This is a genomic window from Mycolicibacterium austroafricanum (genome assembly GCF_902705885.1).
GTDB classification, from domain to species: domain Bacteria; phylum Actinomycetota; class Actinomycetes; order Mycobacteriales; family Mycobacteriaceae; genus Mycobacterium; species Mycobacterium vanbaalenii_A.
The window spans coordinates 1-55,133 of record NZ_CACSIP010000017.1 but is presented as its reverse complement, the minus strand read 5'-3'; the positions used below and the strand labels follow the sequence as shown (position 1 = coordinate 55,133).

Annotated in this window: 56 protein-coding genes and 1 pseudogene; 33 read left to right on the top strand and 24 right to left on the bottom strand. The window is 66.5% G+C overall.

Annotated elements, in window-relative coordinates; genetic code table 11:
- The first annotated feature begins 36 nt into the window (after positions 1–36).
- Together BEMPMBAN_RS13075 and BEMPMBAN_RS13070 are read left to right on the top strand one after the other, a co-directional pair.
- Positions 37–852, top strand: a complete 816-nt coding sequence (locus BEMPMBAN_RS13075; RefSeq protein WP_159230808.1) for an LLM class F420-dependent oxidoreductase — start codon at positions 37–39, stop codon at positions 850–852.
- 69 nt (positions 853–921) lie between these two features.
- Positions 922–2,739 carry a serine/threonine-protein kinase gene (locus tag BEMPMBAN_RS13070; protein ID WP_159230807.1) on the top strand — a complete coding sequence of 606 codons (1,818 nt, stop codon included), beginning with the start codon at positions 922–924 and terminating at the stop codon, positions 2,737–2,739.
- 23 nt (positions 2,740–2,762) lie between these two features.
- Here BEMPMBAN_RS13070 and BEMPMBAN_RS13065 read toward each other — a convergent pair whose 3' ends face one another.
- The gene (locus BEMPMBAN_RS13065; protein ID WP_159230806.1) at positions 2,763–3,605 is read right to left on the bottom strand and encodes an alpha/beta fold hydrolase; all 843 of its coding nucleotides are present in this window, start codon (positions 3,603–3,605) and stop codon (positions 2,763–2,765) included.
- A 115-nt stretch (positions 3,606–3,720) separates the two neighbouring features.
- Here BEMPMBAN_RS13065 and BEMPMBAN_RS33150 point away from each other — a divergent pair.
- From BEMPMBAN_RS33150 to BEMPMBAN_RS13050, 4 genes and pseudogenes are all read left to right on the top strand, one after another.
- Positions 3,721–4,068: pseudogene (locus tag BEMPMBAN_RS33150) on the top strand (mycothiol transferase); the annotation flags it as partial.
- 64 nt (positions 4,069–4,132) lie between these two features.
- Positions 4,133–4,210 (top strand): mycothiol transferase, encoded by a 78-nt coding sequence (locus BEMPMBAN_RS33145; RefSeq protein ID WP_425294973.1) that lies wholly within the window; start codon positions 4,133–4,135, stop codon positions 4,208–4,210.
- Between the two features lie 147 nt (positions 4,211–4,357).
- Complete coding sequence (locus tag BEMPMBAN_RS13055; protein WP_234897438.1) at positions 4,358–5,347, top strand: helix-turn-helix transcriptional regulator; 990 nt, start codon at positions 4,358–4,360, stop codon at positions 5,345–5,347.
- A 60-nt stretch (positions 5,348–5,407) separates the two neighbouring features.
- On the top strand, positions 5,408–6,034 hold the full coding sequence (locus tag BEMPMBAN_RS13050) for an FKBP-type peptidyl-prolyl cis-trans isomerase (protein WP_159230864.1): 627 nt from the start codon (positions 5,408–5,410) through the stop codon (positions 6,032–6,034).
- Between the two features lie 38 nt (positions 6,035–6,072).
- Here BEMPMBAN_RS13050 and BEMPMBAN_RS13045 read toward each other — a convergent pair whose 3' ends face one another.
- From BEMPMBAN_RS13045 to BEMPMBAN_RS13035, 3 genes are read right to left on the bottom strand one after another with little or no spacing between them, the layout of a single operon-like run.
- A complete protein-coding gene (locus tag BEMPMBAN_RS13045; protein WP_159230804.1) occupies positions 6,073–6,570 on the bottom strand; it encodes an SRPBCC family protein in 498 nt (165 codons plus the stop codon).
- A 14-nt stretch (positions 6,571–6,584) separates the two neighbouring features.
- Positions 6,585–6,956 carry a DUF1801 domain-containing protein gene (locus BEMPMBAN_RS13040; RefSeq protein WP_234897437.1) on the bottom strand — a complete coding sequence of 124 codons (372 nt, stop codon included), beginning with the start codon at positions 6,954–6,956 and terminating at the stop codon, positions 6,585–6,587.
- Positions 6,934–7,278, bottom strand: a complete 345-nt coding sequence (locus BEMPMBAN_RS13035; protein ID WP_159230803.1) for an ArsR/SmtB family transcription factor — start codon at positions 7,276–7,278, stop codon at positions 6,934–6,936. The genes BEMPMBAN_RS13040 and BEMPMBAN_RS13035 overlap by 23 nt, the downstream gene beginning before the upstream one ends.
- 129 nt (positions 7,279–7,407) lie before the next feature.
- Between BEMPMBAN_RS13035 and BEMPMBAN_RS13030 the strand changes: the two genes are divergently transcribed.
- The 4 genes from BEMPMBAN_RS13030 to BEMPMBAN_RS13015 all read left to right on the top strand — a co-directional run bounded on the left by BEMPMBAN_RS13030 (position 7,408) and on the right by BEMPMBAN_RS13015 (position 11,925).
- A complete protein-coding gene (locus tag BEMPMBAN_RS13030; RefSeq protein WP_159230802.1) occupies positions 7,408–8,229 on the top strand; it encodes a formate/nitrite transporter family protein in 822 nt (273 codons plus the stop codon).
- An 89-nt stretch (positions 8,230–8,318) separates the two neighbouring features.
- Positions 8,319–9,467: an AI-2E family transporter gene (locus tag BEMPMBAN_RS13025; protein ID WP_159230801.1), complete on the top strand. Its 1,149-nt coding sequence runs from the start codon at positions 8,319–8,321 to the stop codon at positions 9,465–9,467.
- Positions 9,468–9,580: 113 nt separating this feature from the next.
- A complete protein-coding gene (gene gntH / locus BEMPMBAN_RS13020) occupies positions 9,581–10,912 on the top strand; it encodes a guanitoxin biosynthesis MBL fold metallo-hydrolase GntH (RefSeq protein ID WP_200845964.1) in 1,332 nt (443 codons plus the stop codon).
- Positions 10,913–10,983: 71 nt separating this feature from the next.
- The gene (locus BEMPMBAN_RS13015) at positions 10,984–11,925 is read left to right on the top strand and encodes a CobW family GTP-binding protein (RefSeq protein WP_159230800.1); all 942 of its coding nucleotides are present in this window, start codon (positions 10,984–10,986) and stop codon (positions 11,923–11,925) included.
- 52 nt (positions 11,926–11,977) lie between these two features.
- On the opposite strand, the gene BEMPMBAN_RS13010 is transcribed toward BEMPMBAN_RS13015, so the two are convergent.
- From BEMPMBAN_RS13010 to BEMPMBAN_RS12995, 4 genes are all read right to left on the bottom strand, one after another.
- A complete protein-coding gene (locus BEMPMBAN_RS13010) occupies positions 11,978–13,417 on the bottom strand; it encodes a GntP family permease (protein ID WP_159230799.1) in 1,440 nt (479 codons plus the stop codon).
- 84 nt (positions 13,418–13,501) lie between these two features.
- A complete protein-coding gene (locus tag BEMPMBAN_RS13005) occupies positions 13,502–14,002 on the bottom strand; it encodes a gluconokinase (RefSeq protein ID WP_159230798.1) in 501 nt (166 codons plus the stop codon).
- 206 nt (positions 14,003–14,208) lie between these two features.
- A complete protein-coding gene (locus BEMPMBAN_RS13000; protein ID WP_159230797.1) occupies positions 14,209–14,598 on the bottom strand; it encodes a VOC family protein in 390 nt (129 codons plus the stop codon).
- Positions 14,595–14,882, bottom strand: coding sequence for an ArsR/SmtB family transcription factor (locus tag BEMPMBAN_RS12995; RefSeq protein ID WP_159230796.1), 288 nt, complete (start codon positions 14,880–14,882; stop codon positions 14,595–14,597). Before BEMPMBAN_RS12995 ends, BEMPMBAN_RS13000 begins: the two co-directional genes overlap by 4 nt.
- Positions 14,883–14,958: 76 nt before the next feature.
- Here BEMPMBAN_RS12995 and BEMPMBAN_RS12990 point away from each other — a divergent pair, with 76 nt between their 5' ends.
- Positions 14,959–15,324 carry an Hsp15 family ribosome-associated heat shock protein gene (locus BEMPMBAN_RS12990; protein WP_159230795.1) on the top strand — a complete coding sequence of 122 codons (366 nt, stop codon included), beginning with the start codon at positions 14,959–14,961 and terminating at the stop codon, positions 15,322–15,324.
- A gap of 248 nt (positions 15,325–15,572) precedes the next feature.
- The gene (locus BEMPMBAN_RS12985; protein ID WP_425294972.1) at positions 15,573–16,523 is read left to right on the top strand and encodes an esterase family protein; all 951 of its coding nucleotides are present in this window, start codon (positions 15,573–15,575) and stop codon (positions 16,521–16,523) included.
- Between the two features lie 179 nt (positions 16,524–16,702).
- Here BEMPMBAN_RS12985 and BEMPMBAN_RS33040 read toward each other — a convergent pair whose 3' ends face one another.
- The 4 genes from BEMPMBAN_RS33040 to BEMPMBAN_RS12965 are packed head-to-tail and all read right to left on the bottom strand — an operon-like array spanning position 16,703 to position 20,574.
- Positions 16,703–16,888: a hypothetical protein gene (locus tag BEMPMBAN_RS33040; protein ID WP_425294971.1), complete on the bottom strand. Its 186-nt coding sequence runs from the start codon at positions 16,886–16,888 to the stop codon at positions 16,703–16,705.
- 22 nt (positions 16,889–16,910) lie between these two features.
- Positions 16,911–17,222, bottom strand: coding sequence for a DUF732 domain-containing protein (locus tag BEMPMBAN_RS12975; RefSeq protein ID WP_159230862.1), 312 nt, complete (start codon positions 17,220–17,222; stop codon positions 16,911–16,913).
- Between the two features lie 17 nt (positions 17,223–17,239).
- Positions 17,240–20,149: an MMPL/RND family transporter gene (locus tag BEMPMBAN_RS12970; RefSeq protein ID WP_425294970.1), complete on the bottom strand. Its 2,910-nt coding sequence runs from the start codon at positions 20,147–20,149 to the stop codon at positions 17,240–17,242.
- Positions 20,146–20,574: an MmpS family transport accessory protein gene (locus tag BEMPMBAN_RS12965; protein WP_159230793.1), complete on the bottom strand. Its 429-nt coding sequence runs from the start codon at positions 20,572–20,574 to the stop codon at positions 20,146–20,148. Before BEMPMBAN_RS12965 ends, BEMPMBAN_RS12970 begins: the two co-directional genes overlap by 4 nt.
- Before the next feature lie 185 nt (positions 20,575–20,759).
- Here BEMPMBAN_RS12965 and BEMPMBAN_RS12960 point away from each other — a divergent pair, with 185 nt between their 5' ends.
- The gene (locus BEMPMBAN_RS12960) at positions 20,760–21,320 is read left to right on the top strand and encodes a TetR/AcrR family transcriptional regulator (protein ID WP_159230792.1); all 561 of its coding nucleotides are present in this window, start codon (positions 20,760–20,762) and stop codon (positions 21,318–21,320) included.
- A 311-nt stretch (positions 21,321–21,631) separates the two neighbouring features.
- On the opposite strand, the gene BEMPMBAN_RS12955 is transcribed toward BEMPMBAN_RS12960, so the two are convergent.
- Positions 21,632–22,999 carry an NAD(P)/FAD-dependent oxidoreductase gene (locus tag BEMPMBAN_RS12955; protein WP_159230791.1) on the bottom strand — a complete coding sequence of 456 codons (1,368 nt, stop codon included), beginning with the start codon at positions 22,997–22,999 and terminating at the stop codon, positions 21,632–21,634.
- A 68-nt stretch (positions 23,000–23,067) separates the two neighbouring features.
- Here BEMPMBAN_RS12955 and BEMPMBAN_RS12950 point away from each other — a divergent pair, with 68 nt between their 5' ends.
- Positions 23,068–24,015, top strand: a complete 948-nt coding sequence (locus BEMPMBAN_RS12950) for a phosphotransferase (protein ID WP_159230790.1) — start codon at positions 23,068–23,070, stop codon at positions 24,013–24,015.
- A 2-nt stretch (positions 24,016–24,017) separates the two neighbouring features.
- Positions 24,018–24,677 carry a class I SAM-dependent methyltransferase gene (locus tag BEMPMBAN_RS12945; RefSeq protein ID WP_234897443.1) on the top strand — a complete coding sequence of 220 codons (660 nt, stop codon included), beginning with the start codon at positions 24,018–24,020 and terminating at the stop codon, positions 24,675–24,677.
- A gap of 2 nt (positions 24,678–24,679) precedes the next feature.
- Here the strand turns inward: BEMPMBAN_RS12945 and BEMPMBAN_RS12940 are convergent, their stop codons facing one another.
- Positions 24,680–25,321, bottom strand: coding sequence for a maleylpyruvate isomerase family mycothiol-dependent enzyme (locus BEMPMBAN_RS12940; RefSeq protein ID WP_159230789.1), 642 nt, complete (start codon positions 25,319–25,321; stop codon positions 24,680–24,682).
- Positions 25,322–25,438: 117 nt separating this feature from the next.
- On the opposite strand from BEMPMBAN_RS12940, the gene BEMPMBAN_RS12935 reads away from it, so the two are divergent.
- From BEMPMBAN_RS12935 to BEMPMBAN_RS12925, 3 genes are all read left to right on the top strand, one after another.
- Positions 25,439–26,011 carry a class I SAM-dependent methyltransferase gene (locus tag BEMPMBAN_RS12935; RefSeq protein WP_159230788.1) on the top strand — a complete coding sequence of 191 codons (573 nt, stop codon included), beginning with the start codon at positions 25,439–25,441 and terminating at the stop codon, positions 26,009–26,011.
- 33 nt (positions 26,012–26,044) lie between these two features.
- Entirely contained in the window at positions 26,045–27,586 is a 1,542-nt protein-coding gene (locus tag BEMPMBAN_RS12930; RefSeq protein ID WP_159230787.1) for a class I adenylate-forming enzyme family protein, read from the top strand.
- Positions 27,587–27,851: 265 nt separating this feature from the next.
- Positions 27,852–28,604, top strand: coding sequence for an alpha/beta hydrolase family protein (locus tag BEMPMBAN_RS12925; RefSeq protein ID WP_159230786.1), 753 nt, complete (start codon positions 27,852–27,854; stop codon positions 28,602–28,604).
- 9 nt (positions 28,605–28,613) lie between these two features.
- Here BEMPMBAN_RS12925 and BEMPMBAN_RS12920 read toward each other — a convergent pair whose 3' ends face one another.
- Complete coding sequence (locus BEMPMBAN_RS12920; RefSeq protein ID WP_159230785.1) at positions 28,614–30,074, bottom strand: hypothetical protein; 1,461 nt, start codon at positions 30,072–30,074, stop codon at positions 28,614–28,616.
- 245 nt (positions 30,075–30,319) lie between these two features.
- Positions 30,320–30,826: a hypothetical protein gene (locus tag BEMPMBAN_RS12915; RefSeq protein ID WP_159230784.1), complete on the bottom strand. Its 507-nt coding sequence runs from the start codon at positions 30,824–30,826 to the stop codon at positions 30,320–30,322.
- A 122-nt stretch (positions 30,827–30,948) separates the two neighbouring features.
- On the opposite strand from BEMPMBAN_RS12915, the gene BEMPMBAN_RS12910 reads away from it, so the two are divergent.
- Both BEMPMBAN_RS12910 and BEMPMBAN_RS12905 read left to right on the top strand, forming a co-directional pair.
- Complete coding sequence (locus BEMPMBAN_RS12910) at positions 30,949–31,554, top strand: YdcF family protein (protein ID WP_159230859.1); 606 nt, start codon at positions 30,949–30,951, stop codon at positions 31,552–31,554.
- Positions 31,555–31,636: 82 nt separating this feature from the next.
- On the top strand, positions 31,637–32,281 hold the full coding sequence (locus tag BEMPMBAN_RS12905) for a CPBP family intramembrane glutamic endopeptidase (protein WP_159230858.1): 645 nt from the start codon (positions 31,637–31,639) through the stop codon (positions 32,279–32,281).
- 6 nt (positions 32,282–32,287) lie between these two features.
- Here BEMPMBAN_RS12905 and BEMPMBAN_RS12900 read toward each other — a convergent pair whose 3' ends face one another.
- The 4 genes from BEMPMBAN_RS12900 to BEMPMBAN_RS12885 form a co-directional block, all read right to left on the bottom strand.
- The gene (locus BEMPMBAN_RS12900) at positions 32,288–34,108 is read right to left on the bottom strand and encodes a fatty acyl-AMP ligase (protein ID WP_159230783.1); all 1,821 of its coding nucleotides are present in this window, start codon (positions 34,106–34,108) and stop codon (positions 32,288–32,290) included.
- A 136-nt stretch (positions 34,109–34,244) separates the two neighbouring features.
- On the bottom strand, positions 34,245–34,874 hold the full coding sequence (gene ripD, locus BEMPMBAN_RS12895; protein WP_159230782.1) for an NlpC/P60 family peptidoglycan-binding protein RipD: 630 nt from the start codon (positions 34,872–34,874) through the stop codon (positions 34,245–34,247).
- Between the two features lie 195 nt (positions 34,875–35,069).
- Positions 35,070–35,567, bottom strand: a complete 498-nt coding sequence (gene tpx, locus BEMPMBAN_RS12890; RefSeq protein WP_159230781.1) for a thiol peroxidase — start codon at positions 35,565–35,567, stop codon at positions 35,070–35,072.
- 51 nt (positions 35,568–35,618) lie between these two features.
- A complete protein-coding gene (locus BEMPMBAN_RS12885) occupies positions 35,619–36,320 on the bottom strand; it encodes a DUF899 domain-containing protein (protein WP_159230780.1) in 702 nt (233 codons plus the stop codon).
- An 88-nt stretch (positions 36,321–36,408) separates the two neighbouring features.
- On the opposite strand from BEMPMBAN_RS12885, the gene tenA reads away from it, so the two are divergent.
- The 5 genes from tenA (at position 36,409) to aceA (ending at position 42,772) form a co-directional block, all read left to right on the top strand.
- Positions 36,409–37,116 (top strand): thiaminase II, encoded by a 708-nt coding sequence (tenA, locus tag BEMPMBAN_RS12880; RefSeq protein ID WP_200845963.1) that lies wholly within the window; start codon positions 36,409–36,411, stop codon positions 37,114–37,116.
- A gap of 78 nt (positions 37,117–37,194) precedes the next feature.
- Positions 37,195–38,469: a GTP cyclohydrolase II gene (locus BEMPMBAN_RS12875; RefSeq protein ID WP_159230778.1), complete on the top strand. Its 1,275-nt coding sequence runs from the start codon at positions 37,195–37,197 to the stop codon at positions 38,467–38,469.
- The gene (locus tag BEMPMBAN_RS12870; protein WP_159230777.1) at positions 38,466–39,722 is read left to right on the top strand and encodes a URC4/urg3 family protein; all 1,257 of its coding nucleotides are present in this window, start codon (positions 38,466–38,468) and stop codon (positions 39,720–39,722) included. Before BEMPMBAN_RS12875 ends, BEMPMBAN_RS12870 begins: the two co-directional genes overlap by 4 nt.
- A 17-nt stretch (positions 39,723–39,739) precedes the next feature.
- Positions 39,740–40,381 (top strand): uracil phosphoribosyltransferase, encoded by a 642-nt coding sequence (upp, locus tag BEMPMBAN_RS12865; RefSeq protein ID WP_159230776.1) that lies wholly within the window; start codon positions 39,740–39,742, stop codon positions 40,379–40,381.
- A gap of 81 nt (positions 40,382–40,462) precedes the next feature.
- Entirely contained in the window at positions 40,463–42,772 is a 2,310-nt protein-coding gene (gene aceA / locus BEMPMBAN_RS12860; protein WP_159230775.1) for an isocitrate lyase ICL2, read from the top strand.
- Between the two features lie 75 nt (positions 42,773–42,847).
- Here the strand turns inward: aceA and BEMPMBAN_RS12855 are convergent, their stop codons facing one another.
- A complete protein-coding gene (locus BEMPMBAN_RS12855) occupies positions 42,848–43,792 on the bottom strand; it encodes an enolase C-terminal domain-like protein (RefSeq protein ID WP_159230774.1) in 945 nt (314 codons plus the stop codon).
- 99 nt (positions 43,793–43,891) lie between these two features.
- Here BEMPMBAN_RS12855 and BEMPMBAN_RS12850 point away from each other — a divergent pair, with 99 nt between their 5' ends.
- A complete protein-coding gene (locus tag BEMPMBAN_RS12850; RefSeq protein ID WP_159230773.1) occupies positions 43,892–44,635 on the top strand; it encodes a glutamine amidotransferase in 744 nt (247 codons plus the stop codon).
- Between the two features lie 41 nt (positions 44,636–44,676).
- Here the strand turns inward: BEMPMBAN_RS12850 and BEMPMBAN_RS12845 are convergent, their stop codons facing one another.
- Positions 44,677–44,970 carry a Dabb family protein gene (locus BEMPMBAN_RS12845; protein ID WP_159230772.1) on the bottom strand — a complete coding sequence of 98 codons (294 nt, stop codon included), beginning with the start codon at positions 44,968–44,970 and terminating at the stop codon, positions 44,677–44,679.
- 83 nt (positions 44,971–45,053) lie between these two features.
- Here BEMPMBAN_RS12845 and BEMPMBAN_RS12840 point away from each other — a divergent pair, with 83 nt between their 5' ends.
- A complete protein-coding gene (locus tag BEMPMBAN_RS12840) occupies positions 45,054–45,503 on the top strand; it encodes a Fur family transcriptional regulator (RefSeq protein ID WP_159230771.1) in 450 nt (149 codons plus the stop codon).
- 36 nt (positions 45,504–45,539) lie between these two features.
- Complete coding sequence (gene katG / locus BEMPMBAN_RS12835; RefSeq protein WP_159230770.1) at positions 45,540–47,780, top strand: catalase/peroxidase HPI; 2,241 nt, start codon at positions 45,540–45,542, stop codon at positions 47,778–47,780.
- Positions 47,781–47,882: 102 nt separating this feature from the next.
- Here katG and BEMPMBAN_RS12830 read toward each other — a convergent pair whose 3' ends face one another.
- A complete protein-coding gene (locus BEMPMBAN_RS12830; protein WP_159230769.1) occupies positions 47,883–48,587 on the bottom strand; it encodes an Rv0518 family GDSL lipase in 705 nt (234 codons plus the stop codon).
- 63 nt (positions 48,588–48,650) lie between these two features.
- Complete coding sequence (locus BEMPMBAN_RS12825) at positions 48,651–49,856, bottom strand: acyltransferase family protein (protein ID WP_159230768.1); 1,206 nt, start codon at positions 49,854–49,856, stop codon at positions 48,651–48,653.
- 247 nt (positions 49,857–50,103) lie between these two features.
- On the opposite strand from BEMPMBAN_RS12825, the gene BEMPMBAN_RS12820 reads away from it, so the two are divergent.
- The 5 genes from BEMPMBAN_RS12820 to BEMPMBAN_RS12800 all read left to right on the top strand — a co-directional run.
- Positions 50,104–51,276: a PP2C family protein-serine/threonine phosphatase gene (locus BEMPMBAN_RS12820; protein ID WP_159230767.1), complete on the top strand. Its 1,173-nt coding sequence runs from the start codon at positions 50,104–50,106 to the stop codon at positions 51,274–51,276.
- Complete coding sequence (locus BEMPMBAN_RS12815; protein ID WP_159230766.1) at positions 51,273–52,865, top strand: sensor histidine kinase; 1,593 nt, start codon at positions 51,273–51,275, stop codon at positions 52,863–52,865. Before BEMPMBAN_RS12820 ends, BEMPMBAN_RS12815 begins: the two co-directional genes overlap by 4 nt.
- Positions 52,862–53,302, top strand: a complete 441-nt coding sequence (locus BEMPMBAN_RS12810; protein WP_159230765.1) for a response regulator — start codon at positions 52,862–52,864, stop codon at positions 53,300–53,302. Before BEMPMBAN_RS12815 ends, BEMPMBAN_RS12810 begins: the two co-directional genes overlap by 4 nt.
- A 1-nt stretch (position 53,303) precedes the next feature.
- Positions 53,304–54,440 (top strand): alkaline phosphatase family protein, encoded by a 1,137-nt coding sequence (locus tag BEMPMBAN_RS12805; protein ID WP_159230764.1) that lies wholly within the window; start codon positions 53,304–53,306, stop codon positions 54,438–54,440.
- Between the two features lie 269 nt (positions 54,441–54,709).
- Positions 54,710–55,133: NlpC/P60 family protein (locus BEMPMBAN_RS12800; protein WP_159230763.1), on the top strand; the 424-nt coding region annotated here is incomplete at its 3' end.

The following is a 55,133-nucleotide window of genomic DNA, read 5'->3' as shown; positions in this document are numbered from 1 at the left end:
GCTCAGGAGTTGCCCTTCCCCGACTCAGGAGCAGCCATGACCCGTCCCGTCCGCGTCGCCGTACAGATCCAGCCTGGCGGCACGCCCGACTACCGCACGTGGCGCGACGCCGTCCTGGCGGCCGACGACCTCGGCGTCGACGTGATCTTCGGCTATGACCACTTCCACCGCCCGGCGATGAAAGCCCTCGTCGACGGCAAGCCCGTCATGTTCGACGAGCAGCCCGACGTCGCCAACTTCGAGGGCTGGACCGCGCTCGCGTCATGGGGTGAGATCACCTCCCACGCCGAGATCGGGCTGCTCGTGACCGGTGTCGGTTACCGCAACCCGGACCTGCTCGCTGACATGGCACGCACCGTCGACCACATCAGCGGCGGCCGACTCATCCTCGGCCTCGGAGCAGGGTGGTACGAAAAGGACTACACCACCTACGGTTACGAATTCGGAACCTTCGGCTCCCGCTTCGATCGGTTCGACGAGAGCCTGATCCGCATCGAGAACCGGCTGGCTGCGCTGATTCCGCCGCCCGTGCGCAAGCTGCCGATCCTCATCGGCGGCACGGGGCCCAAGCGATCGCTGCCCGCCGTAGCCCGCCACGCCGACATCTGGCACGCGTTCCAGGACCTCGACGCGTTCCGCCGGTCCAGCGACCGTGTCGATGAGCTGGCGGCCACGTTCGGGCGCAACGGCGCCGATATCGAACGCTCGACGCTGTGGAAGGACGCCGACAGCGCCGATGCTTTCCGCGAGGCGGGCGTGACTCTGTTCCAGACCGAACTCACCGCGGACGACGGTTACGACCTCACATCCCTCAAGCAGGTGCTCACGTGGCGAGACGATAGGCGTCGATGATCAACTGGCGGGGCGTCTCGATCGTCACTCGACGCGGTGCGACGGTGACTCTTTTGTAGGCTTTGACCCATGCCGTATGAAGGCGGCGATATTTTCGCTGGTTACACCATTCAGCGGCTGCTCGGCAGTGGCGGTATGGGCGAGGTATACCTGGCCCGTCATCCCCGCCTCCCCCGACTGGACGCGCTGAAGATTCTGTCGCTGGAAGCTACCGGCGACGGGGACTTTCCTGCGCGTTTCATCCGTGAAGCGGAGCTGGCGGCGACGTTGTGGCACCCGCACATCGTCGGGGTGCATGACCGCGGCGAGTTCGACGGTCATCTGTGGATCTCGATGGACTACGTGGAGGGCACAGATGCCGGTCAGTTGTTGACCGAGCGCTACCCGTCCGGAATGCCCTACGACGACGTCGCCGAGATCGTGACGGCCGTGGCGGACGCGTTGGACTTCGCGCACGAACGCCGGCTGCTGCACCGGGACGTCAAGCCGGGCAACATCCTGGTCGCCAACTCGTCGGCCGGCGCCCGGCGCCGTATCCTGCTCACCGACTTCGGTATCGCGCGCGGGGCCGACGACGTGGACGGGCTCACCGACGTCAACGTCGCGATCGGCACCGTCAACTACGCCGCCCCCGAACAACTCGTCAGCAATGACATCGACGGCCGCGTGGACCAGTACGCCCTGGCGGCCACCGCATACCACCTGCTCACCGGGGTGCCGTTGTTCTCCCACGCCAACCGCGTGGTCGTCGTGGGCAACCACCTCAAGACCCCACCCCCGAAGCTGTCGACCCGCAGGCCCGATCTGGCCTGGCTCGACGCCGTCATGGACAAGGCGCTGGCCAAGGATCCCGACAACCGCTATCCCACCTGCAGCGCCTTCGCGCGCGCATTTGCGGGTGAGCCGGACGTGGCCGATCAACCGTCCGACACGTTGGTGCACACCGCTGCGTTCGACGTCGCCCGTGACCTCGGCGATGATTCGCCGCCCCATACCAGGCGACTGACCAGGATGTCGGTCTACGGCGCGGCCCGCGACGTGCACAAGAAGCAGGCTGGAACCGACGACGATCAGGAGGTCTGGTCCTTCGTTGTCGAGCAATACGGAGCAACCGGCCAACTCGACTCCACGGTGCCGGTCGAATTGCGGGGGACGTCGATCACCGGGCACCTCGCAGATGGTGATGTCGTCGAGGTCCACGGCATGTTCGACGGCGATACCCTGCTCGGCGAATCCGTCCAGAACCATTCGGTCCGGCCCCCTGGGCGTCCGAAAGGGCGCTCGATGGCCGTGACGCCGGCGGACGCAGCGCGTGGATCCACGCGCCGAGCGCGCCTGGCGGCCGTGGTCGTGGCCGTCGTTGCCGTGGTGGTGGTCGCGCTGGCGGCAGTGTTGACCGACGGGTTCGGTCTGTGGTCACACCGAGCGGGTCCCGGACCGATCGTCACCCCGGTGAGCGCCACCGTCTTCTCTCCGGGAGGTTCGCCGGATCATCCGGCCGAAGCCGAGTTGGCCATCGACGGCGACGCCGGCACCGCATGGCGCAGCGACACCTATGTCGACGCGACCCCCTTCCCCGCCTTCAAACAAGGCGTGGGTCTGATCCTGCAGTTACCCGAGCCCACCGAGATCGGCGCTGTGCAGGTCGAGCTGGCAAGCACCGGGACCGATATCCAGATTCGTGCAGCTGACAGCTCATCTCCCGGAAGTCTCTCCGACACAACCGAATTGACACCCCCGATGCCGGTCCAGCCTGGCGAGAACCGGATCGTGGTCGACGATCACACCCCCACGTCGTACGTGTTGGTGTGGATCCCGAAGCTGGGCACCCTGGACGGACAGAGTCGTACGGAGATCTCCGAGATCACCATCGAAGCCGCCGCCTAGCTGAGGCCGCCCCGACTGTCGGTCTAGAACAGTTGCGGCGTCTGCGGTGTCACGTCGTCGAGAAACGCGCCGATGAGAGGCGCCAATCGTTCCGACTCCCCCGAGATGGCGATGTGCGACATCGCCGGCAGCACCACAAGACGGGCGGCAGGCGCCTTCTGCAACGTGCCCGTCGCCGCTGCCTGCGCGTCACCCCCACCGCGTAGCTTGAACATCTCCAGTGCATGTTCGGGTTTCACGCCGTCCGCATCGCCGACGATCACCATCGTCTGCGCGGAGATCGAACGCATCTGGTCGTCACTGATGTTCTGGTCGTTGATGTTCAACACCTTCATCTTCTCGATGTAGGCATCGAATGCCGCACCATCAGGGGTATGGACTTTGAAGGCTTTCTCGACGGGTGTCGCGGCGAACGCCTCGGCGTTCAGGCCCGCGATGGCCTCGAACACCGACGGGTACCAGCCATCCCTGCGGAAAGTGGCCGACATCGAGACCAGCTTGCTCACCAGCGACGGGTGACGGATCGCCAGCTGCAGTGCCACCCCGCCGCCCTGCGAGTAGCCCATCACGTCTACGCGTTCCACTCCCAGTGCGTGCAGCAACCCGGCAGCATCGTCGGCGAACCGTTCGTACGACATCTCCCGCGGGGTGTCCGGGGTGCGGCCGTGTCCTTGCTGGTCGAACACGATCACCGTGCGAGTGGACACGAAAGCCTGCGTCCACGCAGCCATCGAATCGGCGGCCATGAATGCGCCGGGGATCAACAGCAACGGAGGCTTCGACGTTTCACGTTCGCCGTGGACCTCGTAGTAGAGGTGGAGCCCGTTCACCGATAGGTGACCGGTACGGGAACGCTCGGCGCCCATCGCTTCTCCTTTCGCCGCATGCTGCTTCGTTCCGAAGGGATAGACCTCGTGGAAGGAACAAACTCATCGTTCGCCGTGTCATCCCGTGTCATGGGGAGTTGTCTAATGTCGTCACATGCCAACGCCGCGACGAACCGACAGGCCGCCACCGGCAACCGGCGGCGGCGAGCGTGACGTACTGCTGGGCTTCCTCGACTACCTCCGGGATTCCGTCGCCCGCAAGATTCGCGGTGCGCCGGAACCGCAAGTACGCCAACCGGGCGTCCCTTCCGGCACCAACCTGCTCGGTCTGCTCAATCATTTGATCCATGTCGAGCGCTTCACCTTCCTCGGCGAGGATGTCGGCGACTGGTCCGCGACGTTTCACGCTGATTCCGACACCGCCGTCGATTCGTTGATCGAGGAGTACCGACGCGTCACGGCCGAAGCCAACAACGTCATCGTCAGCAACCCGGATCTCGAATCGCCCTGCGCGCGGCCCGCGCGCAGCGGTCGGTCACCGTCGGTGAGGTGGGCACTGATCCCCCATGATCGAAGAGACCGGCCGTCACGCCGGACACATGGACATCCTCCGGGAACTCATCGATGGGAGAACCGGCCGCTGAGATCGTCGAGATCTGAGCGGCTCTGGTCGGGCACCCGCGAGGCGCTGAATTGCCCGCGCCATGTCGCAGAAGTTGCCAGCAGCACGCCCACACGTCGTAAAGTGGCGAGAGAAACGCAGGGAAAGAGACCCCGGGTAGGTGAGACTCGTGCAGGAAAAGCCCGGGCCGCCCGCCGGTAGATGTCTGATCAGCGCGGACGACCTCGACCAGGCTGAAGAGCAGATCGGGGCTGCGTTCGGGGCAATCCGCATCGAGAAGTCGGCGTCCGGTGGCATCACCCGGACCCGGGTGTGGCGCAGCGATGTCGGAGCGCTCAGTATCGACGACTCCGAGTACACCTACGACATGAGCTACGAGATGGCCGCCCCCGAGAACATTTTGCTGTGCAGGGTGCATTCGGGCGTGCTCGAGGAGACCCCACTGCGGGGGCCGGCGCGCAGCCATGGAACCGGCGCGGTCGTTGCATTCGGCACCGCCGCGGGACGCCCACTGGTAGGACGGTGCCGACACGCGCGCTACCACATGGTCAACGTTCCACGGCGCGCTCTGGCTGAGGCTTTGGGCCGGGACCCGGATGCTGCGCCGGCGTACCTGACCGATTCGGCGCCAGTGTCCGCGGCCGCCAATCAGCATCTCGTCGACGTCATCGACCATATTCGTCACGGTCTACTCGGCAATCCGTTCGCCGCGGTGGAGCCGCTCATCTCCAGCGGTGTCGCCCGGTATCTGGCCGCCAGCATGTTGGCAGCGTTCCCCAACACGGCGGGCGACCCTCCGGGGCCGGTCGGTGACAGAGACAACCACGACAGTGACAACCACGATGCGCTTCGCCGTGCCACCGCATTCATCGATGACAACGTCCACGACGACATTTCACCGGCGGATATCGCTGACGCGGCGCGGGTCTCCGCGCGCGCACTGGAAACGCTGTTCGTCAGGCACCGGCAACGCTCGTCGACCCAATACCTCCAACAAATCCGATTGAGCTACGTCCACCGCGATCTCGCGACGGCTGACCCCGGAGTCACCAGCGTGGCCGGGATCGCCCGCCGGTGGGGTTTCTGGGATCTCGCCCACTTCCGGAGCAACTACCTCGAGCTCTATGGGTGCGCGCCCGAACACACCCTGAATCGCTAGGCGGGAGATGGCCGTGCCGTTGGAGGTCGGCTAGCCTGACGGACCGTGAACTCTTCCCGTGTGTCCCCATCGGTCGCCGTCGTGGCGTGCGCCGCTTCGCTTGTCCTGACTCTCGCCGCATGCGGCTCCGAATCGAGCGCGTCGCCGACCGATACGACCTCGCCGACCACACCCACCGCCGAGTATTTCCCGCCGCCGATCGCCGAGACTCCGGCGGCCGCAGGCAGCGGGTGCCCGGCGACGGCACCGGAGCAGAGCGCAGCGCCGGAATGGACACTGCCCGGCGCGAGCGGCAGCGTCGCGGTCACCGGTTCGACGGATACGACTGCTCCCGTCATCGACGTGACCGCACCGTTCAGCGTCGGTGAGACCCAGGTGCACACCCTGCAGGCCGGCGACGGGCCGGTCGTGGCCGACACAGCGACGGTCGCGGTCTGCTACATGGGAGTCAACGGCCGCGACGGATCAGTGTTCGACAGCAGCTACCAGGGCGGTCCACCCGTCGAGTTCCCGCTCGATGGGGTCGTGCCGGGCTTTCAGAAAGCCATCGCCGGACAGACGGTGGGTTCCACGGTAGGTGTTGCGATGACCTCGGCAGACGGCTACCCGGAAGGTCAGCCCGGCGCTGGCATCGCGCCGGGTGACACCCTGGTCTTCGCGATCAAGATCCTCGACGCCACGAGCTGACCCTCGGTAGCCGTGGTCGGTCGGCCCCACGCGGCCGCTCATGACTGCTGTGACAGAAAGTTCTCGAGCTTGTCGAGTTGTTGCTTGTAGCCCCACTTCATGCCGAACGCGGCCATCTTGGCTTTGTGGCCGATCTTGCTGACCGCGATGTGAAGGTGCACAGTGGTCATCTCCTCGCGCTGGACGAAGGTGACGTCGTTGGTGTGGTGAATCGTCGAACCCTCCTCCTCCCCCTCTGTCCAGGAGCGAGCGTCGTACGTCAGCCGCGCGTTGTCTTCGATGCGGGTGAAAGTGCCTTCCATGGGCCAGCGCGTCCCCCGGTACTTGCCCATGGCCGCGCCGGCCTCCATGACGACGTAGAGCCGGCCGCCAACACGGAGGTCGACGTCGCATTGGGGCACGAGGGTGTTCTCGGGGCCCCACCACTGCCGAAGGATTTCAGGTTGCGTCCATGCGCGCCAGACTGTTTCGACCGGGGCGCGGTATGAGCGTTCGAATTTCAGACTCTTGGTCTTCTTGAACATCTGCAGGATCATGAATTTTCCTCGGGTTACGGAATCAGCCGACGGATCGTGCGACGATGTCCACGATCCGGGCTTCGGCGGGTTCGTCGATTTCGGTTAGGAACCAATCCGATCAACTTGTGCGGTGCCCCCTCTTCGGGCGCGAGTGCGGCTTTCTCGGTCAGGCCGAACGACACGTAGTCGTCGGCGTCGACGCGGAAGAAGCAAATCACGGGACTGCTCTTGCTTTTCGCATATCCCGGCATGCCGTACCACAGCCGCGGCTTGAGCTCGGGGGCGGCTTTCATGATGATCTCGTGCAGCCGCGATGCGACGTCGCGGAACGCCGGCAGTTCGGCGATCTTGTCACGAACGACGTCCTCGTCGGTTTTGTGATCACCGGTCTTCTTCTGGCTCATCAAGTGTCCCTTCACGAGTGACGGAATCGAGATAGCGGCCCAACGAATCGAGTCGGATCTCCCAGAGCCGTTCGAACGACTCCGCCCAGCGACCGATCTCCTCGAACGGCGCGACCTCGAGGTGATAGATCCGGCGCCGCGCCCGCGCTTCGCCGGCGACGATTCCCGATTCATTGAGCACTCGCAGGTGTTTGCTCACCTGTGGCTGGCGAATACCCAGGGTCTCAGCAATGTCGCCGACAGACTGAGGCCCGGCGCGCAACAACTCGACGATCCTCAGACGACTCGGTTCACCCAGTGCCTCGAAGACCGTCGCCTGCATGGAGCAAACGTAGGTGTCGTGACATATTCCTGTCAAGGAATATGTCACGGGCCCTCGGCGCGTCGGCATCTTCTGGCGAAGTTCGGGTACTCCGTGTCGTCCACCCGTTACCGGCGTTGAGGATCCGACGTGAGTGAAACCAGCCAGCGCCAACTCGGCGATTCCGACAGCCCGATCGAGGACGAACTCGAGGAGACCTTCAACAGAACCCTCAACGAGGGCACCCAGCGCCTGCACCGCAGCTGGCACGAAGTGCTGGTCACCGGGTTCTTCGGGGGCACGGAGGTGGCAATGGGTGTGCTCGCCTATCTGGCCGTCCTGGAAGCTACGGGCAACCAGCTGCTCGCGGGTCTGGCATTCTCGATCGGGTTCCTGGCCCTGCTCCTGGGCCGCAGCGAGCTGTTCACCGAGGGCTTTCTGGTCCCGGTCACCACCGTTGCCGCAAAGCGCGCCAGTGTGCGCCAGCTTTTCAAGCTGTGGGGCGGAACACTGGCGGCCAACCTGGTGGGCGGCTGGGTAATCATGTGGCTGATCATGGCCGGGTTCCCCAAGCTGCACGCTCAAACCGTGGAGTCGGCGTCGCACTTCGCCACCGCCCCGATCTCGATGGAAACCATCTCGCTGGCACTGCTCGGCGGGATGGTGATCACGCTGATGACCCGCATGCAGCACGGCACCGATTCGGTTCCCGGGAAGATCGCCGCGGCTGTCGCAGGAGCATTTCTGCTCGCCGGATTGCAGATGTTCCATTCGATCCTCGACTCACTGCTGATCTTCGGCGCGTTCATCACCGGCCATGCTCCGTTCGGCTACCTCGATTGGCTGGGCTGGTTCGGCTACACCCTCGTCGGCAACATCGCCGGCGGCCTGATCCTGGTGACGCTTCTTCGCCTGGTGCGCAGCAAGGACCGCTTGGAGGAAGAGCGCAGTGAAGCCGAAGCCGAACGTTGACTTACCGCGCCTTGGCGCCGGCGCCATCCTGAATGGTGTTGCGGTGCAACGAAAGAGGCGGTCAGGCGCCCTGAGGCTACGCTGAACCGATGGCACTGATTCCCTCCGCGACCGATTCAGCGGTCGACTCGGTTCATCCACTCGTCCGCAAGGCCGCGGCATGGTCCTGGCGACTGCTCGTCATCGGCGCCGGCGTGCTGGCGCTGATCTGGATAGTCGGCCAGATTCAGGTGATCGCTGTGTCCCTGGCGATCGCCGTCATCCTCACCGCGCTGCTGTTGCCACCGGTTGATTGGCTGGACCGGCGCGGTGTTCCGCGTGGCGCGGGCGTGGCGCTGGTGCTTCTCGGCGGCACCGCAGTGCTGGGCGGTGTCCTCGCCTTCGTCATCAGCCAGTTCATCGCCGGGTTGCCCGCTCTGGGTGGCGAGGTCACCAGGAGCATTGACTCAGCGCGGGATTGGCTCGTCGAAGGTCCGCTGGGCATCAGTAGCGAACAGATCGACAGCTTCGGCAATTCGGCGATCGAAGCAGTACGCGACAATGAGGAACGGCTGACAAGTGGCGCGGTGGCCACGGCGACGACAGCCACCCAGATCGTCACCGGCGCCTTCCTGGTCCTGTTCGCGGTGATCTTCCTGCTGCACGGGGGGCGCAACATCTGGCAGTACGTGACCAGGCTGGTGCCGAGCGACTCGCGGAACCGCGTTCGGGACGCCGGCAAGTCCGGCTTCAACTCGTTGACGGGGTTTGTGCGCGCCACGTTCATCGTCGCTCTGGTGGATGCGATCGGCATCGGCATCGGCCTTGCCGTGCTGGGTGTACCGCTGGCGCTGCCGCTGGCCTCCCTGGTGTTCCTCGGCGCGTTCGTCCCGGTGATCGGGGCCGTCCTCACCGGTCTCCTCGCCGTGGTGGTCGCGCTGCTGTCGAAAGGTTTTTTCGTCGCGGTGCTGGTGCTGGCCATCGTCCTGGCGGTACAACAACTCGAGGGCAACATCTTGCAGCCGTTGGTGATGAGCCGGGCGGTGAAGATCCACCCGCTGGCAGTGCTACTGGCGATCTCGGCGGGGGCGGTGCTCGCCGGTGTGATCGGTGCGCTGCTTGCGGTGCCACTGCTGGCTTTCGTCAACAGCGCCACCGAACGGCTGCTGGCCGATCAACCTTCCGACGTACCGGCCGACGAACGGGTGGACGACATGTCCGACGTCGCGCCCACCGGAGGCGACGACGTCGGCGCGTAACACGGTCGTTCAACTCCGGCCGCCCTGGCCCGACCCAGGCGACGGTTTCGGCCGCCTGCGATCTGTGGTTGTCTTCGGGAGACGGAGCTGCAGGACAACGAAGGGGTCGAATCTTGGCGATCGGGCGATCCAACGAACCGTCCAATCCGTACGGGGGCCGGCCAGGCGGCGGTATCAGCCTGCCGGAGTTCTATCGCCCGTGGCCGGCGATCAGGAATCGCAACATGTTCCTGCCCGGAACCGAGGTGCTGCCTGAGAACGAGATGCGGGTGACGTTTCTCGGAAGCTCACCGTGGCCGCCGAACTCCCTGCAGAAGGGCACCTCGATGCTTGTCGAGCTGGGCAACGGCACCGCGCAGCCGCGCCGCTTCTTCTTCGATCTCGGCAACGGCAGTATCGGCCACGCGATCGCGATGCAGGTGCCCGCGGCGCTGATCAACGACATCTTCATCAGCCACCTGCACACCGACCATTTCGCCGACCTGCCCTACATGTACCCGTTCCGGGCGTTCTCGGGTGGATTCGAGCCGCTGCGCGTCTACGGCCCGTCGGGGCGAACACCGGATCTGGGCACTGCCGCGATGGTCGAGAACATGCGCAAGATGAACCGTTGGCACGAGGAGAATTTCAACGCCTGCCCGGTCGGTGACGGCCTCGAGATCGACGTGACCGAGTTCGACTGGACCGAGCGCAACGGGATCTGCTATCAGCGCGACGGTGTGACCGTGCGGCACTGGCCGCGCTCGCACGTCAAGGACGGGGCCTCCGCCTACCGACTGGATTGGGAGGACGCCGACTTGTCGTTCGTGTGGACCGGCGACGGTCGCCCCGACGAGTTGTCGGTGCGCTACGGGCAGGGGGCGGACCTCTTCGTCACCGAGGGAACCATCGACACCCCATGGCTGACCGGCCTGAAAGTGGGCGCGCCGGCAGAACTGTGGGAGTACGCGATGGACATCTTCCACACCCCCTATTACGCGGCAGGCTATATGTTCGCCCAGGCGCAGCCGCGAATGGCAGCCATCTGTCATTTCGAATGGGGTGACGACCAGTTGATGGCCGAATCGGTGGCCGAGGTGCGCGCGCACTGGGATGGCCTGTTCATGTTCGGGCTGGATCTCAACGTCGTCAACATCACCAAGGACGCGATCTGGTCGCGTAAGGCGGTGATTGCCGACGGGGCCTCCCCCGCCGCCATGGATCCTCGCTGGTTCCTGCAGCCCGGCCAGGAGCTGCCCGAGACCATCGCACTGCCGGAACCTCGAAACCCGCGAGAGGACCAGCAAGAGCAGTTCGTGCGCGACCTGGAGATCGATCCGCGCCTGTACTACCCCGAGGATGTCTACCGCGCACCCACCCAAACCTGGCCTGGAGTCACCCTGAACCCTCGGGAGATGCTCGCCGAACGGGGAATCGAAGTCGAACGCGGTTGGCGCGCAAAGTGATCCGTTCGGATCCGGCTCTGCTGGCGCCGGCGCCGGATAACCACCGGCTGACGGAGGGTTCGGGAACCCCGGTGCCTGTCACCGTTCTCACCGGCTTTCTCGGCGCCGGAAAGACCACCCTGCTCAACCGGATCCTGACTGGATCACACGGTCTGCGAATTGGAGTCCTGGTCAACGACTTCGGCTCGATCAACATCGACGCCGCCCTGATCCAGCACGCCACCGACAATGCCATCAGCCTCACGAACGGCTGCGTGTGTTGTGAGATCCGTGAGGACCTCGTTGCTGCATTGCGGCAACTGCTCGACAGCGCTGAGCTCATCGACTACGTCCTCCTGGAAGCCAGCGGTGTCGCCGATCCCGCGGGAATCACCATGACGCTGCTGGACGCCCGCTACGCGCAGTTGCTTCGGGTGGACAGCATCGTGTGCGTAGTCGACGCTGAGGGTGTTTTCCGCGAATCCGACGAGGCGTCACTGAACTCGCTCAAACTGCGCCAAATCGCCTTCTCCGATCTTGTCGTGGTGAGCAAGGCCGATCTGGTCAGCCCACTACACCTCGAGGTCGTCACCGACTGGATCGACCAGCACATCAAACGGATTCGTGTCATCACCACCAGCTACGGGAACGTCCCGCTGGAGGCGCTGTTGGGCGCTGGCCGCTTCGACCCGCGTGTGCTTCCGGGTTCCGACGCCGGACCGGCCACGTCCGTGCCGGACGGCGCCGAGGATCTCGAGCGCTGGAGTCACCGCAGCCGCAAGCGTTTCCGGGCGGACCTGCTGCGGCGGATGATCAGGCGTGAGCTCCCCGGATCGGTGTACCGGTGCAAGGGGATCGTGTACGTCACCGATTGCGACGGTCCGCAGGTCCTGCAGGTGGTCGGAAGGCGCTGTGAGATTACCGAATTCGACGGCGACGGGTCCTCGGGCGGCACCAGCCGGATCGTCGCCATCGGGCGGCGCCTCGACGGACCGCATCTCAACGAGCTGTTCACCAGCTGCGAGGAACCTTGACCGCGGCCTGTTCAGCCTCAATCGCGCTGCTGGCGATTGACTGATCACCCGGTCAGAACACCATCCACAGTCCCAGGGCGATCAGGAACGCGGTGAGCCCGAGCGTGGTCTCCATCACCGTCCACGTCTTGAGAGTCGTCTTGACGTCCATGTTGAAGAACCGACTGACCAGCCAGAAGCCCGAGTCGTTGACGTGGGAGAGCACGGTCGCGCCGGCAGCGATGGCGATCACCAGCAGCGTCAGCTTCACATTGCTGAGGTCGGCTTCGATCGCGGCGGCGCTGATCAGGCCCGCCGTCGTGGTCAGTGCGACGGTCGCCGACCCCTGCGCCACGCGCAGGATCGTGGAGATGATGAACGCCTGAACGATCAGCGACATCCCCAGCCCCGAGAGCGAACCGCTCAGAGCGTTCCCGATACCGCTCAGTCGCAGTACACCGCCGAACATGCCGCCGGCGCCGGTGATCAGGATGATCGCGCAGATCGGCCCCAGCGCCTTGTCGAAGATCGTGCCGACGTCGGCCATCGAGCGGCCACCGCGCAACCCCAGCACCAAGGTGGCCACGACGACGGTGATGAGCAGGGCCACACTAGTGTTGCCCAGCAGCTTCAGGTACTCCGCCCAGGTGACGCCGTCCTCGATCACGCCGGCGGTCATCAAGGTGTCGAGCACGGTGTTGAAGGAGATCAACACGAACGGCAGCAGCAGTATGCCAAGGACGGTCCCGAATGCCGGGGCTGTGCGGGTCATGGTGTCTCCTGTGGCCGAGACGCCCGCGCCGGTGCCGTCACCGTTGGTGGTCTCGTCGCGGCCGCCGTTCATCTCTCCGAACAGCGACGCCGGGACGTCGACGTGGATCTTGCGCCCGATCGCCTGGGAGACGAGATAGGCGCCGATATACCACGAGAGGACGGCGATGGGGGCGCCGAGGAGAAGCGTGACACCGATGTTCGCGCCGAACGCTTCGGCTGCTGCGACCGGACCCGGGTGCGGCGGCACCATCGCATGCATCGCGGCGAAAGCGCCGGCGGCCGGCAGGGCGAACAGCAGGAGCGAGCCGCCGAAACGCCGCGCGACCGTCATGATGATCGGCAGGAAGACGACCAGGCCCGCGTCGAAGAAGATCGGAAAGCCGAAGAGCAGCGCGGCGACGCCGAGCGCGAACGGCGCCCGTTTCTCCCCGAACCGGCCGATCAGGGTGTCGGCGAGGACCTGGGCGCCGCCGGTGATCTCCAACAGACGGCCGATCATGACGCCGAAGCCGACGAGCAGCGCCACCGAGCCGAGTGTGTTGGAGAAACCGAAGGATATGGCGCTTGGCACGTCCGCCACCGGGATACCGGCCGCCAGCGCCGTGAGCACGCTCACCAGGACGAGCGCCACGAAGGCATGCATGTTCACCTTGATGATGAGGAACAGCAGCACGGCGACCGCCGCCGCGGCGATCAGTAGCAGGGTGGTCGTGCCGTATGCCGGATCAATTGCTTCCACGAGGCCTCCGAACTGTCAGTGCCCGGCTCGTTCCGGGCGTGTCACGACCGTGAGTTGTGTGCATCGCCCAGCTCACCCGATGGTTCATCGGTCTGACTGTTCGCTTGCGGCGATATAGGTGTCGACGATGGCATCGATGTTCTGGTCGACGTCGATGTCGATGCCCTGTTCGTCGGATTCCAGCGGCTCGAGGGTTTTGAACTGCGACTCGAGCAGTGATGCCGGCATGAAGTGCCCGGGGCGGCTGGCTTGTCTCCTGCCGATGACCTCGGGGGTACCGGACAGGTGCAGGAACTCGATTGCCGCGCAGTGCCCACGGAGTTGATCGCGGTACTTGCGCTTGAGTGCCGAACAGCTCATCACTCCCCCATCGGGGTGGCCGGCCAACCATTGCCCGATCGCATCCAGCCATGGATGGCGGTCATCATCGTCGAGTGGTTCGCCGGCCGACATCTTGGCGACATTGGCGGGCGGGTGAAAGTCATCGGCGTCCGCGAACGGCACCCTCAGGCGCTGAGCCAGCGCTGCGCCTACGGTCGACTTGCCTGAGCCCGAGACGCCCATGACAACGATGGGTGATGCCATCCCCTCCACCTACTTGATCGTGTTTGGTGTCACACAAAGAATGGATCAAAAAGCATACGAATGCAAGATGTTTAGTAAATAAGCAGGTTTTTGAGCGCACAAAGCAGGAATAACACGATGTGTTGCGGCCAGATGGTCGACTTGTCCGTGCTGACCGTAGGTACCCCACCTGGGGGCTTTTCATCCGTTGCGTCTTGGTGTTGCGCTCAGCCGAGGTATTGGGCGATCTGGATCAGGTTGCCGCAGGTGTCGTCGAGCACGGCCGTCGTCGCCGGACCCATCGGCGTCGGTTCCTGGGTGAAGGTCACCCCGCACCCCCGCAGACGCTTGTACTCTCTGGCCACGTCGGCGACGGCAAACGACGTGAACGGGATGCCGTCTGCCACCAGCGCTTCCTTGAACGGCTTGGCTGCGGGATGTTCGTCCGGTTCCAGAACGAGTTCGGTGCCATCGGGATCTTCCGGCGACACCACGGTGATCCAACGATGCTCGCCCATCGGCACGTCGTGCTTCGCGGCGAACCCGAGCGTCTCGGTATAGAAGCGCAGCGCCTTGTCCTGGTCGTCAACGAACACGCTTGTCAGATTGATTCTCATCGGTCTTCCTTTCCTGGCGGCTCGAGCCAGCGCGCGACGATCGGTTCGAGCGGTGCGGTGTTGATGTAGTGGAACTTGTACCGGCCTTGGCGGCGCGTCTCGACCAGCGCCGCCGCCTCCAGGACGTCGAGGTGCTGCGAGACCGCCTGCCGCGAGGAGCCCAGACCGTGCTTGGTCGCCAGCCGCGAGCAGATCTCGAAGAGCGTCTGCCCGTTGCGGTCTGTCAGCTCGTCGAGGATGGTGCGGCGCGTGGGGTCAGCCAGTGCTTTGAAGACGTCGCCCACGCGTGACACGCTATGCAAGCAGATACTTGCCTGTCAACGATGTGACACGGGTACGCGGCAGGCCATGATGGAGGTCATGGAGTCGACCCGTGTGGACCGGTGGTTGTGGGCGGTCCGCCTGACAAAGACCAGGCCGGACGCCGCTGCAGCGTGCCGGGGTGGCCATGTGCGGATCAACGACCGGCCCGCCAAACCCTCCGCCACGGTGTCTCCCGGTGACGAGGTGCGCGCCCGATTGGGCGACAGGACGCGCATCGTCGAAGTGGTGCGGGTGATCCAGAAGCGGGTTGGGGCAGCCGATGCCGTGACGTGTTATCTCGACCGCACCCCCGCCCCGGCGGCCACTCCTCAGGTGCCGCTGGCGGTCCGGGACCGCGGTGCCGGCCGGCCGACCAAGCGCGACCGCCGCCTGCTGGACAAGTGGCGGGCAGCCCAGCAGTGATCATGCCCGCCGTGGTGGCGTTTCTTACGTAGATGTGACCAGCGCGGCGATTCGCGCTGTGGAACGTAACGGCAAATCGTCACATGACGAACTGACGGATGGCACTGCTTTCAGCGGTCCGCTCGTGATGCGGTGGATGCGAAGCAGTGGCATCCGATCCAGTGAACCTGCGCTGACCGCACACCTTTTCGTGAGGTACGCGCTGTCGTGCGCGTCCAGAGAGAACGGCAACAAATCACATGGAATTCATGCTCAGTTTGAGCCGCCGGCTACAGGCCGGCGCGCTTGCAGCGCTGCTGCTGACGGGATTGGTCGCCGTCGCAGGCACGCCGGCCACCGCGGGTGCCTACTCACGGCCCGGTCTGCCGGTGGAGACGTTGATGGTGCCGTCGGCGGCCATGGGCCGTGACATCCCTGTCAGGTTCCAGGGCGGCGGCACCAAGGCGGTCTACCTGCTCGACGGGTTGCGTGCCCGTGACGACAACAGCGGCTGGGACATCGAGACCGCGGCGTTCGAGAACTACTTCGAGTCGGGACTGTCGGTCGTGATGCCCGTTGGCGGGATGTCGAGCTTCTACACCAACTGGCAACGTCCGGCTGTCGGTAACGGCAACACCTACAACTACCAGTGGGAGACCTTCCTGACCTCTGAGCTGCCCGCCTATCTGGCGGCCAACAAGGGCATCTCGCCCAGCGGCAACGCCGTGGTCGGCTTGTCGATGTCGGGTAGCGCGGCGCTGATCCTGGCGGCCTATCACCCGAACCAATTCCGTTACGCGGCTTCGCTGTCGGGTTTCCTCAACCCGTCCGAAGGCATTTGGCCCACCTTGGTCGGGTTCGCGATGCGCGACGCCGGCGGCTTCGACGCCACCGCGATGTGGGGTGCTGGTGGCGGTCCGGCGTGGCAGCGCAACGACCCGACGCTGCAAGCCGGACGGCTGGTGGCCAACGGCACCCGGATCTGGGTGTACACGGGCAACGGCAGGCCCGGTGACCTCGGCGGCGGCGGCGACATCCCCGGCCAGCTGCTCGAGAGCATCACTCAGGACAGCAACAAGGCGTTCCAGCGCCGGTACGAGGCCGCCGGCGGCGGCAACGGCGTCTTCAACTTCCCCGCAAACGGCACCCACGGCTGGGGATACTGGGGTTCGCAGCTCAACGCGATGAAGCCGGACATCCAAGGCACGCTGGGCGTCTGACGTCCGAAACGTGTCGACCACCGCAGATCCAAAGATCTGCGGTGGTCGAAGCCCTGTCCGCGCGGACGCGGTCAGGACGGGTGCGTGGCTTGCCACCGCGGCGCCGGTCGACCTTCAGATGGGCCGCAGCCCGCCCGTGTGCTCGCCGCCACTCCCTTGTTGTTGAAGAAGATCTTGGCTCAGTTCGGCCAGTTCCAGGCCGGTTGCCCGTAGTAGGCGTCGGTGGCGGTGTGCTCGGAGTATGAGCGTCGCCCGACATCGTCCATCGAGTCGGTGGAGTCGGCTCGCACGACTGCGGCCGCGGCGACCGCAACCGCGAGCAGCAGACCCAGCAACGCCACAACCACACCGATCTTGTCCATCACCCGCGTGACGCTCGTGCGTTGATTACGGTCGCGCGGCATCGGGGCGTCCGAGTTGCTGTGGGCAGTAGGTACGCAACACAGACGTCAGAAACTGCCACGCTTGCTCGGTGGTGGCTCCGTGTTCGAGTTGGCCGTGAATGAAAGTGGCTGCAGCATCGGCATCCTTGTCGACTCCGCGGTCCAGCCGCTTGCAGGTGATCGTGCCGATGAAGGCGTTGTAGTCCTTCTGACCGTAGATGCCATAGGTGTGCAGCTCGTCGGTGAACGTGGTGTCGGAGTCGGCGGCCGCGGGCGCTGCCGGCACCAGAATGCTCAGCACCCCGGCAGCCAGCATCATCGCGTTCAGTCGCCTCACAGCGTCACCCCCGCTGTCGGATCCGTCTGGAAACGATCAGTTTTCGGCCACGGGGAGGCTATCGGGCGCATCCGGACTCGTTGCGGCCACCAGAACCAGCGACCCAACAGGGTAGCGATCGAAGGTGTCATGAAGGACCGGACCACTAGGGTGTCGAATATCAACCCGAGCCCGATCGTGGTGCCGACCTGGCCGATGACCCGCAGGTCACTGATCGCCATCGTCATCATGGTGAACGCGAACAGCATGGCCGCGGCGGTCACCACCCGACCACTGCCGCCCAGGGTGCGGATGATGCCGGTGCGCATGCCCGCCGGCACTTCCTCCTTCAATCGGGAGACCACCAACAGGTTGTAGTCAGCGCCCACCGCCAGCAGGATGATCATCGCCATCGGCATCACCATCCAGTGCAGTTCCAGGCCAATCAGGTGCTGCCACAACAACACCGAGATGCCGAACGAGGCACACAGCGACACCGCGACCGCACCGACGATCACCGCCGCGGCCACGATTGCCCGGGTGATGATGAGCATGATCAGGAAGATCAACCCAAGCGCGGCGATTCCGGCGATCAGCAGATCGTAGCGGGTACCGTCGGCCATGTCCTTGAAGGTCGCCGCGGTGCCGCCGAGATAGATCCGCGCGCCCTCCAGCGGGGTGCCCTTCAGGGCCTCCTTGGCCGCTTCCTTGATCGCGTCGATCTTCGCGATGCCCTCGGGCGACATCGGGTCACCTTCGTGGGCGATGATGAACCGCACCGCATTTCCGTTCGGTGACAGGAACTGCTCCATCCCGCGCTTGAAGTCGGCGTTTTCGAATGCCTCCGGGGGCAGGTAGAACGAGTCGTCGTTCTTGGCCGCATCGAACGCCTCCCCCATCACCGCGGAGTTCTCCTGCATCTCGATCATCTGCTGCTGCATCCCGTTCTGGGTCTGGTACAGAGTCAGCATCATCTGCTTGACCGACTTCATCGTGTCGATCATTGTCGGCATCAACGCCACCATCTGCGGCATCAGCGTATTGAGGCGCTCCATCTCCGGGATCATGTCCTGAACGCCGTCGGTCATCGCGTTGATGCCGTCGAGCGCATCGAAAATCGACCGCAATGCCGAGCAGACCGGGATGTTGTAGCAGTGCGGTTCCCAGTAGAAGTAATTGCGCAGCGGACGAAAGAAGTCGTCGAAATTGGCCATCTGGTCCCGGACTTCGGCGAGCGTCATGCTCATGTCCTTCATCTTCACCACCATGTTGTTGGTGGTGTCAGCCATCTGCACGGTGATGGACTGCATCTGCTCCATCGTGTCGATGTTGATCTGCATGTCCTCGGCCTGCTTGAGCATGTCGGCCGTGCGCTCGCCCTGATACTGCTCGTTGAGTTTGCTCAAAGTGCTCTGCTGTGAGATCGCGTACGGGATCGTGCTGCGCTCGATGGGCCGACCGTCAGGGCGGGTGATCGTCTGCACCCGGCCGATGCCCGGAACCCGGAAAACCGCCTTGGCGACTTTGTCGATGATCAGGAAGTCCGCCGGGTTCCGTAAGTCATGGTCGGTCTCGATCATCAGCAACTCCGGGTTGAGCCTGGCCGGCGAGAAATGCCTTTCGGCCGCGGTGTACCCCTGGCTCGACGGGATGTCCGAGGGAAGGTACTTGCGGTCGTTGTAGCTCGTCTGATAACTCGGCAGGGCGATCAGGCCGATCAGCGAGATCGCCAGCGTGGCAACCAAAATCGGCCCGGGCCAGCACACCACCGCAGCACCGACCTTGCGCCAGCCCCGAGCTCGCAGTGAGCGTTTGGGGTCCAGCATCCCGAACCGGCCGGCCACCACGACCAACGACGGGGCGAACGTCATCGCGAACGCGATCAGCACCAACATACCGATGGCCAGCGGAACACCCAGCGTCTGAAAGTACGGCAACCGGGTGAAGCTCAGACAGAACGTGGCGCCCGCGATGGTCAGACCCGACCCGACGATGACATGGGCGGTGCTTCCGAACATGGTGTAATACGCAGACTCTCGATCCTCACCGATGCCCCGGGCCTCCTGATATCGACCGATCAGGAAGATCGCGTAGTCGACCGCGATCGCGATGGCCAGCGTGACCAGCAGACTGGTCGCGAACGTCGACAACCCGATGACGTCGTGATAGCCCAGGAAGGCGATCGTGCCGCGCACCGTCATCACGCTCACCCCGAGCGTCGCCATGATCAGCAGCGTCGTGACGATCGAGCGGAAGAAGCCCAGCAGGATCACCGTGATGACTACCATCGTCAGTGCCTCGACCATCCGCATGCTGGTGTGGCCGGCCTCCTGTTGCTCTGCGGCCAACGCGGCGCCACCGGTGACGAAGGCCGTCACGCCCTCGGGCGCCTCGGTCTGCTCGATGATGCGGTGCACGGCGGCCACCGATTCGTTGGCCTTGGCCTCACCCTGATTCCCGACCAGGTTGATCTGGACGTACGCGGCCTTGCCGTCACCACTCTGCACGCCCGAGGAGGTCAACGGATCATTCCACAGATCCTGGACGTGCTCGACGTGTGCGGTGTCGGCCCGCAGCGCAGAGATCAACTTGCCGTAGAACTCTCGGGCCGGCGGCCCCAGCGGCTCGGTCCCCTCCAGCACGATCATGGCCGAGCTGTCGGAGGTGTACTCCTCGAAGACCTCACCGATCCGCTGCGTCGCCACGGCCGCGGGCGCACCGTGGGGGCTCATCGACACCGACCGCATCTCGCCGACCTTCTCGAGCTGCGGGGTGGAAATGTTCAGGAAGGCCGCCAGCGCAATCCAACCTACGATGATCGGGATGGACAGGTTGCGAATCACGTAGGCGATGCGGCCCAAGTGGGCGCGGCGGTGGATCGGCACCGGGATCTCCTCGGTGACCGTATCCGGCGTCGGGGCGCTCACGCGGACTTCACGATGCAGTAGGTCTGGGCGTTGTATCCGTCAACCACGCGCTCGGCGCGCAACTCGTCGTCGACGTACACCCGGCACCCCAGCGAATCAGCGTCACCCTGGGCGATCAGGGTGGCCGAGGCCGAGGGGTCCGTCGTCGAGAGGGTCAGCGACCAGGGCAGTACGGCTTGGCTGGCCCGTTGGGGCGCCGCGTGCAGATCCAGATAGTTGATGTCGACGACGGCTCCTGGCGTGCCGAACACCTCGTAGCGCACCACCTTGGGGTTGAACCGTTCGGCGTCGCCGGCGAAGTTCTGCGGTACCACCAGCACCGGGTCCCTCCCGAAGATTCCCCGGATCTGATCGACAGCCGTACCCCCAGCCGCGATCACCACCACCATCACCAGTGGTAGCCAAATGCGTTGGAGCACTCTCATACTCGCGATCTCCCTGTGACGACTGCCGAAGGCGTTCCCAGTCGAACGACTGCTTGAACTTATACAGTCGGCAGAGTTAACTCAACCCATCGGCAGGAGCTGTGAACGCACTTACGGACGCAATCAAACGTGGCCCAGATCACGGAGGGGCCCTGCCGGTACTGTGCCCAGAGGAGGTCTCAGCGATGGCAAAGCCGGTGGCGGCGCGCGGCTTCGCGCGTGACCGTGTCGTGGATGCCGCTCTGGAACTCTTCGCCCAGCGCGGCATCCGTGGCACCTCGATCCAGATGATCGCGGCACGTCTGGGCGTCACCAAGGCCTCGGTGTACTACCAGTTCCAGTCCAAGGACGACATCGTGCTCGCGGTCGCCAAACCGCTTATCGACGACATCCGACACATCCAGCGAGTTGCGGCCATGCTTCCGTCACATCAGGCGCGCCGCGATGTCGCGCTGAGCGGACTGATCGACCTCGCGATCCGGCATCGACAGGTCGCCAACGTGATCTACGGCGACCCGTGCATGCGGCAGCTGATGAACAACCGCCCCGCCCTGCGCGAGACCATCGACGGGTTCACCGGACTGCTGTTCGGCCCCGAGAGCACCGAGACCGAAGTGGTGGCCATGACGCTGCTCACCGCGGGCATCTACGGGTGCACCGCAGACGTCCGCCTCGACGGGATCAGCGATGACGCTCTTCGCGCGAAGTTGCAGGAGGTCGTCAGGAGATTCGCTTCGACGGTGTAGTCGCGTCATGGTGCCCAACGGCTCGTAGGTCTCAAGGAGCTGAAACCCCACTAATCCTGCTCAGCACCGAGCTGCACGATGATTGCCTTCGAGCTTCTCCTGACCACCGTCAGCTGTGCCGCAATACTCGCCGAAGATCGCCGTGTCGCGGTCGCGGATTGGAATCCCGGCGATACGTCCGACTGTGACGGTCGTTCCGTTGTGTCAGCAGAAAGTTGGACACCGCCCACGAGGCGGAAGATCCGGTCCAGGCCGGGCGAACGCACTGGGTCCGGCCTGGTCCGGCAACTAGTTCGGATCCGTAGTCGACGCTACTTCTCGATCACCGGTCCCGGCTGCGGCCGGGATGGCTGGTCGTCGCATGTCGCCCAGGTGTAGCGCTGCTCGGTGTTGGTGTGACTGTCTCCGAGCATGAACGCCCGGTGGTGACGGCGGTTGGTACGGGCGATGGTGGCTAACCACGTGGCGACGGTGCTGATGCGATTGCTGACCCCGGTGAGGAACGCAATGTGCAGTAGGCCCCATGCCAGCCAGCCCGGGAAGCCGGCGACCCTGATGGGCCCGACCTGCAAGAGGGCGTTTCCACGGCTGATGTACGCCGCCGAACCCAGGTCGCGGTAGCGGTACGGCTTGCGGGTTCTGCCCTCGAGTTCGCGCCGGATGCACGCGGCGACGTGCAGTCCTCCCTGCATCGCGTTCTCGGCGACGCCGGGAAGCCCATCGCGACCGACGAGATCACCGATGACAAAGATCTCGGGACGTCCCGGCACCGACAGGTCGGGTTCGACGTGAATCCGACCGGAGCGGTCAGAAGCGGCGCCGACGACGTCGGCGAGGTGCCGCGCGAAGGGCACGGCTTCGACTCCAGCGGTCCACAGCACGGTACGGGCTGCGTACTCCTGGTCTGCACCGCCGGCCTTCGGCGAGACGGTCACGCCGTGCCGGTTCACATCGGTGACATGCACCCCCAGCCGCAGCTCCACGCCGAGGCGCTGCAGGGTGCTGGCGGCCTTGCCGGCCAGATCCGGTGCGAAGCTCTTCAGCACCCGATCTCCACCGTCGAACAGCAGCACCCTGGCGTCCTCGGGATCGATACTGTGGAACTCGTTGGACAGCGTCCGCGTCGCCATCTCCCGGATCTGTCCGGCCAGTTCCACCCCGGTGGGACCACCGCCGGCGACGGCGAAGGTCAGCCAGCTGTCACGCTCAGCGCCCGGCGGAAGGGTCTCGGCGATCTCGAACGCGGTGAACAACCGCTGCCGGATACTCAGCGCGTCATCGAGGGTCTTCATCCCCGGCGCCCACTGTGCGATGTGTGCGTTGCCGAAGTAGGACTGTTGCATACCGACCGCGACGACGAGCACGTCGTAGTCGACGGTGAACGTGGTCTCATCGGGTCGGCGCGCGGTCACCCGACGCGAGTCCGCGTCGAGTTCGAGGGCCTCGCCGAGCAGCGTGGTGATGTTGCGGTGGCCGGCGAACTGCTCGCGCAGCGGGCGGCTGATCTGGCCGATGCTCAGGGTCCCGGTGGCGCACTGGTAGAGCAGCGGCTGAAACAGGTGACCGGCTGCGCGGTCGAGTACGGTCACGTCGACGTCGGTGCCGCCCAACCTTCGTGCACAGAACAGCCCGCCGAAGCCGCCCCCGATGATCAGTACCCTGAGGCGTCGGTTCGTCATGACACCCGACCGTAGTCTTCCCCCAAATCGGCTCGACGCATCCTCGGGAAGACGACAAACTGGGCACGGTGTTGACCTCCGACCAGATCGCCGACCGGACGGCCCGGGCGGTGGCGGCCGCGACGGCCGCCGGCCACGACTTCGGGCTGCGTGTGGACGAACCCCGGGTGCTCTACGACGTGTTCTCGGTGATCGTTCATCTCGCTCCGGCTCCGGTGGTGGTACGCGTGCCGACGGTTCTCCCCCGGTCCTACCTCGAATCTCCCGCGCGCCAGACCGCCCAGCAGCGCTCGGAGATCGCGGTGACGGGTTGGCTTGCCGATCGCGGCCATCCCGTGGTCGCCCCGAGTCCTCTGGTTCCGCGTGAACCCGTTCGGCGGCACGGATTCTCGATGACGTTCTGGGATCATGTACAAGAGATCCCGGATGCGGTGATCGATCCCGCGCGACGCTTCGAGGCTACCGCTCGTCTGCACGCCGCGTTGCGCGGCTACGACGGCCACCATCTCGGCTTCTGGACGCCGTTCAACGACTACATTCCCGACGGTCTTCACGAACTCGGACAGCGACCGGACCTGCTGAGCGTTGCCGATCATGCCCGGGCGCAACGGGAATGGTCGCTGCTCGCTTCGGCCCTCGCGTCTCGGACGGCCTTCGCGGAGGCATTCCCCGGGGTCGGCTTTCAAACGATCCACGGTGACGCGCCGTTCCACAACCTGATCAACACCGCCGACGGTGAGTTGTGGTCCGATTTCGAACTCGTCACCACCGGCCCGGTCGAGTCCGATCTCGCGATGGCAGGACCCGAGGGGGTGGCCGTCTACAACGATGCGGCAGCCCGCCTGGGGTTGCGTCCGGTGCACGAGCCGGCGCTGCGGGTCACGGAGGCGGCCGCTCTTCTCGCGGCTGTTGCGTGCCTGGGTTTGGCGCCGCAGCTGCCGATTCTGGTGGATGCCGTGAAACCGATCGTTGACCAGTGGCGCGCCGGCCCGTCGATCGCCGAGATGATCGAGTGACGATGAGTGGGATGCCCGAACAGGAGTTCCTGCGTCGGACCCGGGACGGCTACGACCGCACCGCGGTGCCGTTCGCCGAACGCTTTCAGCGCCACCTCGACGACAAACCGGTGGACCGGGCGATCCTGGCCGCGTTCGCCGGCCTCGTCGCGAGAAGGCCGAGTGCCCGCGTCGTCGACATCGGCTGTGGATCGGGGGTCGCCACCGCCATACTCGCTGACCTGCAGCTCGATGTAGTCGGAATTGATCTGTCCCCCAACATGGTCGCCGAGGCACGCCGGCGACTGCCCGGGCTCGAGTTTCGCGTCGGCTCGATGACCGACATGGAGCTGCCCTCCGAGAGCGTCGACGGGGTGTGTGCGTGGTACTCGATCATTCACCTCCCGGATGAACACCTGCCCAGCGCGATGGCCGAGTTCCACCGGGTGCTCGTCCCGGGCGGACTGGTACTGCTCGCGTTCCAGGTCGGCGACCAACCCAGAGTGCTCACGGACGCCTTCGGCCACAGCGTCGATCTGACGTTCCACCGACGGCAACCCGAAGCGGTGGCGGCCATGCTGACCGACGCCGGGTTGCCGGTGTGGGCGCAGACGGTTCGGCAGGCCGACGACGACGGTGTCGAATCAACGCCGCAAGCCTTCCTGATCGCCCGCAAGCGATAGGGCTACCCCGTCGCCGCGAGCAGACGAGCGGCCCCTGGGCCGTCGAGAGTGCAGTCCGGCGTCCGGCGTCCGGAGGTGACGAGCAGGAGGTCTATCGCGCGTCCTCGGGCCTCGGGACCGTCTCCGATCCCGACGCCAGTATCCGTCGCGACGAGTCGCAAGCCCTGCACCCTCTCGCGCCCACCCTGGAGTGATGCCGCAGTCCTGGCTTGATAGGCCAGCGCCGACGCCACTGCGGCGGGCGGGTAGGTGGCCGCGATCCCCAGCGGTCTGCGGATATCCTCGCCGTGGACGATCGCCTCCACGAGTCGAGTAGCCACCCGGGCGGCCGGTGGCGTGAGCGTCAGCCCGGTGGCGGCGTCCATGGCGTCGAGTGTGGCTGGTGGATCGTCGCGTCGCTCCGCTGCGACCCCGGCGGCGTTGTCACCGTCGAAGTCGAACCGCGCAGCGATCATCCGTCGGACGAAACGCAACCTCGACGTCTTCGCCGTGTCGAGCAGATGAGCAAGCACATCGTGCACGGTCCAACCCGCACACAGCGACGGCGTCGACCACGCCTCGGCTGGAAGGCCGCGCAGGTCGGAAACCAGTTGAGCGCGTTCGGCGTGCACGATCGACCACACAGTCGAGGCATTCAGTGTCATCGGCGTCATTGGGTTCATTGCGTTCTCCCGGAGTCGGCGGGCATCTCGACATATCGACTCCGCCGCGCCGGCGGAGTCATCGCGAGCCGATCCGGCGAAGCCTTAGCCTGGGTGTTGATGTCCGACGAGGATCGTGTCCGATGGGACCGGCGCTACGCCGACCGTGGTTCGGTGACGGTCGACGACGTCGCTCTGCCTGCCGTGTTCCAGCCGTTCGCGCAGGAGTTCCCGACCGCAGGTCGCGCGCTTGATCTCGCGTGCGGAGGCGGTGGAGCCGCGGTGTGGTTGGCACAGCGTGGAATGGACGTCTGGGCTGTGGACGTGTCCCCGGTGGCGATCGCACAGGCCCGCGAACTCGCCGAACAATGCGGCGTGGCTGCTCACTGCCACTTCGAGGTCTGCGATCTGGACCACGGTCTGCCCTCGGGACTGTCCGCAGACGTGGTGATCTGCAACATGTTTCGCGACTCTCGCCTGGACCGCTCCGTCATCGAGCGGCTCTCGCCTGGCGGACTCCTCGCTGTCAGCGCGCTCAGCGAAGTCGGGGCATCACCGGGACCCTTCCGGGTCACGTCCGGCGAGTTGCGACAGGCGTATCGCGCACTCGAGGTGATCGCCACCGAGGAAGCGCACGGTCAGGCGTGGCTGCTGGCCCGCGCCGGGCCAGACGATTCACCGGCCCCGCGGTGACATGCCGTGCCGGACGTTGGGGATGATCGACCGGTGCACCAGCCACCACTGACGGTCCCGGCACTGCTCGCGAACGCGGTTCGGGAGTTCGGTCACCGCACCTACCTGGTGACCCCCACAGAGCGGCTCACCTACTCGTCGGCCGATCGACGCTCGGCCGAACTCGCCCGGTGGTTGCTCGCGCAGGGTGTCGGCAAAGCCACCCGCGTGGGCCTGTTCTTCCCGAACGGCGCCGAATGGGTGACCTGGTGGCTCGCGGTGTCGCGGATCGGGGCGGTTGCAGTGCCGTTGAGCACGATGTACCGCCCGGCCGAGATCGCCAAGGTGGTACGGCTGGCCGACATCGGACTGCTGATCGCCCCCGACCGGGTGCTCGACATCGACGTCGCGGAGCGGTTCGAAACGGCTTTTCCGGAGTTGACCACGCAAACTTCTGAGCGCCTGGCGCTCGATCGGGTGCCGTTCCTGCGGCGGATCGTGCTGACCGGCAACAGTCGGAGACAGTGGGCGGGCAGTCACCGTGACACTGACGCGGAGCGGGTCCCCGACCGCGTCCTCATCTCCGCCGAGGCGGAGGTGTCCCCCGCTGACCTTGCGATCATGGTGCACACCTCTGGATCCACCGCCGACCCGAAGGGCGTACTACACACCCACGGCACAGTAGCCCGGCAGACCTCGACATGGCCCGCAGCGGTCCGCGCGATCACCGGATCACCATCGGCGCCGGTGATTCTGTGCGCGATGCCGTTCTTCTGGATCGGCGGCGTGCTCGCAGCCACCGGCGCATTGCACGAACCCGTGACCCTGCTGGTGATGCCCAGGCTCGACGCCGGGATCGCGCTCGACCTCGCCGAGGCCGAGCGAGCGACCGGGATCGTGGGCTGGCCGGCGTTCACCCAGCGGATGCGGGAGCATCCCAGCTTCGCCGGACGGGACCTGTCTGCCGCGCCGATGCTGCGCGACGGTCCGTTGGACATCGCCATGACCGACGTCCCCGACGGCTTCCCGGTCCATCGCACGATGTCCGAGACCGCCGGCGGATTCGCCTACACGGAGATGAAGATCGTCGACGAGAGCGGGCTGCCCGTCGGTGAGGGAACGGTCGGCGAGTTGTTGGTCCGGGGCGTCGGCGTGATGGCGGGATACAACAAGCGGGAACGCAGCGAGACGTTCGATGCCGATGGCTGGTACCACACCGCAGACCGGGTCTACCGCAACGCCGATGACCCACGGCTGTTCTACGTCGGCCGTTCCAGCGAGCTCATCAAGACATCCGGAGCCAACGTCTCACCGTTGGAGGTCGAGGCGGTGATCGAAGGTTTCGACGACGTGGCGCAGTGCGTGGTGCTGGGTGTCGTGCACCCCGAGCGCGGTGAGGAGGTGTGCGCCGTGCTCGTGCCCACCGACGGTGACCTCGACGTGGAGTCGCTGGCCCGCCGTACCCGCGATGCGCTGTCCTCCTACAAGGTGCCGACGCGCTGGGTCACCGTGTCCAGCGCTGAGATCCCGACCCTCGGCAGCGGAAAGCTCGACCGAAAAGCACTGCGCGCCTGGGTCGCCGACAACCAGCGCTGAAACATCGCAGGAACCAGCCGGGCGCTCAGTTCTGCCGCGGGAGCAGTTCCCCGACGAAGGACTCGAGGTCATCGGCGAACCCGGGCAACTGATCAGGTGCGACATCTGCGCCAGGCTGACCCCGAACCGAACCTTCACGCCTACCTCCTGGCTTGCACTGTCGCGCCTGGGCAACGCACGCCGATGTAGTTTTGTGCCCATCGCGGGTGGCGAGCCGGCTCAGGGTGATGGGATCGGCAGTCGTCGGCGGTGACAGGATGGCCACGTGGCAGAACGCATCACGTTCCCGAGTAGCAGCGGTCCGGCGTTGGCCGGTCTGATCGACCCACCTGCGGGCGAGGTCCGCGGATGGGGGGTGTTCGCCCACGGGTTCACCCTCAGCAAGGACTCGCCGGCCGCGAGCCGGATCTGCAAGCAGCTGGCCAGCGAGGGGATCGGCATGCTGCGGTTCGACAATCTCGGACTCGGAGATTCCGAGGGCGACTGGGGCGACGGTTCGTTCTCCCACAAGGTGGCCGACACCGTGCGCGCGGTGGAGTTCATGAACGAATCCGACCGTGAGGTCCGGCTTCTCGTCGGGCACTCCTTCGGGGGGTCAGCAGTGATCTCGGCGGCGCACAGCTGCCCGAGCGTCGCGGCGCTCGTCACCGTCGGCGCACCCGTCGAACCCGCGCACGTCGAGCACAACTACGACGCCCTCGTACAGCGGATCGAAGCAGAGGGTGAGGCGCCTTTTCTGATCGGGGGCAAGGCGCTCACACTTCGCCGGCACTTCATCGAAGACATTCGCGCCACCGATCTTCGCGAGTGCATCAGCTCCCTGCGGCGCGCTCTTCTCATCATGCACTCCCCCACCGACAACACGGTCGGCATCGAGAACGCGAGCGAGATCTTTCGCACCGCGCGGCACCCGCGCAGTTTCGTTTCGCTGGAAGGCGCCGACCACCTGCTCACCGAGAAGAATCAGGCGGCACGGGCGGCCCGCATCATCAGTGCGTGGGCCGACCCGTACCTGTGAGCGCCTGACTCAGTCGTCGCTGCCCGAATCCGAGCCGCTCTTCTGCGAATCCGAGGCGGAGTCGCTTCCCTTGCCGGCCGGGGAGTCGTCGGACTGGCCGGCCTTGGAGCCCGGCTTCTTGAAGCCGTCGGTGACCTTCGAGATGGTGGAGCTGATGCTGCTGCGCACCTGCTTCACGGTTTCGCTCGCGGCGCTCGGCTTGCGATGTTTGGGCCCGGTCTTGGTGGACTCCTCGGCCTCGGCCTCGGCCTCAGCCTCGGCCTCGGCTGCAGTGTCGGCGACGTCGGCAGTGTCGGCATCAGTGTCGGGGGCGGTCGGGTCCGGGGCGCTGGACAGCTGCGTCGTCGCGGCGTCGGTTCCGGTGGTCTGCACCGACTCGGAATTCTCGACCGTCTCCGGCGCCGCTGCGGTCACCGACTCCGTGGCGTCAGGGTCTTCGAAGACCGGCCCGGGCACCGGTTCGTTGTCGGGATTGGGGACGAACGGGGCACAGATCGCGCACTGCGTACCCAGCACGAAGGGGTTGAAGGCGGTGTTGAGGCCGGTGCCGAGGCTGACCAGGCTCCCGGTGACCAATTCCGGTGTCACCGGTTTGATCGAGGACACATCCGGTGTCACGGTCAGGCTGTTGTAGAAGCTGGTGAACGGTTCTGTCGCATCCAGCTTGACGGTCTGACCGGACCACGGCACCTCGGGTCCGTCCTCGTCCTTCACATAGCACTGGCCGGCCTCGTCGCAAGTGATGCCCGCGCGGGTCTCCGGATAGGTGTAGCCCTCCGGCGAAAACAGTGCTGCGACATGACGAAGATCAAACATTTTGCTCAGAATTCCGACGGGATCGTCACACGCGCCGGGACCCGTCCCGGTGCACCCGGTATGCATCGGCAGTTGCGAGGCGGCGATCGCTGCGAAAATGTTGCCCAGCGGCACGGCCAGGGCCGGGAACGGAATCAGGATGTTCGTGATCGCCTGGTATCGCGACGGGTCGGCGGGGTCGGTGCCGAGGATGTTGGTCTGGCTGTAGAGCCACCAACTCCCGGTGTATCGCAGGTTCCTGCCCAGGCCCGGGACGCTGCCTTCGGGCTGTGTCAGCGTGACACCTTCGTAGGTGGGTTGGAAGCTGAAGTCACCCTCGGGGTCAGACCCCAGTTGCACGTTGCCCTCCCCCAGTGCGGTGAAGAAGTTGAACGGCGTGTTCGCAAGGGCGATAAATAGATTCGCCGGAATGTTGAAGAGCTCGCTGCCGTCGGAAGTGGTGGCGAACGGCGCCGCGTAGGGCAGCTCCGTCGGCTCGCTGCACAGGGCGCTCGTGTCACCCTCTGCGCAGGTCTGCGCGGCCGCGGCCAAACTGACGTCCCAGCTGGCCGACCGTGATTCGGGCTGTGAGGGGGCGATCGGCGTCGCGGATATGACGCTGGCACCCACCAGCGCGACGCCGGCGGTGAAATAGGAATGTGCCAATGTGGGCATGAGGCTTCTCCATGTTGCTGTGCTGGGCCCCGACCCGCACAGAACGTATCCAAACCGTGGCCGATTTGTCTACCTGACGCGACGAAATTCATCGTCACAATACATTTGCTGACGAGGGCGTTAGTTAATCTCTGTAGTCAACACAGCAAACCGATGGCGGATGGACCACGCAATTCGCGACCGTTGCCGGTCGGCGCCTACCGAATTCGCAGCGCCGGGAGCGATCGGCGGGGCACTACAGCAGGTCAGCTGCCGCCCTCTTCGGCCGGTAGCGGCGGGGGCAGAGGCGTGGTCGGTGTCGTCGGAGTGGTCGGCGTCGCCGCCTCGCTCGGCGTCGCGGATCCGCCCGCGCGGTGGAAGTCCAGCATCGGCTCGTCCCGGATCACCCGCGTCCCCGCACTGACGACGAGAGCACTCGACGTGACCATGTATTCGATGCCGTCGTTGGTGGCGGTGAAGGCACCGTCGGAGGAGCGTGCGGCCGGCACGATCAATCTCGCGCCGTCGCGCACCCGCACCCCCCGGTACTCGTACTCACCGTCGACGCTCTGGCAGATCGCCACCCGGGAACTCGCGGTGCTCCCGAACACGACCACCGTGTCCGGTGCGCTGCACCGTGCCGTCGAGTTGACGTAACCCTGGCTGTCGTAGGCAGGCGCAGACGACGCCGGAGGTGCTGCGACGAGAAAAAGCGCCGCGCAGGAAGCTGTCGTGAGGACGACGCGGGCGGGGAACACGGGGTAGGAAGCCATCACGTTCCACGAGACCACGTGCCGGCTGATCACGCTGTCCGCGACCCCTGATGATCACTGCATTGTTCGTGCTTTGAGACCGGACCGTAATGACTCGGCACGTCGCGGCGATGAAATTGACGATGACTCCACGAAAAGCCGTGAAGCACCGCGGCGCCGCGGGCAGAGCACTGGTCCTCGCCGTCGTGCTGGCTGCTGCGCTCGTGTTGCCGGGTGCGCCAGCGGGACCTGCCCACGCAGCCCCGCCTCTGGTCGCCAAGGACTTCTCCAAGCCGGCAATCGTCATCCTGGGCTACGGGCTCAAACCGAACGGCACGATGCGCCTGATTTTGCACACCCGGATTCTCGCCGGGTTGGCGGTGGCCCAGATCTTCCCCCAGGCGCCCATCATCGTGACGGGCGGCAACCCGCGCAACGGAAACACCGAAGCGGGCCAGATGGGCAAGATGCTGCGTCTGTACGGCACTCCCGCGGAGCGGATCATCGTCGAGGACAGAGCCAACAGCACGGTGCAGAACGCCAGGTTCTCGGTGCCGCTGGCCAAGCAGGCGGGCACGTCGGGAATCATCCTGGTGACCTCGTCATCCCATCAGGACCGTGCCGACGGCAACTTCGCCGACGCCGGTGGCAACGTTCTCGCGACGGTGAGTTTCCCGGACCAGAACCCGTCGACCAACGTCACGCAGTTCGTCCGGGATGTGATCAGCCCGTTCGTGGCCATCAGCTAGTGGGTTACCGTCCCCTCTCGTGGACGCTGAACCGCAATTACGCCCGCGCCGCTGGGGGCTGGGCGCGTTCCTGCTCGTCGAAATGGTGTTCCTGGCGTCGTCGCTGTTGCTCGGCTTTCTGCTGGGAGGTCAAGGGAGCCTTGCGATCTCGCAGGCAGTGCTGATCGTCGCCGCGCCCACGCTCCTGGCGGCCGGCGCGGCGATCCTGATCACGACAGTTCGCGGGAACGGCCCGCGAATCGACTTGAAGCTGCGATGGTCGCGGCGCAGCGCGGGATTGGGCCTGCTGTTCGGCGTCGTCGGGTTGCTGTTCACCCTTCCCGCGGCACTGCTGTGGGTCTGGATCGTCGGAGAGGATGCCAACTCCGCGGCAGGCGCGGTGTTCGGCGGCACCCGCAGTACCTGGGCGTGGGCCGTGGTCGTCTTCGTCGTCATCGTTTTCGTCGCCCCGTTCTGTGAAGAGATCGTCTACCGGGGACTGCTCTGGGGTGCGGTGGATCGGCGCTGGGGACGCTGGGTCGCACTGGCGGTGACCACCGTGGTCTTCGCGATCGCCCACCTGGAGTGGACCAGGGCGCCGCTGTTGCTGGTGGTGGCCCTCCCGATCGGGTTGGCGCGACTCTATGCCGACAACCTGACGGCGAGCATCGTGGCCCACCAGGTCACCAATCTGCTGCCGGGGCTGGTCCTGATGTTCGGTCTCGCCGGCGCCATACCTCAGGCGTGACCGGCTTCAGCCCCACACGCCTGCGAGATAGTCGGTGCGACAGGCACGTCGGGCGAGTTTGCCGCTGGTGGTCCGCGGAATCGAGCCGGCCGGCACGATGCGCACATCGACGACCGGTACCCCGTGCTCGATCAGCACGGCTGACTTGATCGCCTCGATCGCCGACGTCGGATCCACCCGGGCGGTGTTGGCGGCGCGCTCGGCCACCACGACGAGGCTCTCACCGGTGTCTCCGGCCACGGTGAACGCCGCGGCATAACCACGCCGGATGATCGCCGATGCCTCGGCGACGGTGGCCTCGATGTGCTGTGGATAGTGGCTGCGCGCGTCCACCGTGATGATGTCGGCGATCCGGCCGGTGACAAACAGCTCCCCGTCCAGGCGAAACCCCAGATCCCCGGTCCGTAACCAGGTCCCGGGATCACCGCCGGGTGCATGGCCGGTCGTGCGTAGCTGCGCGTGGAAGGTGCGTCGGGTCTCCTCCGGCCGACCCCAGTAACCGCGGCCGACGTTGTCGCCTTGCAGCCAGATCTCGCCGACCCGGCCGTCCGGCAGCGGGCTGCGGGTCTCCGGGTCGACGATCACGCATCGCTGGGACCGGGCGACATGACCGCACGAGACCTGGGCCGTCGCCCGGGGGTGACCGTCGTCGACACGAACCGCCCAGCCGTCGGCGAGGCGCCGCCGGTCGAGGTGCACCACCCTCGCCTGTGCGTCAGGCTCGATGGTCGAGACGAACAGCGTGGCCTCGGCCAGTCCGTAGGAAGGCTTGAACGCGTTGGGAGACAAGCCGAACGGCGCGAAAGCGTCCTGGAAGGTTCTGATCGCCTCGATGCTGACCGGTTCGGAACCCACGATCAGCACCACGTTGCCCAGGTCGATTCCAGAGCCCTCGGCGGGAACTCCGCGGGCAGCGGCCCATTCGTAGGCGAAGTTCGGTGCGGCGGTCACCACCCGGCCGATTCGGGATCCCGCGGACAACGCCTCGATCCAGCGCAGTGGTCTGCGGATGAATGCCGTCGGGGACATCAGGGTGGAGTGACCACCGTAGACCGCGGGAAAACCGATCATCGACAGTCCCATGTCGTGGTAGAGCGGCAACCAACTGACACCGTGGGTGTTTCGGTCGAGCAGGTCGATCGACAGGATCATCTGCAACAGGTTCGTACCCACCGCGCGGTGAGTGATCTCGACGCCCACCGGGGGGCGGGTCGCGCCCCCGGTGTACTGGAGGTGGGAGACGTCGTCGACGCCGATGACCGTCGCAGCGAAATCACCGGCCGCGGAGTCGGGTATCTCGTCGATCACGATGACGTCCGGCCGCCGCAGTTCGCTGACCCTGTGATCGAAAAATGCCTCGACCTCGGCGCGCACGGCCGTCGTGGTCAGCACCGCCGTGGGACGTGCGTCCCGCAGCGCGGTGTCGAGCCTTTCGGCGTGGCCGGGCAGTTCGGGAGCGAACAACGGCACGGCGACGGCTCCGGCCCTGATCGCAGCGAAGAATCCGGCCACGTAGTCGAGACCTTGAGGCGCCAGAACGGCGACCCGGTCCCCCCGCGAGGCCACCTTCTGAACACGCGCGCCGATGGCTCGCATGCGCACACCCAGTTCGGACCACGTCATCTCCACCGCACGGCCACCACCGATGCCGGTGAAATCCAGGTACCGGTACGCGATCGCATCACCGACGTTGGCGATGTTGCGGTCGATCAGCGAGATCAGGGTGACACCGGGTGGCAGTACGATCTCGCCGTCGGCATCCAGACAGTCCTCGATCTGCAGCAGGCCTTCACCGCCGACGACGTCAGGACCTGCACCGCGGCTCATCCCTGCAGTCTAGGCGTGGGAGCCCGGTCGTCGGCCCGGCACCCACACCGCCTGCGCAGCAGACGATCTCGGTGACGGGAAGCGCAGATTCCGCGCAGAGAACGTAGTCGCGTCGCGCAGTGGGATCAGGCCGCGATCAGGCGATGATGCGCACCAGGTAGGGGGCCATGTCCTTGGTGCGGACCGGCGAGACGGCCACCCCGGCGTCGGTGGTCTCGACCATCTGCCCGTTGCCGATGAACAGCGCGACACTCTGCGTTCCCTCGGGTCCGAAGAAGATCAGGTCGCCCGGCAGTGCCGCGGCCGGCGCGACCTTCTGCCCGACCTTGTACTGCTCGCCCGACGAACGCGGGAGCTTCACCCCGGCACCGGCGTAGGCGTACACCATCAGACCTGACGCGTCGAAGCCGACGACCTCGACGCGGCGCGGCTCCGGTGCCGGCACGCCGGCGCCCGGCGCGACGCCGGGCAGATTCAGCCCGGGCACCAGGTCGGCCGCAGCCGCATTCGGCTGAACCGTCTCAGCCGCATTCGGCTGAGCCGTCTCATCGGTCTCCACTGCGACGGTGCCCTTGCTCGGTCCCGACGCGCCGCCGCCGCCGTAAGCGAACGGGACGCCGCGCTGGGACATGGCGCGGGCGATGACCAGTTCGACCGCCTTCTGGTTGGTCGCCGATCGCGTGATGTCAGCGGCCGCAAGGCCGGGCGTCGCCACCAGGACGGCGAGGCCGAGCAGGAGGGCTACAAACACACGGACGCGTCGCATTGCACTTCCATCGCTTTCCGGACACCAGCGCCCGCGGGCGCTGGACTCAATGATTCACAACAGTCACTATGACCACTTCTACACCACCCGTATGCGGGTTTTGACGTCGTCGCAGGACGGTGAACCAAGGAGATGCGGTTCCGGAACCGAACGGTGACCTATGGCGGCGCGCTGCCGTTTAAGGTGTGCGCTGGCTCACGCCTTGAGTGCGGCGAGGGCCGCGTCGTAATCGGGCTCCTGGCCGATCTCGGGCACCAATTCGGTGTAGGACACCTTGCCGTCGGCACCGACGACGACCACAGCGCGACCCAACAGACCCGCCATCGGTCCGTCGGCGATGGTGATGCCGTAGTCGTCGCCGAAGCTGTCCCGGAACGCCGACGCCGTTGTCACGTTCTCGATGTCCTCGGCACCGCAGAACCGCTTCTGGGCGAACGGGAGGTCCTTGGACACACACAGCACCGACACCCCGCTCGCCGCGGCGCGCTCGTTGAACGTGCGCATGCTCGCCGCGCACACGGGTGTGTCCACTGACGGGAAGATGTTCAGCAGCAGGGGCTTGCCGCGGAACTGCTCGGCACTCACCTCACCAAGATCGGTGCCCGTCAGGGTGAAGCCGGGCGCCGGCGATCCGACAGCGGGTAGTTCTCCGACGGTGTTGATCGCGTTTCCGCGCAGTGTTATCTGAGCCATGGCCACAGTCTGCCAAGCGCGACCCGCGCCGTCGCGCGGGGGTCGCGCTGCTCAGGTCCGATGTGGTGCGGGATTGCCGTACGCGCGGGCGATGTCCGGGGAATCCAGCCAACCCGAGTAGGTCGGCTGCTGCGGCCACCCCTCGGGAGAATCCTGCCAGCTCTCCTGCCGGCCCCACGGCAGGACGTCGATCAGCGCAAACGTGTGGCTGAGCTGCTCGGTGCCCCGCCCGTTGGTATGCCACGTGCGGTACACCGTGTCGCCGTCCCGCAGGAACACGTTCACCGCGAAGCCGGTACCGGGTGCGGCATCGACGTCGGCGGCGAACGGGCTCTCCGACGACGAGTACCACTCCATCTGATTGCCGACCTTGTCGCGGTAGGCCAGCGCCTCCTCGATCGGTCCCGCGGTGACGATGACAAAGCGTGCGTCGTAGCTGTCCAGGAATTCCAGGCGGGTGAACTGCGAGGTGTAGCCCGTGCAGCCGCCGCACTGCCACTCGGCGCCATCGGTCCACATGTGGTTGTAAACGATGAGCTGCGAGCGACCCTTGAAGACGTCGGCGAGCCGGACGGGGCCCTCGCTGCCGATGAGCGTGTAGTCGGGCATCTCGACCATCGGAAGCCGGCGCCGTGCTGCGGCGATCGCGTCCAACTCGCGGGTCGCGGCCTTCTCGCGCTCCCGCAGCTTGTCGAGTTCCTCACGCCAACTGTGGGCGTCCACCACGGGCGGCAGGGCGGTCGTCTCGGTCATCTGGGCACCTCCGGCAGGTTGTGGTCCGTGTGTTCACCGGTACAGACCGACGGTAGGGCGATAACTCATCGCTGAAAGGATGATCGGCATGACTCAGAGGAATTCAGCCCCGCGTATCGGCCCGGCCGATCCCGGATCCTGGTCCACCCGGCTGTGGACGGAGATCGAGCCGACGTTCGAGTCGATCACCGCGCATCCGTTTGTCACCGGGCTCACCGACGGCAGCCTGCCGGCCGACGCCTTCGCCCAGTACGTCGCGCAGGACGTGCACTATCTGCGGGCGTACGCGCGCGCCCTGTCCGTGGTCGGGGCGAAAGCGCCCACACTGACCGAAACCGCAATGTTCGCCCGCCATGCCGCCGAGGTCTTCGACGTCGAACTCGCGCTGCACGGCGAACTCCTACCGGCGCTGGGGCTGAGCATCGAGGCGGTCGACGCCGCCCCGGTCACGCCGACCACCCAGGCCTACACCAGCTATCTGCTGGCCACCGCCTACGGCGGCACCTTCGCCGAGGGGCTGGCGGCGGTGCTCCCCTGCTACTGGATCTACGCCGAGGTCGGCGTCCGGCTGTTGGACAAGGGCTCCACCGATGCTCGGTACCAACTCTGGATCGACAGCTACGCCGGAGAGGACTTCGTCGCCACCGTCACCGAGGTGCTGGGTGTGACCGACCGGACCGGCCAGGAGCTGACGCCGGCCGACGAAGCAGTTGCGCGCGCGCATTTCGTGACCACGTCGCGATACGAGTGGATGTTCTTCGACGCCGCCCATCGACGCGAAGCCTGGCCAGTCTGAACGACGCTCGCAGGCGCACCGGGCTCCCGGTGGCTATGCTGGCGGCTTTCCCCTCGAGCGAGGAGGTCGACAGCCATCATGCCCGCCGACGCGACCGCACCGCCTCCCTCGAAGGCTGCGGCGGGCCACATCAGGCTGACCTCCCACAGCGCCGGCACCGCCGCTCCGGCCATCCGGTGGGGTGCGACGACCGCGGTGCTGCGCGGCCCTGTCGTCGGGACGACCGGCAACCGTTCGCATCGCAACGTGATCGGAACCCATAGCGGCGCATACGGCGTCTACCGGGCGCTGGCCGTCGCGGCGGGCTCGTTGTCGCGCGACCACCGCGCCGACCTGACCAACACGTCGCCGACCGACGTCTTCGGTCCGCATTCGCAATGGGCGGACCCGTCGGCGATCGTCAGCCTCGACCCCTGGGGAGCCATGGTCGCCGAGGCCTTCGCCGACGAACTCGCCGGCGGCATCGACATTCGTCCGACGATCGCGGTCACCAAGGCGCAGGTGATCCTGCCCGAGATCAGCGACGCGATCCTGCGAGGGCGGCTGCGCCCCGACGAGACGGTGCTGCTCTCGACCGGTGCCGCACAGGTGACCAAGGCCGCCATCGAGCCGGTGTGGCATCTGCCCGGAGTGGCTCGGCGCTTCGGTTGCAGCGAAACCGACTTGCGCCGAGCGCTTTTCGAGGAGACCGGCGGAATGTACCCCGAGCTGGTGACCCGTTCGGATCTCGAGGTGTTCCTTCCGCCCATCGGTGGCCAGACCGTCTACATCTTCGGCGACCCGCGCGGCCTCGCCGATCCGGCGGTCGAGCTCACCGCACGCGTGCACGACGAGTGCAACGGCTCGGATGTGTTCGGCTCGGACATCTGCACCTGTCGGCCCTACCTGACCCACGCCATCGAAGAGTGCATCCAGGGCGCGCAGAACGGCGGAGTCGGACTGGTCGCGTACTCGCGCAAGGAGGGCCGCGCGCTCGGTGAGGTGACGAAGTTCCTGGTCTACAACGCCCGCAAGCGCCAGATCGGCGGCGACACCGCAGACCAGTACTTCGCCCGGACCGAATGCGTGGCCGGTGTGCAGGACATGCGATTCCAGGAACTCATGCCCGACGTGCTGCACTGGCTCGGCATCCGCAAGATCCACCGGTTGGTCTCCATGAGCAACATGAAGTACGACGCGATCACCGGCTCCGGCATCGAGGTCGGCGAGCGGGTGTCCATCCCCGATGCGCTGATCCCCGCCGACGCCCAGGTGGAGATGGACGCCAAGACCGCGGCCGGGTACTACACCCCCGGCGTGGCGCCCGACGCGGAGGAACTCAGGAAGGCCAAGGGCAGGGGGCTGGAGCCGTGACCGGTGCCGTCGACGCCGAGCAGCGCGCCGCACACCCCGCCGATGCCGCCGCCATCCTGCGAAGCACCGACGAGGTCCGGACACGCTCCCGTCAGCTCCTGCAGCGGGCCCGCTCGGGAGAATCGCGCTGGTTCACCGTCTGCGACGACGGATTGGGCGGCGCCGCCGATGCCGTCGCCGCTGTCACGCGCACCCGCTACCCCGACCTGCAGATCCCCTACCACAGCAGGTGGCGTCACTTCGAGGTCGGCGGAGTGGACCGCCGTGCCGAACTCGACGCCCGGCTCGCGCCGTGCAGCCCGCAGGAGAGGGTGCGCGCGATGATCGATCTCGCGGTGGTCAGCGTGCTCCTCGACGCCGGGGCCGGGCCGAGATGGAGCTTCGTCGAGGATCGCGACGGCGTCGATGCGCGGTTCACCCGATCTGAGGGGCTGGCCGTCGCCAGCTGGCACGGGTTTGTCGCCGGCGCTTTCTCCGGCGATCCGGACCGGCCGCTGCAAGTCGACGCCGTGGCCCTGCGCACGCTGACCGAGGAGCGCCTCGCCGGGGTGCTGCAGGCGACGCCGGACAACCCACTCGTCGGGCTCGCCGGGCGCGTGCAGGTGTTGCGTCGCCTCGGTGACGTGCTGGCCGCCCGGCCCGCCGTGTTCGGCGTCCCGGGCAGGCCCGGTGGGCTGTTCGACGCGCTGCACGGCGCCGAAGGATCCGTCGACACCCAGCAGATCCTGGCGCTGCTACTGACCCACTTCTCTGCGATCTGGCCGTCCGGCAACGTCATCGGCGACCATCCGCTCGGCGACTGCTGGCGGCACGGGGCGGTCCCCGGCCCCGGCCTGACCGCGGGCTGGCTGCCACTGCACAAGCTGTCTCAGTGGCTGACCTACTCGCTGATCGAACCGTTCGTCTGGGCCGGGATCGCGGTGACCGGTGTCGAGACCCTGACCGGACTGCCCGAGTACCGCAACGGGGGCCTCCTACTGGATGCCGGGGTTCTGGAACTGCGGGACCGCGGCCATGCCACGCGCACCTGGAACCCGGCGGACGAACTCGTGGTCGAATGGCGCGCGCTGACCGTCGCGCTGCTCGATGAGTTGGCGCCGCTGGTGCGTGCCCGGCTGGGACTGGATGCCGATCGGATGCCGCTGGCCTGTGTACTCGAAGGTGGCACCTGGGCCGCCGGACGCGCGTCCGCGCAGCGCCTGCGCGATGGTCTTCCGCCGCTGGCCATCGCCAGTGACGGCACGGTTTTCTAGAACGGGCAGGAGAGGACATGGCCCTCGGGGCAGGCGGGGTGCACCTGATCGAGCATCCCCTGATCCAGCACAAGATCACCTTGTTGCGCCGCAAAGACGTATCCACCAACACCTTTCGCCGGTTGGTGCAGGAGGTCTCGGTGCTGATGGCCTACGAGGTGCTGCGGGAGATCACGACGCAGGAGGTCGAGGTCGAGACCCCGCTGGAGCGGACGACGGGGCGGGTCATCGACGGCAAGAAGTTGGTGTTCGTGTCGATCCTGCGGGCCGGCACCGGCATCCTCGACGGCATGCTCGAGGTGGTCCCGTCGGCGCGGGTCGGCCATATCGGCCTCTACCGGGACCCGAAAACCCTTGTCGCGGTGGAGTACTACTTCAAGATGCCCGGTGAGCTGCGGGAGCGCGACGTGATCGTGGTCGATCCGATGCTGGCGACCGGCCACTCTGCGGTGGCGGCGGTGGACCGGCTGGCCGAACACGGTCCCAAGTCCATCAAGTTCGTCTGCCTTCTGACCTGCCCCGAGGGCATCGCCGCGATGGCCGATGCCCATCCCGGAGTGCCGATCTACACCGCTGCGATCGACCGGCAACTCGACGAGCACGGCTACATCCTGCCCGGGCTCGGAGACGCGGGCGACCGCATCTTCGGCACCAAATGACGCCGCCCGGCGCGGTGACTCCCACCGATGGTCCGCATGCGAATCGTTCCCACCCGCCCATCTCGGGCCGTACTGTGAGTTATGGCCATCATCGAAGCTGACCTCCAGCCCCAGACGCCGTTCGAGCAGGATGTCGCCGAAACACAGAGCTACATCGACAGTCCCCGCTTCGAAGGCATCACCCGCCTCTACACGGCCCGGCAGGTCGCCGAGCAGCGGGGCACGATCCCCGCCGACTACGCGATCGCCCGGGAAGCGGCCACGGAGTTCTACCCGCACCTGCGGGATCTGTTCTCGCGCGGCAAGAGCATCACTACGTTCGGGCCCTACTCTCCCGGCCAGGCCGTGGTGATGAAGCGGATGGGCATCGAGGGCATCTACCTCGGCGGCTGGGCCACCTCGGCCAAGGGGTCGATCAGTGAGGATCCGGGACCCGACCTCGCCAGTTACCCGCTGAGCCAGGTGCCCGAGGAGGCCGCGGGCCTGGTGCGTGCGCTGCTGACCGCCGACCGCAACCAGCAGTACCTGCGGCTACGGATGACCGCAGAACAACGCGCGGCGACGCCCGCCTACGACTATCGGCCGTTCATCATCGCCGACGCCGACACCGGCCACGGCGGTGATCCGCACGTGCGCAACCTGATCCGGCGCTTCGTCGAGGCGGGTGTGCCGGGGTACCACATCGAGGACCAGCGTCCCGGCACCAAGAAATGCGGCCACCAGGGCGGCAAGGTTCTGGTGCCCTCCGACGAGCAGATCAAGCGCCTCAACACCGCGCGGTTCCAGTTGGACGTCATGCGGGTGCCGGGCATCATCGTCGCGCGCACCGACGCCGAGGCGGCGAACCTGATCGACAGCCGCGCTGACGAGCGCGACCAGCCCTTCCTCCTCGGCGCCACCAATGTCAGGATCCCCGCCTACCGGTCGTGCTTCCTGGCCATGATGCGGCGCTTCTACGACAAGGGGATGACCGAACTCAACGGCCACCTGCTCTACGCGCTGCCCGCCAGCGAGTACGCCGTCGCCGAAGCGTGGTTGGAGCGCCAGGGGCTGCTGCTGCAGATCGACGAGGCCGCCGCTGCCTGGCAGGACAGCGCGGATTCGTCCACGTCGACCGTCGACGCGGTGTTCGACAAGGTGGAGTCGAGCTTCGTCGATGCCTGGGAGGAGGACGCCGGGCTGAACACCTACGGCGGCGCGGTCGCCGACCTCCTCGAGTTCCGTGACCGCGAGGGCGAACCGTCGGACATGAGCGTCGCGGAATGGCGCGAGTTCGCCCAGCATGCACCGCTGGCCTCGGCCAGAGAGAAGGCCAGGGAACTGGGCGCCGATGTGGCGTGGGACTGCGAACGGGTCAAGACGCCCGAGGGCTACTACCAAGTGCGCGGCGGCATCCCGTACGCCATCGCCAAGTCGCTGGCCGCCGCCCCGTTCGCCGACATCCTGTGGATGGAGACCAAGACCGCCGACCTGGCCGACGCCAAGCAGTTCGCCGACGCGGTACACGCGGTCTACCCCGATCAGATGCTCGCCTACAACCTTTCGCCGTCATTCAACTGGGACACCACCGGCATGACCGACGAAGAGATGCGGGCCTTCCCCGAGGAACTGGGCAAGATGGGGTTCGTCTTCAACTTCATCACCTACGGCGGTCATCAGGTCGACGGTGTCGCCTCCGAGGAGTTCGCCACCTCGCTTCGCCAGGAGGGCATGCTCGCCCTGGCGCGGCTGCAGCGCAAGATGCGACTCGTCGAATCGCCCTATCGCACACCACAAACCCTGGTGGGCGGGCCACGCAGCGATGCCGCGCTGGCCGCGTCCTCCGGGCGGACCGCGACGACGAAGTCCATGGGCAAGGGCTCCACACAGCATCAGCACCTGGTACAGACCGAAGTGCCCAAGAAGCTGCTGGAGGAGTGGCTGGCGCTGTGGAGCGAGCACAACAAGCTCCCCGAGAAGCTGAGCGTGCAGCTGCGGCCACGGCGCGCCGGCTCGGATGTGCTGGACCTGGGTATTTTCAGTGACGGCTTCGGAGAGGGTTCAGAGCCGCTCGCCAACGTGGTGGTCGATCCGATCAAGGATCGGCACGGACGCAGCATCCTCACGGTGCGCGACCAGAACACCTTCGCCGAGCAACTCCGGCAGAAGCGGCTGATGGATGTCATCCATCTCTGGCTGATCCATCGGTTCAAAGCCGAGATCGTCTACTACGTGACGCCGACCGAGGACAACATCTACCAGACCGAGAAGATGAAGTCCCACGGCATCTTCAGCGACGTCTACCAGGAGGTGGGCGAGATCATCGTCGCCGATGTGAACAAGGACCGGATCGAGGAACTGCTCGCTCCCGACCGGGAAGCTCTGCGCAGGCTGATCAGCAAGCAGGACTGACCACCCTTTCGCCGGAACGGTATTCCGGGAGCGAAACCATGGGTGGACGCGACCTGGAATACCGTTCCGGCGGAGTCAGGAAGCTGCGGCGGCGCGGCGCAGTAGATCGCGCCACCGGCCGATCGTGGCCGGGTCGGTGACCGCGTAGCGCGCCAGCCGGACGGGGTCCGGCGCCGCGGGCATGGGAGCCGCGGGCAAGCAGCCGTCGACGGGCATCAGCGAGCGGGCCTCGGCGACGACGTCGCCGTCCGCCGGCGACACCGCGGCAGGCCCACAGGCGAACGGCAGGTCGGGCAGCGCCGCGGCGAGGGCCACGTCACCAGCCAACCCGATGCTCGTCAGCGCGGAGAGGTTCACGACGCAGGGCAATCCGAGCGCGTCCGCGCGGCGCATCGCGCGGCGCACCCCGCCGAGCGGCCCGCAGCGCAGTACCGCGACGTCGGCGGCATCGACTCGGCCCGCTTCACTCAACAGCAGCGCGTCCACGGCGATCGGGACGTCGACGCCGCGCCTGACGGCAGCGGCGAATTCGACACTGCCGCCGGACAATTCCACCATCTCGAGTCCGGACGCGACCGTGTCGAGGTGGACGATCGTCGCGATCGCCTCGTCGACATCGGTCGTCTCGACCACACAACGCACCGACGCGCCGGGCCCCTGCGCATCACGCGCCGCAGCCACCCGGGCTGAGTCCTGGCCGCGTGAGTCGCGACGCGCGCCGACCACCACCCGGGCGCAACCGCAGCCTCCCGCACCGGCCAGTCGGTGCGCGGTGGCCGGATCGACCTCGGGGATCGCGGCGGCGACCGGCACGCGCCCCCGTACCGCGTCGGGCCATCCGACCGTGCTGGGTTCCATCGCCGCGGTCAGCCAGCGGGCTGCCAGAGCATCGTCGCTGTCGGCGGGCGGGCTGAACTCGCCCCACCCCTGCGGCCCCTCGACCAGGACGCCTTCGCGCACGCCTCCGGCAGCCGGAATGGCGAACACGGGAGCGTCGTCGAAATCGATGAGTGTTCTCACTGATCGGCAACGCTATCCGGTGCCGGGGTCGGCCGGTGGGGCGCGGTCCCGTTCGCCGGGATGCGCCGCCGCGACGACGCCCCGGTTAGCCTGTACGCCGTGGCCGACGCCCCGTTCCTGTTGCTGTCGATCCGCGGCGAAGACGAGGCCGCCGACGACGAGTACCGGGCCATGAAGCGGTTCGCCGGCGTCGACGAGCGCGGCATGCATCGAATCCGGCTGACCCACCGCCCGCTGGGCGAGGTCGACCTGTCGCGATGGTCGGGCATCATCCTCGGCGGCGGGCCGTTCAACGTCAGCGACGAACCGGGCGCGAAGTCGCCGACCCAGAAGCGCGTCGAGGCGGAGTTGGCCGAGCTGCTCACTGCGCTCATCGACCGGGATTTCCCGTTCCTCGGTTGTTGTTACGGCGTGGGGACAGTGGGCACAGCCATCGGCGCCGTCGTGGACCGATCCCATAGCGAGCCGGTGGGACCCGTCACGGTCGAAATCACCGCGGAAGGTCGCGACGACCCGCTGTTCGCGGGACTGCCGGACGTCTTCGACGCCTTCGGCGGCCACAAGGAGGCGGCCTCATCGCTGCCGGCGCACGCTGCCCGCCTGGCCACGTCCGCCGCCTGCCCCGTCCAGGCGTTCCGCGTCGGCCGCAACGTCTACGCCACCCAGTTCCATCCGGAACTCGACGTCGACGGAATATGCACCAGGATAGACGTGTACAAGAATCACGGGTATTTCGCTCCGGAGACCGCCGACTCCCTCAAAGACGCTGCGCGGCAACGGGTCGTCGAGCATCCCATGGCGATCCTGCGGGGGTTCGCGCAGCGGTACACCCGGTCCGGCTAGCGCCGGTCCATTCAGCGGCGCCGGGCGTCCCGGGCCGCGGGTCAGGAGTCGGGAAGCTCGAACTGGGCCCGGGCCACCTGGTCGATGAACGGCGCCAGTCGTGAGCGCAGCCGGTTGTGCTCGGTGTCCTCGTCGTAACCCTGGTAGGCGGCGGTGTCCTCGAAGTCCGCCACGATCACGAAATCCCAGTTGCCCTCGCGCAGACCGGCGTCGCTTCCCACCGTGTACCGCCGGGTTCCCGGGCAGTCCAGGTTGCGCAGACCCTGCTGAATCTGCTCAACCTCGGCGACGTCGTAGCCCGTTTTCAGCTTGGCGAGAACCACGTTTCGGATCATCCGGGCACCCTAACAGCGCCCGATGGCGGATGACCTGACGACAAATACTTGACTCAATCCAAAAAAGAACGTAGAACGTAGGCATGCCCTCCGACCATGCGGATCAGCTCCGCCTGGCGGATTTGCGGGTGACGCGACCGAGGTTGGCCGTCCTCGAAGCCGTCAGAGCTCACGCCCACGCCGACACCGACACGATCTTCGGTGCCGTGCGAAACGTCCTTCCCGAGGTGTCCAGGCAAGCCGTCTACGACGTGCTCGCGGCGCTGACCACCGTCGGCCTGGTGCGCAAGATCCAGCCGTCCGGCTCGCTCGCGCGCTACGAATCACGGGTCGGCGACAACCACCACCACCTGGTGTGCCGCTCCTGCGGCACCATCACCGACGTCGATTGCGCTGTGGGCCAGGCTCCTTGCCTGACCCCATCCGATCCGGCAGGCAGCTTGGACGGGTTCGTCGTCGATCAAGCCGAGGTCGTCTACTGGGGCCTGTGCCCCGATTGCTCGCCGCAGCAGACTCCCCGATCACACCCGTGATCAGCCCGTTTCACCACCACCACGGAAGGAAATATTTTGCCTGAGGATCGCCCCATCGAAGACAGCCCCCCGATCGGCGAGGCGCAGACCGACCAGACCGAAGGTGGGTGTCCCGCCGGGTTCGGCCGAGTCACCGCACCGGTGGAAGGCGGGAGCAACCGCGACTGGTGGCCCAATCAGCTCAACCTGAAGATCCTGCAGAAGAACCCGGACGTGATCAACCCGCTCGACGACGGCTTCGACTACGGCGCAGCGGTGCAGAGGCTCGATGTCGCCGCGGTGCGCGCGGATCTGGTCGAGGTGATGCACACCTCGCAGGATTGGTGGCCGGCCGACTTCGGGCACTACGGCCCCCTGTTCATCCGGATGGCCTGGCACGCCGCCGGCACCTACCGGGTCAAGGACGGCCGTGGCGGGGGCGGCGCCGGCATGCAGCGTTTCGCCCCGCTGAACAGCTGGCCGGACAACGCGAGCCTGGACAAGGCGCGGCGGCTGCTGTGGCCGGTCAAGAAGAAGTACGGCAAGAATCTGTCGTGGGCTGACCTGATCGTCTACGCCGGCAACGTCGCACTGGAGGACATGGGCTTCCGCACGGCCGGCTTCGCGTTCGGCCGCGAGGATCGCTGGGAGCCCGAGGAGGATGTGTACTGGGGCCCCGAGCTCGAGTGGCTCGACGACAAGCGCTACACCGGCAAGCGCGATCTGGAAAACCCGCTGGCCGCGGTGCAGATGGGCCTGATCTACGTCAATCCCGAAGGCCCCAACGGCAATCCGGATCCGCTGGCCTCGGCGCTCGACATCCGCGAGACGTTCGGCCGGATGGCGATGAACGACGTCGAGACCGCCGCGCTGATCGTCGGCGGCCACACGTTCGGCAAGACGCACGGCAACGGTGACGCCGAGCTCGTCGGCCCGGAGCCGGAGGCGGCGCCGCTGGAGGAGATGGGTCTGGGCTGGCGTAACCCGCAGGGCACCGGAGTCGGCAAGGATGCCATCACCAGCGGCCTCGAGGTGATCTGGACCCATACCCCGACCAAGTGGGACAACAGCTTCCTGGAGATCCTCTACGGCAACGAGTGGGAGCTGTTCAAGAGCCCCGCCGGAGCCAACCAGTGGCGGCCGAAGGATGGTGGCTGGGCCAACTCGGTGCCCGCGGCCTTCGGCACCGACAAGACGCATCCGTCGATGTTGACATCGGACCTGGCGCTGCGGATGGACCCGATCTACGAGCGCATCACCCGGCGGTGGCTCGATCACCCCGACGAGCTCGCCGAGGAGTTCGCCAAGGCGTGGTTCAAACTGCTGCACCGCGACATGGGTCCGGCCGTCCGCTACCTCGGCCCCGAGGTACCGCGGGACACCTGGGTCTGGCAGGACCCGGTGCCGGCGGGCACAGCCCTGTCCGACGATGAGGTGGCCACCCTCAAGGCTGCCGTCGCCGATTCGGGTCTGACTGTGTCGCAGTTGGTTTCCACCGCGTGGAAGGCCGCATCGTCGTTCCGCGTCAGCGACAAGCGTGGCGGTGCCAACGGCGGCCGGATCCGGTTGCAGCCGCAGCTGGGCTGGGAGGTCAACGAGCCGGACGAACTGGCACAGGCGATACGCACGCTCGAGGGGATTCAGCAGGCCTTCAACTCTGAAGCCACGGCGGTCTCGTTCGCCGATCTGGTGGTTCTCGGCGGTGTGGTCGGAGTCGAGAAGGCGGCCAGAGAAGCCGGGTTCGACGTAGCGGTGCCCTTCACCTCCGGACGTGGCGACGCCACCCAGGAGCAGACCGACGCGGAGTCGTTCTCCTACCTGGAGCCCGAAGCCGACGGCTTCCGCAACTACCTGGGCAAGGGCGGCCAGCTTCCGGCAGAGTTCCGGTTGGTCGATCGGGCGAACCTGCTGGGCTTGTCGGCTCCCGAGATGACGGTGCTGGTCGGTGGTCTGCGGGTGCTGGGCACCAACTTCGGTGGCACCAAACACGGTGTGCTCACCGACAAGCCGGGTGCGTTGACCAACGACTTCTTCGTCAACCTGCTCGACATGGGCACGGAGTGGAAGCCCTCACCCGCCGACGACGGAACCTACGTGGGTAGCGATCGGGCGACCGGTGCCCAGAAGTGGACCGGCACCCGGGTGGATCTGCTCTTCGGTTCGAACTCGCAACTGCGGGCGGTTGCCGAGGTGTACGCCGAGGATGACGCCAAGGAGAAGTTCGTCAGGGACTTCGTCGCCGCGTGGTCGAAGGTGCTCGACGCCGACCGTTACGACGCCGGAAAGGGTCTCGAGTAACAGCGTGGAAGGACAGGGGCGCCCGGTTGACCGGGCGCCCCTTCCTTTGCGTTGAGTCTGCGTGCAGGGCGGGAAAGTCCGACCCCCGCCCGGAACGCAGAGTCAACGTCCGCGGCGCCAGGCCGGGTTGAGCGCGGCGCCGATCAGGGGCGCGAGCTTCTCGGCCATGTAGGTGTGCCCGGCGTCGGTCGGGTGCACGCCGTCGGCGCCGATCAAACCGGGTTGGTCGACGAACCAGCGGGCGGCGATCGGGTCGACGAAGGTCGCCCCGGCCAGTTCGGACTGATAACCGAGCACATCGCGGATGCGCGTGATCGCCGGCGGCGGATCGGCTGTCGGCCAGGGCGGCCCGATCACCAGGAACTTCGCCGAATGCGCGATCTGACGCGCCATCTTCAACGTGCCGTACATCGCGATCGACAACCGGGTGGGATCGACGTCGATGTCGTTGCGGGACCCGAAGAACACGACCAGCGCGTCGGTCGGCTTGACCGCCCTGACCGTCAGATCCTCGTACACGCTGCCGCGGTTGCCGCGAGTGCAGTATCCGGCCCCGCCTTCGGCGGCCACCGTCGGCGTCACCGCGATGCCGTGCTGGGTCAGGGCCCGCCACACCTGCGGGGGCCACCCCTTGGCGCCGATGCCGCCGTCGTCGTCCCCGGTCGTATAGGAGTCGCCGATCACCGAGATGCGGTTGACGGCGAAATCGGTGAGCCGGACATCGTGATGCCGTAACACAGGAGCGTGTGCGGTGAAGGCGCCGAAGGACACGGCGGCGGCGAGCACCAAAGTCAACAGTCGACTCACCGGAACAGCGTAGGGTCGCCCGCGTCACCGGCGGTGGTGACGCGCCGCAGGCGCCCGACCAGGTTATCCGGCGCGCGCCGCGACCGACTGCAGCCGGTTGTGCGGTGGGTCGGCGGCCGAGCGCTCCTCGGGGGCCTTGGTATCGACCATGCGCCGCATCCAACGCCGCGCGGGCTCCTCGACAAGGTGATACAGCAACGCCGCGCCGATGCCTGCCACAGCGATCAGTCCGAGCACCACGAGCTTGGCCGACCAGCTCGGCGTCAACGTGATGTCGAACTGCATCACCGCCCAGTTCCACGAGGTGTGCACGAGCTCGTGGACCATGTACAGGCTGAACGAGATGTGGCCCAGGTACACGATGATCGGGGTGGACAACAGCGCGGGCAGGGTTCCCACGCCGATCGCCATCGTGACGACCAGCGGAACGAACAGCACATCAACGAGGCCACTGGCGTCGTGGATCGACGCGGGCGGGTGGGCGTCGAGCAGATACAGCCCGCCGATGATGGCGCCCCCGAGTACCAGTGACGCCACACCGGAGGCCTGCCGGGTCCGGTGGGACAACTGGAGCTTGCGCACCGCCGCGCAGGCCAGGGCACCCGCGGTGAACTGCATGACGATCCGCGGCAGCCAGCTCCACGGCGTGTAGAACACGCCGCTGGCCAGCAAGAGCAGCACCGGTGGCAGCGATGCGGCGACCGCGAGCCACAGCAGTCCCCGCGCCCGGGTCGCTGATGCGATCCGGAAGACAACCAGCACCAGCGCCCCGAACAGCAAGTAGGCCAACCATTCTGCGCTGATCGACCACGCCGGACCGTCCCAGCTCGAGCCGTCGAAGTAGGGCTGGAACCAGAGTTGGACCAGCAGGACCTGCCGGATCCAGCTGATCGCGTTGAGTTGCTCGACCACCGGGGGCTCGGCGGGCACGTGGCCGACGTTGAGCGTGAAGATGATCCATGCCGCGGCGAGGTGCATCGTCACCAGGTACACCGGCCACACGCGTGCCAGCCGTAGCCAGAGGAAACGCAGGGTCGCCCGGGTGGACCAGGCCTGCCCCATCCGGTCGAGGTAGTTCCAGGTCAGGACAAACCCGCTGAGGATGAAGAACAGGTCCACCCCCTGCGCGCCGGCGTTGAGCATCGGGGCCAGCGCGCTGCTCACCGACGGCGACGCCTGGGCCAGCAGCGGCCGGAAGTGGAAGAGGACGACCCAGAGGGCGGCGATGATGCGAAGGCCGGACAAAGCCTTGATCTCACCGGTGCGCACACGACTCTTTTCGTCAGGATTCTGCGGTGTCGTCGATGCTCGTCGGTCGTGAAAACGGCGCAGGGCCGCCTCCCCCCGATCCCGAACGGCAACCGGTCGGAGGTTACCAGCGGCCCCCAGCCCCGGTGGTCCGCAACGCCGCGTCGAGGTGTTGCCGACGGGACCCGCGGCCCAGGGTATTCTCGGGAAATAGTCAATCGAGGGTGGTGCGCGCCGCGAATGCGCGCCAAGGGGGATTCGGGAGCGCATGCGCGTGCCTGATGACGGCGAGGAACTGTCGCTGCTTCTGGTGGAGGACGATCGGGCGGACGCCATCCTGGTCGAAGAGCTGATCGCTGATGCGAGCTTCGACACCCGGGTGGTCTGGGCAGAGTCGATGGCCAAGGCCGAGCACGAGATCGCCCGCGCCCGGCCCGACTGCATCCTGCTGGACCTGCATCTGCACGACGCCGACGGGATCGACGGCCTGACCCGCATCGCCAAGCAGGACGCGACCATCCCCGTCGTGGTGTTGACCGGCCTCAACGACGAACACGTAGGGATCTCGGCGGTGGCCACGGGCGCCCAGGACTACCTGGTGAAAGGCCGGGTCGACCCCGAGGTGTTGCGCCGCGCCGTGCGCTATGCCATCGAGCGGAAGCGCGCTGAGCTGACCGCCGTCGACCTGCATGCCAGTCAGCTGCGTGCCAGGGAGAACGCCCGGCTGGAGCGCGGCCTGCTCCCCTCCCCTCTGCTGCTGGACAGCCCCGGTGTCGAGATTGTCACCCAGTATCGGCCGAGCCGGGAGAACGCCCTGCTCGGAGGTGATTTCTACGACTTCGTGCAGACTCCGGACCGCACCGTCCACGTGATGATCGGCGATGTGGCGGGTCACGGAGCGGACGAGGCTGCGCTCGGGGTGGCGTTGCGGATTGCTTGGCGCGCATTGACTTTCGCCGGTTTGCGGGGTGCGGATCGGATGCGTCAGCTGGAGCGGATCCTGCGTGCCGAACGCGCAGGCAAGGGGATCTTCGCGACGGTCCTCAGCCTGGCTATCCCGCCGGAGGGCACGCTGCTGACCGCAGTGCGTGCCGGTCACCCCGGGATGCTGTTGCACGGTGGAGGCACAGTGGAGTGGGTCGAGCCCGCAGGCGGTCCGGCGCTGGGTCTGCACGCCGGCGACTGGGCGCCCCAACAGGTGGATCTGCCCGAGGGCAAGGGACTGGTCCTGCTCACCGACGGACTGTTCGAAGGGCACGTCGGGCGGGGCAACCAACGGCTCGGTGAGGCGGGGTTGCTCGAACTGGCCCGCTCACTGGCCACCCTGCCCGGCCGCGCTTTTGTCGACGCGCTGATCGATGCGGTCGAGGAGCAGGCGCAATCCAGCGGTGGGATCGCCGACGACATCGCGGTGGTGCGGGTGGAGCGGGTGAGGCGATGAGCTCACGGCGCCGGTTGCGGGCAACGCAACTGACTGTTCAGGGCTGGCAGTACCTCGTGCTGTCGGTGATGGGTGTGGTGGTGCTGGCCGGTGGAATCACCGTGGCGCTGCTGTTGAGTCGAACCGATCAGGTGTCCGGTCAGCTCATCGAGAACATCCAGCCCGCGCGAGTGGCGGCCTACCAACTGCAGGGCGCGCTGCGCGATCAGGAGACGGCGGTGCGCGGGTATCTCATCACCGCCGATCCGCAGTTCCTGACTCCGTACGACGACGGCCGGCTGGTCGAGCAGCAGGCGGCGGCCGATATCCGGATCCTCGAGCAGGACCGTCCGGACCTGCTCGAGGATCTCGATGCCATCGAGCAGGCCTCCGGGTCCTGGCGCGCGTCGTATGCCGAGCCACTGATAGCTGCCGTCCGGTCGGGTGACGTCACCGTCATCGCCGAGGAGTCCCGTGCGCTCGGCAAAGCTGAATTCGACCGTCTGCGCACACTTTTCGATGTTCAGAACGATGGTCTGGAGAAGGCCCGCAGCGACGGTATCGCGGAGCTCGAACAGATCCGCTCCTGGCGCAACGGCGTGCTGGTGGCGATGCTGGGCGCCTTCGTGGCGACGATGTTGTTGTTGGCTGTGCTGCTGCGCCAGGCAGTGTTGCGACCGCTGAACGCGCTGGCGATGTCGTGCCGTCGTATCGCACGCGGGAACTTCGGTGAACCGATTCATCCGATGGGCCCCAAGGACATCCGGGGCATCGCCCTCGATGTGGACGAGATGCGCGAGCAGATCGTCGAGGAACTCGAGGCGTCGCAGGCGGCGACCGAGGCGCTCGATGTCCAAGCCGACGAGCTCCGGCGGTCCAACGCCGAACTCGAGCAGTTCGCTTATGTCGCATCCCACGATCTGCAGGAGCCGCTGCGTAAGGTCACGTCGTTCTGCCAGCTGCTCGAGAAGCGCTACGGTGACCAACTCGACGAGCGCGGGATCGAGTACATCGGTTTTGCGGTCGACGGGGCCAAGCGGATGCAGGTGCTGATCAACGACCTGCTCACCTTCTCGCGGGTCGGCCGGCTCAACGCCACCGAGACCGACGTCGACCTGGACGCCACGCTGGACGCCGCGCTGTCGAATCTGGCCACGTCCGTCGAGGAGACGGGCGCGGTGATCGAGCGTCCTCCGGACGGCCTGCCGACGATCAAGGGCGACCCCACGCTCTTGGCGATGCTGTGGCAGAACCTCGTCGGCAACGCCATGAAGTTCCGCCGCGAAGACGAGGTCCCGCGCATCGTCATCGAATACCGCGAGGACACTGAGGGAGAAGGTCAGAACTGGTTGTTCTCGTTGGCGGACAACGGGATCGGCATTCCACCGGAGTTCGTTGACAAGGTCTTCGTCATCTTCCAACGGTTGCACGGACGCGACGCCTACAGCGGCACGGGCATCGGGCTGGCGCTGTGCAAGAAGATCGTGGAGCACCACGGTGGCACCATCTGGATCGACACTTCCTACACCGAAGGCACCCGCTTCCGCTTCACCCTCCCAGTCGCAACCGCTGACACCGAGACCCCAGTACTGGAAGGATTCCCCACATGACACCGGCTGAGCGCGCCATCGACGTCCTGCTGATCGAGGACGACCCGGGAGACGAACTGATCACGCGGGAAGCCTTCGAGCACAACAAGATCAAGAACAACCTGCATGTCGCTCACGATGGCGAGGAGGGGCTGGACTTCCTCTACCGGCGCGGCGCCTACGAGGGCGCCCCCCGCCCGGACCTCGTTCTGCTCGATCTGAACCTGCCGAAGTACGACGGGCGGCAGCTGCTGGAGCAGATCAAGTCCGATCCGGATCTCAGCCACATCCCGGTGGTGGTGCTGACCACGTCGTCGGCAGAAGAGGACATTCTGCGCAGCTACAAGTTGCACGCCAACGCCTACGTGACCAAGCCGGTCGACCTCGACCAGTTCATGAACGCGGTACGCCAGATCGATGAGTTCTTCGTGCAGGTGGTTCGGCTGCCTCAGTTCTGACATGGAACTGCCACGCCCCGATTCCACAGTCCCCCATCTGGCCGATGTGGTGCCCTCGGTACTGGCCGCGATGGGGGTCGCCGAGTTCGAGCCGCGCATCCCGCTGGCCGCCGACGTCGGCGGAGCCTGCGTACTGCTCATCGACGGGCTGGGCGCGGAGCTTCTGGACGCCTGTTCGGCCGACGCCCCGGTGCTCGCCGGCCTGCGCGGGCCGACACTGCAGGTCGGCTTCCCCTCCACCACGGCGGCAGGTCTGGCCTCGGTGGGGACAGCATGCCGGTCCGGCGAGCACGGAATGGTCGGGATGACCTTCCGGATGCCCGACATCGGGGTCATCAATGCGTTGCGGTGGCGTCCGCACCCCTGGGGTGAGGATCTGCGTGATCGGCTGGTCCCCGAAGCGGTGCAACCCCGCTCGACGGTGTTCGAGCGGGCCGCCGCCACCGGCGTGCGCGTCAGCGTGGTCTCAGGTGCCCAGTTCACCGGATCGGGTCTGACCCGCGCGGTGTTGCGGGGTGGTCGCTACATCGGCGTGCACGCCCTCGGGGATCTGGCGGCCACCGTGCGGACGGCGATCGCTGACGGCGGATTCTGCTACGGCTATCACGCCGACCTCGACTTGGTGGGCCACCTCCACGGACCCGGTTCACCGGCATGGCGCATGCAACTGCGGCAGGTCGACACGCTGGTCGAGTCCATCATCGAGAACCTGCCGAGTGGCGGCTTGCTCGCCGTGGTCGCCGATCACGGGATGGTGTCGCTCGACGAGACCGAGGTGGTCGACCTCGACGCCACCGAATCGCTTCGCGACGGCGTGGAGGAGGTCGGCGGAGAGGTGCGTGCCCGTCATCTCTACACCCGCGCCGGGGCGGTCGAGGACGTGCTGGCGTTGTGGCGCGAAGTTCTCGCCGATCGAGCCTGGGTCGTGAGCCGAGACCAGGCCATCGCCGCCGGGTGGTTCGGTGACCGGATCGCCGACGACGTCCGGCCGCGGATCGGGGATGTGGTCGCTGCCGCCAAGGGTTCGTCGGGGATGCTGCGTCGCACCGCTGAGCCGGTCGAATCTTCGCTGGTAGGACAGCACGGGTCGCTCACCGCGGCCGAGCAGATGATCCCGCTGCTCTTGGCCCGTGGCTGATCGGGCCTGATCCGCTGTGGTGGACCGCCGCGCCCCACACCCCTGAACGGCGCGCGCGGACGCTGGCAGCGGCCATTTCCACTGTCCGCTGAAGTTCGAAACTAGTTGCAGCTCAAGCATTTTGACTGTCTATCGGCGATGGGCGCCGCAGCCGGTCAATGAAGTCCTAGCGCAACGGTTTTCGTGAGTCACTCGTCACAGCTGAGTCAATTGTGAATGCCGTCACAGATTTTGGTCGTTTTAGAGACCCGCTGTTAATGTCCCGTCGCATGTTTGCTCTCGCAACACTCTTGACGCTTGTCAACCAAGTGTCGGGCACGCCGTACGTCACCGGTGGTGACAGCCCAGCGGGGACGGACTGCTCCGGCTTGGTGTCGTGGGTGACCAACGCCGCGACCGGCAGACCCGTCTACGGAGACCGATTCCACACCGGCAACATCGAAAGCGCACTGCTCGCCCGCGGCTTCCAACACGGGTCACAACCGGGCGCGCTGGTGGTCGGCTGGAACAGCGGGCACACCGCCGTGACGCTGCCCGACGGCACTGCGGTGTCCTCCGGTGAAGGCGGCGGGGTGAAGGTCGGTGGCGGCGGCGCCTATCAGGACCAGTTCACGAACCACATGTTCCTGCCCATGCCGGCCAACGAGCCACCCGCCGCCGACCCGCTGCTCGCACCGCCGATGGAGCCCCCGC

What these genes read in the sequence shown, in the direction of transcription:
- BEMPMBAN_RS13075 (WP_159230808.1), top strand. Translation starts at nt 37, where the DNA reads ATGACCCGTCCCGTCCGCGTCGCCGTACAGATCCAGCCTGGCGGCACG.
- BEMPMBAN_RS13070 (WP_159230807.1), top strand. Translation starts at nt 922, where the DNA reads ATGCCGTATGAAGGCGGCGATATTTTCGCTGGTTACACCATTCAGCGG.
- BEMPMBAN_RS13065 (WP_159230806.1), bottom strand. Translation starts at nt 3,605, where the DNA reads ATGGGCGCCGAGCGTTCCCGTACCGGTCACCTATCGGTGAACGGGCTC.
- BEMPMBAN_RS33145 (WP_425294973.1), top strand. Translation starts at nt 4,133, where the DNA reads ATGATCGAAGAGACCGGCCGTCACGCCGGACACATGGACATCCTCCGG.
- BEMPMBAN_RS13045 (WP_159230804.1), bottom strand. Translation starts at nt 6,570, where the DNA reads ATGATCCTGCAGATGTTCAAGAAGACCAAGAGTCTGAAATTCGAACGC.
- BEMPMBAN_RS13040 (WP_234897437.1), bottom strand. Translation starts at nt 6,956, where the DNA reads ATGAGCCAGAAGAAGACCGGTGATCACAAAACCGACGAGGACGTCGTT.
- BEMPMBAN_RS13035 (WP_159230803.1), bottom strand. Translation starts at nt 7,278, where the DNA reads ATGCAGGCGACGGTCTTCGAGGCACTGGGTGAACCGAGTCGTCTGAGG.
- BEMPMBAN_RS13025 (WP_159230801.1), top strand. Translation starts at nt 8,319, where the DNA reads ATGGCACTGATTCCCTCCGCGACCGATTCAGCGGTCGACTCGGTTCAT.
- BEMPMBAN_RS13005 (WP_159230798.1), bottom strand. Translation starts at nt 14,002, where the DNA reads ATGGCATCACCCATCGTTGTCATGGGCGTCTCGGGCTCAGGCAAGTCG.
- BEMPMBAN_RS13000 (WP_159230797.1), bottom strand. Translation starts at nt 14,598, where the DNA reads ATGAGAATCAATCTGACAAGCGTGTTCGTTGACGACCAGGACAAGGCG.
- BEMPMBAN_RS12990 (WP_159230795.1), top strand. Translation starts at nt 14,959, where the DNA reads ATGGAGTCGACCCGTGTGGACCGGTGGTTGTGGGCGGTCCGCCTGACA.
- BEMPMBAN_RS12985 (WP_425294972.1), top strand. Translation starts at nt 15,573, where the DNA reads ATGCTCAGTTTGAGCCGCCGGCTACAGGCCGGCGCGCTTGCAGCGCTG.
- BEMPMBAN_RS12975 (WP_159230862.1), bottom strand. Translation starts at nt 17,222, where the DNA reads ATGCTGGCTGCCGGGGTGCTGAGCATTCTGGTGCCGGCAGCGCCCGCG.
- BEMPMBAN_RS12965 (WP_159230793.1), bottom strand. Translation starts at nt 20,574, where the DNA reads ATGAGAGTGCTCCAACGCATTTGGCTACCACTGGTGATGGTGGTGGTG.
- BEMPMBAN_RS12960 (WP_159230792.1), top strand. Translation starts at nt 20,760, where the DNA reads ATGGCAAAGCCGGTGGCGGCGCGCGGCTTCGCGCGTGACCGTGTCGTG.
- BEMPMBAN_RS12955 (WP_159230791.1), bottom strand. Translation starts at nt 22,999, where the DNA reads ATGACGAACCGACGCCTCAGGGTACTGATCATCGGGGGCGGCTTCGGC.
- BEMPMBAN_RS12945 (WP_234897443.1), top strand. Translation starts at nt 24,018, where the DNA reads ATGAGTGGGATGCCCGAACAGGAGTTCCTGCGTCGGACCCGGGACGGC.
- BEMPMBAN_RS12940 (WP_159230789.1), bottom strand. Translation starts at nt 25,321, where the DNA reads ATGACACTGAATGCCTCGACTGTGTGGTCGATCGTGCACGCCGAACGC.
- BEMPMBAN_RS12935 (WP_159230788.1), top strand. Translation starts at nt 25,439, where the DNA reads ATGTCCGACGAGGATCGTGTCCGATGGGACCGGCGCTACGCCGACCGT.
- BEMPMBAN_RS12920 (WP_159230785.1), bottom strand. Translation starts at nt 30,074, where the DNA reads ATGCCCACATTGGCACATTCCTATTTCACCGCCGGCGTCGCGCTGGTG.
- BEMPMBAN_RS12915 (WP_159230784.1), bottom strand. Translation starts at nt 30,826, where the DNA reads ATGGCTTCCTACCCCGTGTTCCCCGCCCGCGTCGTCCTCACGACAGCT.
- BEMPMBAN_RS12910 (WP_159230859.1), top strand. Translation starts at nt 30,949, where the DNA reads ATGACTCCACGAAAAGCCGTGAAGCACCGCGGCGCCGCGGGCAGAGCA.
- BEMPMBAN_RS12905 (WP_159230858.1), top strand. Translation starts at nt 31,637, where the DNA reads ATGGTGTTCCTGGCGTCGTCGCTGTTGCTCGGCTTTCTGCTGGGAGGT.
- BEMPMBAN_RS12900 (WP_159230783.1), bottom strand. Translation starts at nt 34,108, where the DNA reads ATGAGCCGCGGTGCAGGTCCTGACGTCGTCGGCGGTGAAGGCCTGCTG.
- ripD (WP_159230782.1), bottom strand. Translation starts at nt 34,874, where the DNA reads ATGCGACGCGTCCGTGTGTTTGTAGCCCTCCTGCTCGGCCTCGCCGTC.
- tpx (WP_159230781.1), bottom strand. Translation starts at nt 35,567, where the DNA reads ATGGCTCAGATAACACTGCGCGGAAACGCGATCAACACCGTCGGAGAA.
- BEMPMBAN_RS12885 (WP_159230780.1), bottom strand. Translation starts at nt 36,320, where the DNA reads ATGACCGAGACGACCGCCCTGCCGCCCGTGGTGGACGCCCACAGTTGG.
- tenA (WP_200845963.1), top strand. Translation starts at nt 36,409, where the DNA reads ATGACTCAGAGGAATTCAGCCCCGCGTATCGGCCCGGCCGATCCCGGA.
- BEMPMBAN_RS12875 (WP_159230778.1), top strand. Translation starts at nt 37,195, where the DNA reads ATGCCCGCCGACGCGACCGCACCGCCTCCCTCGAAGGCTGCGGCGGGC.
- upp (WP_159230776.1), top strand. Translation starts at nt 39,740, where the DNA reads ATGGCCCTCGGGGCAGGCGGGGTGCACCTGATCGAGCATCCCCTGATC.
- aceA (WP_159230775.1), top strand. Translation starts at nt 40,463, where the DNA reads ATGGCCATCATCGAAGCTGACCTCCAGCCCCAGACGCCGTTCGAGCAG.
- BEMPMBAN_RS12845 (WP_159230772.1), bottom strand. Translation starts at nt 44,970, where the DNA reads ATGATCCGAAACGTGGTTCTCGCCAAGCTGAAAACGGGCTACGACGTC.
- BEMPMBAN_RS12840 (WP_159230771.1), top strand. Translation starts at nt 45,054, where the DNA reads ATGCCCTCCGACCATGCGGATCAGCTCCGCCTGGCGGATTTGCGGGTG.
- BEMPMBAN_RS12820 (WP_159230767.1), top strand. Translation starts at nt 50,104, where the DNA reads ATGCGCGTGCCTGATGACGGCGAGGAACTGTCGCTGCTTCTGGTGGAG.
- BEMPMBAN_RS12815 (WP_159230766.1), top strand. Translation starts at nt 51,273, where the DNA reads ATGAGCTCACGGCGCCGGTTGCGGGCAACGCAACTGACTGTTCAGGGC.
- BEMPMBAN_RS12810 (WP_159230765.1), top strand. Translation starts at nt 52,862, where the DNA reads ATGACACCGGCTGAGCGCGCCATCGACGTCCTGCTGATCGAGGACGAC.
- BEMPMBAN_RS12805 (WP_159230764.1), top strand. Translation starts at nt 53,304, where the DNA reads ATGGAACTGCCACGCCCCGATTCCACAGTCCCCCATCTGGCCGATGTG.